52 protein-coding genes (2 of these 52 running past the window's edge) are annotated in these 56,935 nt (G+C 64.5%); 19 read left to right on the top strand and 33 right to left on the bottom strand.

The window, feature by feature from the left end:
- Both ACFORG_RS14055 and ACFORG_RS14050 read right to left on the bottom strand, forming a co-directional pair.
- Positions 1 to 168, bottom strand: the beginning of a protein-coding gene (locus ACFORG_RS14055; RefSeq protein WP_386736169.1) for an alpha/beta hydrolase. 498 nt of this gene lie to the left of the window's left edge; the window shows 168 of its 666 coding nt (coding positions 1–168); its start codon is at positions 166 to 168; its stop codon lies off the left edge, out of view.
- A complete protein-coding gene (locus ACFORG_RS14050; RefSeq protein ID WP_386736168.1) occupies positions 165 to 815 on the bottom strand; it encodes a DNA-3-methyladenine glycosylase family protein in 651 nt (216 codons plus the stop codon). The genes ACFORG_RS14055 and ACFORG_RS14050 overlap by 4 nt, the downstream gene beginning before the upstream one ends.
- A 130-nt stretch (positions 816 to 945) precedes the next feature.
- Here ACFORG_RS14050 and ACFORG_RS14045 point away from each other — a divergent pair, with 130 nt between their 5' ends.
- Positions 946 to 2,169, top strand: coding sequence for an MFS transporter (locus ACFORG_RS14045; RefSeq protein ID WP_386736167.1), 1,224 nt, complete (start codon positions 946 to 948; stop codon positions 2,167 to 2,169).
- Here the strand turns inward: ACFORG_RS14045 and ACFORG_RS14040 are convergent, their stop codons facing one another.
- The 3 genes from ACFORG_RS14040 to cysS form a co-directional block, all read right to left on the bottom strand.
- Positions 2,170 to 2,940 (bottom strand): squalene/phytoene synthase family protein, encoded by a 771-nt coding sequence (locus tag ACFORG_RS14040; protein WP_386736166.1) that lies wholly within the window; start codon positions 2,938 to 2,940, stop codon positions 2,170 to 2,172.
- Entirely contained in the window at positions 2,933 to 4,570 is a 1,638-nt protein-coding gene (gene cimA, locus ACFORG_RS14035) for a citramalate synthase (protein ID WP_386736165.1), read from the bottom strand. Before cimA ends, ACFORG_RS14040 begins: the two co-directional genes overlap by 8 nt.
- A 118-nt stretch (positions 4,571 to 4,688) precedes the next feature.
- Entirely contained in the window at positions 4,689 to 6,059 is a 1,371-nt protein-coding gene (gene cysS, locus ACFORG_RS14030) for a cysteine--tRNA ligase (RefSeq protein ID WP_386736164.1), read from the bottom strand.
- Between the two features lie 213 nt (positions 6,060 to 6,272).
- On the opposite strand from cysS, the gene ACFORG_RS14025 reads away from it, so the two are divergent.
- From ACFORG_RS14025 to ACFORG_RS14015, 3 genes are all read left to right on the top strand, one after another.
- Positions 6,273 to 6,620 (top strand): MmcQ/YjbR family DNA-binding protein, encoded by a 348-nt coding sequence (locus ACFORG_RS14025; protein ID WP_386736163.1) that lies wholly within the window; start codon positions 6,273 to 6,275, stop codon positions 6,618 to 6,620.
- 57 nt (positions 6,621 to 6,677) lie between these two features.
- Entirely contained in the window at positions 6,678 to 7,865 is a 1,188-nt protein-coding gene (locus ACFORG_RS14020) for a pyridoxal phosphate-dependent aminotransferase (RefSeq protein ID WP_386736162.1), read from the top strand.
- 230 nt (positions 7,866 to 8,095) lie between these two features.
- On the top strand, positions 8,096 to 9,640 hold the full coding sequence (locus ACFORG_RS14015; protein WP_386736161.1) for a trimethylamine methyltransferase family protein: 1,545 nt from the start codon (positions 8,096 to 8,098) through the stop codon (positions 9,638 to 9,640).
- 177 nt (positions 9,641 to 9,817) lie between these two features.
- Here the strand turns inward: ACFORG_RS14015 and ACFORG_RS14010 are convergent, their stop codons facing one another.
- From ACFORG_RS14010 to gntH, 4 genes are all read right to left on the bottom strand, one after another.
- A complete protein-coding gene (locus ACFORG_RS14010; protein ID WP_386736160.1) occupies positions 9,818 to 11,080 on the bottom strand; it encodes a HupE/UreJ family protein in 1,263 nt (420 codons plus the stop codon).
- 8 nt (positions 11,081 to 11,088) lie between these two features.
- A complete protein-coding gene (locus ACFORG_RS14005) occupies positions 11,089 to 12,804 on the bottom strand; it encodes a hypothetical protein (RefSeq protein ID WP_386736159.1) in 1,716 nt (571 codons plus the stop codon).
- A gap of 63 nt (positions 12,805 to 12,867) precedes the next feature.
- Entirely contained in the window at positions 12,868 to 13,038 is a 171-nt protein-coding gene (locus tag ACFORG_RS14000) for a hypothetical protein (RefSeq protein WP_386736158.1), read from the bottom strand.
- 36 nt (positions 13,039 to 13,074) lie between these two features.
- A complete protein-coding gene (gntH, locus tag ACFORG_RS13995) occupies positions 13,075 to 14,079 on the bottom strand; it encodes a guanitoxin biosynthesis MBL fold metallo-hydrolase GntH (protein ID WP_386736157.1) in 1,005 nt (334 codons plus the stop codon).
- Positions 14,080 to 14,320: 241 nt separating this feature from the next.
- Here gntH and ACFORG_RS13990 point away from each other — a divergent pair, with 241 nt between their 5' ends.
- From ACFORG_RS13990 to ACFORG_RS13970, 5 genes are all read left to right on the top strand, one after another.
- Entirely contained in the window at positions 14,321 to 14,923 is a 603-nt protein-coding gene (locus ACFORG_RS13990; protein ID WP_386736156.1) for a TetR/AcrR family transcriptional regulator, read from the top strand.
- Positions 14,924 to 15,122: 199 nt separating this feature from the next.
- Positions 15,123 to 16,646, top strand: coding sequence for an ABC transporter substrate-binding protein (locus ACFORG_RS13985; RefSeq protein ID WP_386736155.1), 1,524 nt, complete (start codon positions 15,123 to 15,125; stop codon positions 16,644 to 16,646).
- Between the two features lie 5 nt (positions 16,647 to 16,651).
- Entirely contained in the window at positions 16,652 to 17,596 is a 945-nt protein-coding gene (locus ACFORG_RS13980) for an ABC transporter permease (protein WP_386736154.1), read from the top strand.
- Positions 17,593 to 18,423 carry an ABC transporter permease gene (locus tag ACFORG_RS13975; RefSeq protein ID WP_386736153.1) on the top strand — a complete coding sequence of 277 codons (831 nt, stop codon included), beginning with the start codon at positions 17,593 to 17,595 and terminating at the stop codon, positions 18,421 to 18,423. The genes ACFORG_RS13980 and ACFORG_RS13975 overlap by 4 nt, the downstream gene beginning before the upstream one ends.
- Complete coding sequence (locus ACFORG_RS13970; protein ID WP_386736152.1) at positions 18,420 to 19,811, top strand: ABC transporter ATP-binding protein; 1,392 nt, start codon at positions 18,420 to 18,422, stop codon at positions 19,809 to 19,811. The genes ACFORG_RS13975 and ACFORG_RS13970 overlap by 4 nt, the downstream gene beginning before the upstream one ends.
- 398 nt (positions 19,812 to 20,209) lie before the next feature.
- Here ACFORG_RS13970 and ACFORG_RS13965 read toward each other — a convergent pair whose 3' ends face one another.
- Entirely contained in the window at positions 20,210 to 21,829 is a 1,620-nt protein-coding gene (locus tag ACFORG_RS13965; protein WP_386736151.1) for a long-chain-fatty-acid--CoA ligase, read from the bottom strand.
- 116 nt (positions 21,830 to 21,945) lie between these two features.
- Here ACFORG_RS13965 and ACFORG_RS13960 point away from each other — a divergent pair, with 116 nt between their 5' ends.
- Positions 21,946 to 22,419 carry an acyl-CoA thioesterase gene (locus ACFORG_RS13960; protein WP_386736150.1) on the top strand — a complete coding sequence of 158 codons (474 nt, stop codon included), beginning with the start codon at positions 21,946 to 21,948 and terminating at the stop codon, positions 22,417 to 22,419.
- A gap of 63 nt (positions 22,420 to 22,482) precedes the next feature.
- On the opposite strand, the gene pgi is transcribed toward ACFORG_RS13960, so the two are convergent.
- Genes pgi through zwf form a run of 3 tightly spaced genes read right to left on the bottom strand, consistent with a single transcriptional unit; the run spans position 22,483 to position 26,209 of the window.
- A complete protein-coding gene (pgi, locus tag ACFORG_RS13955; protein ID WP_386736149.1) occupies positions 22,483 to 24,087 on the bottom strand; it encodes a glucose-6-phosphate isomerase in 1,605 nt (534 codons plus the stop codon).
- Positions 24,088 to 24,098: 11 nt separating this feature from the next.
- Entirely contained in the window at positions 24,099 to 24,770 is a 672-nt protein-coding gene (gene pgl / locus ACFORG_RS13950) for a 6-phosphogluconolactonase (RefSeq protein ID WP_386736148.1), read from the bottom strand.
- Positions 24,767 to 26,209, bottom strand: a complete 1,443-nt coding sequence (zwf, locus tag ACFORG_RS13945; RefSeq protein WP_386736147.1) for a glucose-6-phosphate dehydrogenase — start codon at positions 26,207 to 26,209, stop codon at positions 24,767 to 24,769. Before zwf ends, pgl begins: the two co-directional genes overlap by 4 nt.
- A 171-nt stretch (positions 26,210 to 26,380) precedes the next feature.
- On the opposite strand from zwf, the gene ACFORG_RS13940 reads away from it, so the two are divergent.
- A complete protein-coding gene (locus tag ACFORG_RS13940) occupies positions 26,381 to 27,334 on the top strand; it encodes a radical SAM protein (protein WP_386736146.1) in 954 nt (317 codons plus the stop codon).
- Between the two features lie 284 nt (positions 27,335 to 27,618).
- On the opposite strand, the gene ACFORG_RS13935 is transcribed toward ACFORG_RS13940, so the two are convergent.
- Complete coding sequence (locus ACFORG_RS13935; RefSeq protein ID WP_386736145.1) at positions 27,619 to 27,888, bottom strand: usg protein; 270 nt, start codon at positions 27,886 to 27,888, stop codon at positions 27,619 to 27,621.
- A gap of 189 nt (positions 27,889 to 28,077) precedes the next feature.
- On the opposite strand from ACFORG_RS13935, the gene gyrA reads away from it, so the two are divergent.
- From gyrA to ACFORG_RS13920, 3 genes are all read left to right on the top strand, one after another.
- Positions 28,078 to 30,807: a DNA gyrase subunit A gene (gene gyrA, locus ACFORG_RS13930; RefSeq protein WP_386736144.1), complete on the top strand. Its 2,730-nt coding sequence runs from the start codon at positions 28,078 to 28,080 to the stop codon at positions 30,805 to 30,807.
- 65 nt (positions 30,808 to 30,872) lie between these two features.
- A complete protein-coding gene (locus ACFORG_RS13925) occupies positions 30,873 to 31,784 on the top strand; it encodes a LysR family transcriptional regulator (protein WP_386736143.1) in 912 nt (303 codons plus the stop codon).
- A 107-nt stretch (positions 31,785 to 31,891) separates the two neighbouring features.
- Entirely contained in the window at positions 31,892 to 32,284 is a 393-nt protein-coding gene (locus ACFORG_RS13920; protein ID WP_386736142.1) for a hypothetical protein, read from the top strand.
- Between the two features lie 51 nt (positions 32,285 to 32,335).
- Here ACFORG_RS13920 and ACFORG_RS13915 read toward each other — a convergent pair whose 3' ends face one another.
- From ACFORG_RS13915 to dusA, 7 genes are all read right to left on the bottom strand, one after another.
- Positions 32,336 to 33,805, bottom strand: a complete 1,470-nt coding sequence (locus ACFORG_RS13915; protein WP_386736141.1) for a carboxypeptidase M32 — start codon at positions 33,803 to 33,805, stop codon at positions 32,336 to 32,338.
- A 3-nt stretch (positions 33,806 to 33,808) separates the two neighbouring features.
- On the bottom strand, positions 33,809 to 34,954 hold the full coding sequence (gene ctaA, locus ACFORG_RS13910; protein WP_386736140.1) for a heme A synthase: 1,146 nt from the start codon (positions 34,952 to 34,954) through the stop codon (positions 33,809 to 33,811).
- A 62-nt stretch (positions 34,955 to 35,016) separates the two neighbouring features.
- The gene (locus ACFORG_RS13905) at positions 35,017 to 35,763 is read right to left on the bottom strand and encodes an RNA methyltransferase (protein ID WP_386736139.1); all 747 of its coding nucleotides are present in this window, start codon (positions 35,761 to 35,763) and stop codon (positions 35,017 to 35,019) included.
- An 85-nt stretch (positions 35,764 to 35,848) separates the two neighbouring features.
- Positions 35,849 to 36,577, bottom strand: a complete 729-nt coding sequence (locus tag ACFORG_RS13900; protein WP_386736138.1) for a SpoIIAA family protein — start codon at positions 36,575 to 36,577, stop codon at positions 35,849 to 35,851.
- Between the two features lie 29 nt (positions 36,578 to 36,606).
- The gene (locus ACFORG_RS13895; RefSeq protein ID WP_386736137.1) at positions 36,607 to 37,392 is read right to left on the bottom strand and encodes a hypothetical protein; all 786 of its coding nucleotides are present in this window, start codon (positions 37,390 to 37,392) and stop codon (positions 36,607 to 36,609) included.
- Positions 37,386 to 38,210 carry a sulfite exporter TauE/SafE family protein gene (locus tag ACFORG_RS13890; protein WP_386736136.1) on the bottom strand — a complete coding sequence of 275 codons (825 nt, stop codon included), beginning with the start codon at positions 38,208 to 38,210 and terminating at the stop codon, positions 37,386 to 37,388. The genes ACFORG_RS13895 and ACFORG_RS13890 overlap by 7 nt, the downstream gene beginning before the upstream one ends.
- Positions 38,211 to 38,272: 62 nt before the next feature.
- Positions 38,273 to 39,277 carry a tRNA dihydrouridine(20/20a) synthase DusA gene (dusA, locus tag ACFORG_RS13885; RefSeq protein ID WP_386736135.1) on the bottom strand — a complete coding sequence of 335 codons (1,005 nt, stop codon included), beginning with the start codon at positions 39,275 to 39,277 and terminating at the stop codon, positions 38,273 to 38,275.
- Between the two features lie 436 nt (positions 39,278 to 39,713).
- Here dusA and ACFORG_RS13880 point away from each other — a divergent pair, with 436 nt between their 5' ends.
- Positions 39,714 to 41,525, top strand: coding sequence for a PHA/PHB synthase family protein (locus ACFORG_RS13880; RefSeq protein WP_386736134.1), 1,812 nt, complete (start codon positions 39,714 to 39,716; stop codon positions 41,523 to 41,525).
- A 46-nt stretch (positions 41,526 to 41,571) separates the two neighbouring features.
- Here the strand turns inward: ACFORG_RS13880 and ACFORG_RS13875 are convergent, their stop codons facing one another.
- From ACFORG_RS13875 to ACFORG_RS13865, 3 genes are read right to left on the bottom strand one after another with little or no spacing between them, the layout of a single operon-like run.
- On the bottom strand, positions 41,572 to 42,420 hold the full coding sequence (locus ACFORG_RS13875; protein WP_386736133.1) for an SDR family NAD(P)-dependent oxidoreductase: 849 nt from the start codon (positions 42,418 to 42,420) through the stop codon (positions 41,572 to 41,574).
- Positions 42,417 to 43,316 carry an alpha/beta fold hydrolase gene (locus tag ACFORG_RS13870; RefSeq protein ID WP_386736132.1) on the bottom strand — a complete coding sequence of 300 codons (900 nt, stop codon included), beginning with the start codon at positions 43,314 to 43,316 and terminating at the stop codon, positions 42,417 to 42,419. Before ACFORG_RS13870 ends, ACFORG_RS13875 begins: the two co-directional genes overlap by 4 nt.
- Positions 43,313 to 44,806 carry a flavin-containing monooxygenase gene (locus tag ACFORG_RS13865; protein ID WP_386736131.1) on the bottom strand — a complete coding sequence of 498 codons (1,494 nt, stop codon included), beginning with the start codon at positions 44,804 to 44,806 and terminating at the stop codon, positions 43,313 to 43,315. Before ACFORG_RS13865 ends, ACFORG_RS13870 begins: the two co-directional genes overlap by 4 nt.
- 88 nt (positions 44,807 to 44,894) lie before the next feature.
- Here ACFORG_RS13865 and ACFORG_RS13860 point away from each other — a divergent pair, with 88 nt between their 5' ends.
- The 3 genes from ACFORG_RS13860 (at position 44,895) to ACFORG_RS13850 (ending at position 47,821) form a co-directional block, all read left to right on the top strand.
- Complete coding sequence (locus ACFORG_RS13860; RefSeq protein WP_386736130.1) at positions 44,895 to 46,097, top strand: PucR family transcriptional regulator; 1,203 nt, start codon at positions 44,895 to 44,897, stop codon at positions 46,095 to 46,097.
- Positions 46,098 to 46,181: 84 nt separating this feature from the next.
- The gene (locus ACFORG_RS13855; RefSeq protein ID WP_386736129.1) at positions 46,182 to 47,255 is read left to right on the top strand and encodes a cupin domain-containing protein; all 1,074 of its coding nucleotides are present in this window, start codon (positions 46,182 to 46,184) and stop codon (positions 47,253 to 47,255) included.
- Positions 47,252 to 47,821 carry a maleylpyruvate isomerase N-terminal domain-containing protein gene (locus ACFORG_RS13850; RefSeq protein WP_386736128.1) on the top strand — a complete coding sequence of 190 codons (570 nt, stop codon included), beginning with the start codon at positions 47,252 to 47,254 and terminating at the stop codon, positions 47,819 to 47,821. The genes ACFORG_RS13855 and ACFORG_RS13850 overlap by 4 nt, the downstream gene beginning before the upstream one ends.
- A 51-nt stretch (positions 47,822 to 47,872) precedes the next feature.
- Here ACFORG_RS13850 and mltG read toward each other — a convergent pair whose 3' ends face one another.
- The 8 genes from mltG to fabD form a co-directional block, all read right to left on the bottom strand.
- Complete coding sequence (gene mltG / locus ACFORG_RS13845) at positions 47,873 to 49,033, bottom strand: endolytic transglycosylase MltG (RefSeq protein WP_386736127.1); 1,161 nt, start codon at positions 49,031 to 49,033, stop codon at positions 47,873 to 47,875.
- Positions 49,034 to 50,299, bottom strand: coding sequence for a beta-ketoacyl-ACP synthase II (gene fabF, locus ACFORG_RS13840; RefSeq protein ID WP_386736126.1), 1,266 nt, complete (start codon positions 50,297 to 50,299; stop codon positions 49,034 to 49,036).
- A gap of 85 nt (positions 50,300 to 50,384) precedes the next feature.
- A complete protein-coding gene (locus tag ACFORG_RS13835) occupies positions 50,385 to 51,347 on the bottom strand; it encodes an arginase family protein (protein ID WP_386736125.1) in 963 nt (320 codons plus the stop codon).
- A 39-nt stretch (positions 51,348 to 51,386) separates the two neighbouring features.
- Positions 51,387 to 52,130, bottom strand: coding sequence for a 1-(5-phosphoribosyl)-5-[(5-phosphoribosylamino)methylideneamino]imidazole-4-carboxamide isomerase (locus ACFORG_RS13830; protein WP_386736124.1), 744 nt, complete (start codon positions 52,128 to 52,130; stop codon positions 51,387 to 51,389).
- Positions 52,131 to 52,240: 110 nt separating this feature from the next.
- A complete protein-coding gene (locus tag ACFORG_RS13825) occupies positions 52,241 to 52,780 on the bottom strand; it encodes a GNAT family N-acetyltransferase (RefSeq protein ID WP_386736123.1) in 540 nt (179 codons plus the stop codon).
- 140 nt (positions 52,781 to 52,920) lie between these two features.
- Positions 52,921 to 53,154 carry an acyl carrier protein gene (locus tag ACFORG_RS13820; RefSeq protein ID WP_386736122.1) on the bottom strand — a complete coding sequence of 78 codons (234 nt, stop codon included), beginning with the start codon at positions 53,152 to 53,154 and terminating at the stop codon, positions 52,921 to 52,923.
- A 209-nt stretch (positions 53,155 to 53,363) separates the two neighbouring features.
- On the bottom strand, positions 53,364 to 54,101 hold the full coding sequence (fabG, locus tag ACFORG_RS13815) for a 3-oxoacyl-[acyl-carrier-protein] reductase (RefSeq protein WP_386736121.1): 738 nt from the start codon (positions 54,099 to 54,101) through the stop codon (positions 53,364 to 53,366).
- Positions 54,094 to 55,044: an ACP S-malonyltransferase gene (fabD, locus tag ACFORG_RS13810; RefSeq protein ID WP_386736120.1), complete on the bottom strand. Its 951-nt coding sequence runs from the start codon at positions 55,042 to 55,044 to the stop codon at positions 54,094 to 54,096. The genes fabG and fabD overlap by 8 nt, the downstream gene beginning before the upstream one ends.
- 159 nt (positions 55,045 to 55,203) lie before the next feature.
- Here fabD and ACFORG_RS13805 point away from each other — a divergent pair, with 159 nt between their 5' ends.
- On the top strand, positions 55,204 to 56,421 hold the full coding sequence (locus ACFORG_RS13805; RefSeq protein ID WP_386736119.1) for a cytochrome b/b6 domain-containing protein: 1,218 nt from the start codon (positions 55,204 to 55,206) through the stop codon (positions 56,419 to 56,421).
- A 56-nt stretch (positions 56,422 to 56,477) separates the two neighbouring features.
- On the opposite strand, the gene ACFORG_RS13800 is transcribed toward ACFORG_RS13805, so the two are convergent.
- Positions 56,478 to 56,935, bottom strand: partial view of a YceI family protein gene (locus tag ACFORG_RS13800; protein ID WP_386736118.1) — the 3' portion only. The gene runs 115 nt beyond the window's last position; only the last 458 of its 573 coding nucleotides appear in the window; its start codon lies beyond the right edge, outside the window; the stop codon is at positions 56,478 to 56,480.

Here is a 56,935-nt window from a genome sequence, read left to right as displayed (position 1 = left end):
GGGCGCGTCTGGCGCGACGAACAGCGTATCGGGCAGATGCTCGCCCAAAACATCGGCGATACCAAGAAGGTCGGCCCCGTTGGCGCCATAACCGTGCACGAACACAACCACCGAACGTGTCGTACCCGAGACCGGCTCCTTGCGGCCCGCATTCAATACCCGTGTCATCTGATCCCTTCCCTGTCCTTGGCCACCCGGTAATAGGCCCACAGCACCCGCGCCGCAACCGACCGCCATGGCTGCCAATCCTCGGCCATCTGCCGCAGCGCACGCTCCTTGGGGCGTTCCGGCAAGTCGTAGAGAATCCGCGCCGCCTCCTGCAAGGCCAGATCGCCCGGGGCAAAGACATCCGCGCGACCGAGGCTGAACATCGCGTAGATCTCGGCCGTCCAGACCCCGATGCCCGGTACCTCGACCAAAGTGCGGATCACCTCATCGGTCGGTGCCGCACGCAAGGAGCGGTAGTCGATCCGCGCCTCGGCCAATGCGCGCGCATACCGGATCTTTTGCCTGGAAAGACCCGCGGCGCGCAGATCGTCATCGCTGGCCCACATGATTTTGCGCGGGCCGGTCAGCCGGGCATCCTTCATCCGCTTCCAGATCGCGGCAGCGGCGGCGACGCTGACCTGCTGACTGACGATGGCGCTCAGAAGCTGGTCGAACCCGTCCGGCCTGCGCCGAAGCGGCAAGGGGCCGGTCTGACCGATCGCATGGGCCATGCGCGGGCAAATGGCCGCAAGATGCTCGGCCCCCTCCTGCACATCGCCGAGATCCTCAATGATCCGTTCGTTCAAGCGGCCGCTCCTCGATACCATACCTGCCGGTCAGCTGCTCCGGCGGTTCGACTCCTACGCGATCACCACAACAGTGCAACCCCGGGCGAAGTCCGCTGTTGAGACGAATCCCGCTTGAGGTCGAACGCATTCACGGATACGCATCCAAACCATGAACATGACAACGACCGCCCCCGACGACAGCCGCGCCAAGCGCAACGTGGCCGTTCTGGTCTGTGCCCAGGCCATCCTCGGCGCGCAGATGCCGATGATTTTCACAGTTGGCGGTCTGGCCGGGCAATCGCTGGCCTCCAACCCCTGCCTTGCGACTCTCCCGATCTCGCTCATCGTTCTCGGGTCGATGCTGGCGGCAACGCCGGTCTCGGCGATCATGCAGCGATACGGGCGGCGTGCAGGGTTTCTGGTGGGTGCCACGGCCGGGGCGATCGGCGGTGCGATCGGTGCCTACGGGCTGTCGATCTCGTCCTTCCCGGTCTTCCTGCTGGGCAGTTTCATAACCGGTATCTACATGTCGGCGCACGGGTTCTATCGCTTTGCTGCCGCCGACACAGCATCGGACGCGTACCGGCCCAAGGCCATCTCCTATGTCATGGCGGGCGGGCTTGCTGCCGCGATCATCGGCCCGCAGATGGTCAAGCTTACAGCCGAGGCCTATGTCGTGCCGTTTCTTGGCACCTATTTCGCGGTGATCGGGGTGAACCTCGTAGGCTCGCTCCTGTTCTTCCTGCTCGACATCCCCAAGCCGCCCATCCCGTCCGAGGACGCGCCGCGCGGCCGCACGCGGCGCGAATTGCTCGCGACCCCCCGTATCGCCGTGGCGGTGATCTGCGCGATGGTCTCTTACGCGCTGATGAACCTGGTGATGACGTCGACGCCGCTGGCAGTCGTTGGCTGCGGCTATACCGCCGGAAATGCCGCCGATGTGGTCACAAGCCACGTGCTCGCCATGTACGTGCCGAGCTTCTTCACCGGGCACCTCATCGCCCGTTTCGGGGTGGAAAGGATCGTGGCGGCCGGTCTCGTGATCCTTGCGGGTGCCGGAGCAGTGGCGCTTCAGGGCGTGGATCTGAACAATTTCTTCATCGCCTTGATCCTGCTCGGCATCGGCTGGAACTTTGGCTTTATCGGCGCAACCACAATGCTCGCCGGCGCGCATGAGGCGCATGAGCGTGGCCGGATGCAGGGGCTCAACGATCTGATCGTGTTCGGCGGCGTGACCTTTGCGTCGCTGGCCTCGGGTGGATTGATGAATTGCTCGGGCGGAACGCCGATGGAGGGATGGACTGCCGTGAACCTTGCCATGGCGCCCTTCCTGGCCCTCGCCGGAGGTGCACTGATCTGGCTGGTCATGCGCCCCGCCGCGCGCGAGGCCTGATTACCAGCGCCCGGTTGCCGCCACTCGCATCAACGCGGCAGCGCTACGAAATGCACCCATCTCAAGGGTGCCCGCCGCAACGCGCGCGGGTTCCCGCGCGGCCTGCCGCAGCAGGTGTTCTGCCTGCCAGCCGGAAATGAGCGCCGGTCTTGCCTCGGCGCTCACAGCGTCCCGCCGTCCGCGTGCCCGGGCCAACCGGTCCAACGCCTCTTCCGCCAAACGACATACGCCCGCCTCCGTCCCGTCCAGCAGGGGGATGCGACCGCGCGCCTCCAGGTCCGGGATCGCCTTGAGCCATCGGGCCACGCCCGTTGCCCAGCCGAAATCGCGCACAACCGCCTCATCGGCCTGCCCCAGAGAGGCCGCCGCGACCCACATCAGGCTGCCAGAGACGCGATCGATATGGTCTGAGAAGGCCGCCTCATCCTCGAACGCATCGCGGTAGATGTCCCAGCGCCGCGCCTCGACATAGCCGTCCAGCACCTCTGCACGGTCCGGCGCAACTGCCTCGGCCAGGGGCGTCACCACCTCGTGCCGCCGCACCGGGCCGCCCGCCGCAATCTCACCAATCGCATCGCGCCACCATTGCAGCCGCATCTCGGCGATCATCGGTTCTGCCGTTACCCAGGGTGCGCGCGATACCTCGACATTCATCGCGTATAGCGGAAAGAGGACGCGTCGCGCCGAAACATGCGCGGCCATCGCCGCCCGAAACCGCTCCGGATCGGCCCGCTGCACCAGTTCGGCGCAGGCCGCAAGGGTCTCAGACAACATCCCGCACCCGGCTTGCGGCGGCGTCGCGCAAGAGCTTCCAGTTGATCGCGTCGAGCAAAGCCTCGAAACTTGCGTCGACTATGTTCGCACTGACACCGACGGTGGACCAGCGTCGCCCGGTCCCATCCTCGCTATCGATCACGACCCGTGTTACCGCTTCGGTGCCGCCCTGCGTGATCCGGACCTTGAAGTCCTTCAGCCGCATGTCCTCCAACTGCACCGAGTAGCGCCCGAGATCCTTTGCCAGCGCCTTGGCCAGCGCATTCACCGGGCCGCGGTCATTTCCGGTTTCGTCCATCGACTCGCTGACCGAGAGCTTCTTCTCGCCATCGACCTTCACCACGACGACCGCTTCGGACAGGCTCACCATGCGATCATACTTGTTTTTCCGTCGCTCCACCGTGACCTTGTAGCGTTTCACCTCGAAGAAGTCGGGCTTCAGCCCCAGTTCCTCGCGCGCCAGCAATTCGAAACTCGCCTGCGCGGTGTCGTAGGAGTATCCTTCGTCCTCCCTCTCCTTCACCCGCTCGAGGATCCGCCCCAGTGCCGGGTCCCCTGGCGCGACCTCCAGCCCAGCCTCCGCCAGGCGCCGCCGCAGGTTCGATTGACCGGCCTGGTTCGACATCGGGATGATACGCGCATTGCCAACCGTTTCCGGCGGAACATGTTCATAGGTCGCCGGATCCTTGAGGATCGCGCTCGCATGAAGGCCCGCCTTATGCGCAAAAGCCGATGCCCCCACATATGCCGCCTGCTTCATCGGAACGCGGTTCAATATGTCGTCCAGCATGCGGCTGATCCGGGTCAGACCCACCAGCGCCGTCCGGGTGACGCCCGTCTCAAACCGGCTGGCATAAGGTTCCTTGAGCAACAAGGTCGGGATCAGCGCGGTCAGGTTCGCGTTGCCGCAGCGCTCGCCAAGCCCGTTCAGCGTGCCCTGCACCTGCCGCGCACCCGCATCGATCGCCGCCAGTGTGTTGGCCACCGCGTTCTCGGTATCGTTGTGCGTGTGGATGCCCAGCCGGTCGCCGGGGATGCCGGCGGCGATCACCTCACCCACGATCCGGCCCACCTCCGCCGGCAGAGCGCCGCCATTGGTATCGCAGAGCACGATCCAGCGCGCGCCTGCCTCCAGCGCGGCCCGGCAGACCTCGAGCGCATAGCCGGGATTGTCCTTGTAGCCGTCAAAGAAATGCTCGGCATCGAACAAAGCCTCGCGCCCACGTGCCACGAGATGCGCGATCGAGGCGCCGACATTCTCCACGTTTTCCTCCAGCGTGATGCCCAGCGCGTCGGTCACGTGGTAATCATGCGTCTTGCCCACGAGGCAAACGGCTTGCGTGCCAGCGTTCATCACCGCCGCCAGCAATTCGTCATTAGCGGCCGAGCGCCCGGCCCGCTTGGTCATCCCGAAGGCCGTGAACCGCGCCTGTGTCTTGGGTGCGGCCTCGAAAAACGCGCTGTCGGTGGGGTTGGCGCCGGGCCAGCCGCCCTCGATGTAATCCACACCCAGATCATCCAGCGCACGGGCGATCTGCACCTTCTCGGGCGTCGAGAACTGCACGCCTTGCGTCTGTTGCCCGTCCCGCAGCGTGGTGTCGTAAAGATACAGTCGCTCCCGCGTCATTGTCCCGCTCCCACGGTTCGCCGCGCCACGCCGCAGCCTTCCTCTTGCCCCAAATATCCTCGGGGGGAGATCGCTTGCGATCGGGGGGCAGACAGCCCCCCTGCCCGGTAACCGCCCATCACACCGCCTCCAGCTTGTCCGCGTCAAAGCCCGGACCCGGCACCAGTTCAACACCCGCCTTGCTCATCCGCACTTCCAAGCCCGCGGCGACATAACCGGCCTTCAACCGGTCGACCTCGGCGAAATCCTTGCTCGCTATCGCCGCCTCGCGCGCCGCGGCAAGCCGCGCCTCATACGTCGACAGATCTAAACTGCCGGTCTCGGCCCATGCGCCCAGTTCCGTAGTCAACAGGCCCAGCATCCGGGCCGAGGCCAGAAGCACTGCCGCGTCTCCCTCAGACGCCAGCCGGTGGAGCTCGGCAATGGCCCCCGCCGCGTTCAGATCATCGGCCAGCGCCGCGATGACCGCGGGGGCCGCGCTGGCAGCGGGCTCGATGCCCGCTGTCAGCGCCCGCCACTTCCGCAAGACCGCCTCCGCCTCGCGCGCCTTTGCCTCGGTCCAGTCCATCGGCTTGCGGTAATGCGTGGACAGAAATACGAAGCGGATCACCTCGCCCGGGACGCCCTGCTCCAGCAGGTCATGCACGGTAAAGAAATTGCCCAAGGACTTGGACATCTTCTTGCCCTCGACCTGTAGCATCTCGTTATGCATCCAGACCCGCGCAAAATCCCCCTCGGGATGCGCGCAGCAGCTCTGTGCGATCTCGTTCTCGTGATGAGGAAACATCAGGTCGTTGCCGCCACCATGAATGTCGAAACTCTCTCCCAGCAACTCATAGGCCATGGCCGAGCACTCGATATGCCAGCCCGGGCGCCCACGGCCCCAGGGGCTTTCCCAACCGGGCAGGTCATCGCTCGACGGTTTCCACAACACGAAATCCATCGGGTCACGTTTGTAGGGCGCCACCTCAACCCGCGCACCCGCGATCATGTCATCGACCGACCGGCCCGAGAGCTTGCCGTACCCTTCGCGCCAGCTGTCCACCGAGAAAAGTACATGACCCTCGGCCTCGTAGGCATGTCCCCCTTCGATCAGCGTCTCGATCATCGCGATCATCTGCGGGATGTATGCGGTCGCGCGCGGCATGTGATCGGGCTCCAGCGCGCCCAGCGCGCCCATGTCGTCCAGGAACCATTGTGTCGTCTCCGCGGTGATCTCGCCGATCTCCCGGCCGCTGTCTTTCGCCCGCGCGTTGATCTTGTCATCCACGTCGGTGAAGTTGCGCACATAGGTCACGTGATCCGCACCATACACTTCGCGCAACAGGCGGTAGAGCACGTCGAAAACCACCACAGGCCGCGCGTTTCCCAGGTGCGCCCTGTCATAGACGGTCGGTCCGCAGACATACATCCGCACGTTATCCGGGTCGATGGGGGCAAAGACCTCCTTGGTTCGGGTCTTTGTGTTATGCAGCCTGATCGTCGTCATCGGTCTCGTCCTCGAACAGCGGCGCGTCGCGCCTTGGCGCGGGCTTAGCAACTTGTCCTTGGGAAGAAAACGACAGAAACCGGCCCGCAGGAAACTCAGCGGGTAATGCAGCAGGTAATGATGCGGAACATCCGGGTCATGTGGCTGCTCTAGCATGGTCCGCGCTCTCCGCCAAGGCTTGAGTGAATCGCCTTGTCGCGGCACTCTTTGCGCATGAGCCGAGACACCGTGAACAGCCTCTGCCGCGCCCTGCCCGGCGCCGAATGGTCCGACCCTTGGGGCTGCGGCCACGACGCGTGGAAGGTCGGCGGCAAGATGTTCGCCTGCATCGGCACCGCCAACGATGGCGTTTCGGTCAAGACCCCCGATATCGACACGGCAACGATGCTGATCGAGGCCGGCGTCGGCGAGCGTGCCCGCTATTTCCACCGCAGCTGGATTCGCCTGCCCTTCGACGCGCCGCCCGACGAATTGCGCCATCGTCTGATCGTCTCTTATGACATCGTTCGGTCCGGACTTACGAAAAAGGCACAGGCCGCCCTTCCGCCGCGCTCCGATTGACATTTTGCCTACGCTCTGACCCTCTCGCCCGCAAACGAATATCCGGAGGCGCGGCCCATGAACCTTTCGCATCGCATCACCCATCTCACCGGCGGAGGATCGGATGGCTGGGACGTGTTCTACAAGGCGCGGCGCATGATTTCCGAGGGTGTAGCTGTCACCGAGCTGACCATCGGCGAGCATGACATCCGCACCGATCCGCGCATCCTTGCGGCGATGGACGCCTCGGCACGCGGCGGGCACACGGGCTACGCGATGGTGCCTGGTGTCGGCGCCCTGCGCGACGCGGTGGCCCGCCGCATCACCGAACGGACCGGCGTACCCACCAGCCGAGAGAACGTGCTCATCACTCCGGGCGGTCAGTCCGCGCTCTTTGCCGCGCATGCAGCGGCCTGCGACGCGGGTGACACCGCGCTGTATCTCGATCCCTATTACGCGACCTATCCCGGCACGATCCGTGGCGTCGGCGCCATTGCGAAGCCAGTCAGGACCCGCGCCGAGGATGCGTTCCAACCCCGCAAGGAAGACCTCGCCGCCGCGGCCCCCGGTGCAAAGTCCCTTCTCATCAACACGCCCAACAACCCGACCGGCACCGTCTATTCCCGCCAGACGCTGGAAGGGATCGCCGAGGTCTGCACCGAAAATGATCTCTGGCTCATTTCCGACGAGGTCTATGACAGCCAGGTCTGGGATGGCGCCCATCTCTCGCCCCGGGCGTTGCCCGCCATGGCCGAACGGACGATGGTCGTGGGGTCCATGTCGAAATCCCACGCGATGACCGGGTCGCGCTGCGGCTGGATCGTCGCGTCCGAGGAGGTGGTGGCGCATCTCATCAACCTCGCCACCCACACCACATATGGCGTGCCGGGTTTCATCCAGGATGCCGCGCTCTGGGCGCTTGACGCGGGCGAGACGCTCGAGGCCGAGATCGCCGCGCCGTTCCGCCGCCGTCGCGAACTGGCCATGCATATCCTGTCCGGTCAACAGACCGTTACAGCGGTTCCGGCACAAGGCGCGATGTACCTGATGCTCGACACGCGCGCGACCGGGCTGACCGGCGAGGAATTCGCCAACGCCCTTCTCGACCGTCACCATATCGCCGTGATGCCCGGCGAAAGCTTTGGACAGGCCGCCGCCGGCCATGTCCGCGTCGCCATGACGATCGAAGACGCGGCCTTTGGCGAGGCGCTGCGCACGTTGTGCGGGTTCGCGGCCGAACTTGCGGGGCAGCCCATAATCGCCTGACGCTTTCAAAACCTGCCCCAGGTCGCAAACGGGACAGACCGACGCGGTCGAGGATGCGATTCTCTCCCTCAAGGCTTGCGAGGGAGAGACCCGCATGCAGGGAGAGTTGAGCAAGATAACCCTGATCTGCCGCACCATCGGCGCGGAGCGCGGACGTGCGGCGCGCGGAAGACCGCATTTCAGGTAGCCGCTCAGCCATCCCTCTCCCATTTTCCCGACCGGACCCGAAAATGAACCAGATCACCCGTTCCACCCCGCGCAGCGGCGGCCGTGCTGCCCGCCGTGCGGCGCGCGCCGCGGCCCTGCCCGAACACCTCAAGCCCATTCGCCCAGGTCTCGAAGGCGGTCAATACACCCCGCTGACCGAAGCCGACATGGCACGCATCCACGCGGCGGCACTCGACGTGCTGGAAACCGTCGGGCTGGCCGATGCCCCCGAAAGCGGGATCGCGCATCTTGCCGGTGCCGGATGTACCCTTGGGGACGACGGGCGCATCCGTTTCCCGCGCGCGCTGGTCGAGGACGTGATTGCCAAGGCCAACCGGTCCGTGACCCTGCACAGCAGAGACGGGCGCCACGATCTCGACCTGTCGGGCACCCGCGTGCATTACGGAACTGCCGGGGCCGCTGTGCACATGGTGGATGTCGATGGGCGCAACTATCGCGACTCCACCCTTCAGGATCTGCACGACGCCGCGCGCATTTGCGACGAGCTTGAAAACCTGCATTTCGTGCAGCGCCCGATGGTCGCCCGCGACGTTCTCGACAATCGCGAAATGGATCTGAACACGATCTATGCCTGCTGCGCTGGAACGACCAAGCACATAGGCACATCGTTTTCCGACCCCGCCCACGTGGCCGAGGCGCTGGACCTTCTCCACCTGATCGCGGGGGGCGAGGACGCGTGGCGCGAACGGCCTTTCGTGTCCAATTCCAACTGCTTCGTCGTTCCCCCAATGAAATTCGCGACGGAAAGCTGCGAAGTGATGGAGGCCTGCATCGCAGGCGGCATGCCGGTTCTGCTGCTCTCGGCCGGAATGGCCGGGGCCACCGCACCCTCGACCGTGGCGGGCGCCATCGTGCAGGCCGTGGCCGAATGCCTCGCCGGGCTGGTCTACGTGAACGCGGTCAAGCCGGGCGCGCCCGCGGTCTTTGGCACCTGGCCCTTCGGTCTGGACCTGCGGACCGGCGCGATGACGGGCGGGTCGGGCGAACAGGCGCTGCTCAGCGCGGGCTGTGCCCAGATGCACCGCTTCTACGACCTGCCCGGCGGCGCGGCAGCAGGCATTGCCGACAGCAAGTTGCCCGACATGCAGGCAGGATGGGAGCAGATGTGCTCCAACGTCATGGCAGGGCTTGCCGGACTCAACATGGTCTACGAAGCTGCCGGGATGCACGCGTCGCTACTCGGGTTCTGCCACGAATCCCTGATCCTCGGCGACGACCTGATCGGCCAGGCGCTGCGATGCGTGCGCGGGATCGAGGTCAATGACGAGACGCTGGCGGTCGAGGAGATCGCGCAGGTCTGCCTTGGCGGGACCGGTCATTACCTCGGCACCGACGCGACGCTGGGCCGGATGCAACGCGACCATGTCTATCCCGCACTCGGCGATCGGACCTCGCCCAAGGAATGGGTCGAGAAAGGCAAGCCGGACCTCGTCACACGTGCCGTTGAAAGGAAAGAGGCGATCCTCTCGCACCGGTCTGCCGCCAGGTTCGACGCGGCAACCGACGCGGCCATCCGGGAGCGTTTCAACATCCACCTGCCGGCGTGAGGCCCGTCAGCGCATCGCCGCGCACAGGACAGCCATCTGCACCGGGGCGCAATTTCAGGTGCTAGAAACACGAAAACCTCGGCGACGTGTCACCGAGGTCTTCTGTTTCCGGGCCGGAGTTGCTGTGGGTCGGCTCTCGGTCAGTTCCCATGGCGTATGACTATGGAACCCTCACGATTATCCAAGCACCGCTGACGCGCGTTCCACGGCCCATATCGCAGCGACGACAGATACCGAGGCGGCAACCGCACCGCGGGTGCCGATCCAGACTGGCTCCGGCATGCGGCGGACCAGCAATACAACCGGCCAAACCAGGACGACAATGGCGAGCTGGCCGAGTTCCACGCCGACGTTGAAGGCCAACAAGCTCTGCCAGACGTTGTCGGCATCCACCTGCAGAATGTTTCGCAACATGAAAGAAAAGCCGAAGCCGTGCAGCAGGCCGATCGCGGTCGTGACCGTGACGGCGCTGCGATCGCTGCGAGTGTGCCCGGTGCGCTGGAACACCGCATCGGCGGCCGCCCAGATGATACTCAGGGCAATGGCGGTCTCGACAGCGGGAATGAACCAGGGGGCCGACGGTGCGACACCGAAGAAACCAAGACACAACGTGATCGAGTGTCCGAGAGTGAAGCCCGTGACCCGCGCAAGCAACGCGCCAAGCGTCTGGGCACCGATCACCATGCAGATCACGAAGAGCACATGATCGATTCCTTCGATGATGTGGCGGACCCCCTCGAAGACGAATGTCGCGGCCGCGTCGAATGGCGATCCAGATATCCTGACGGGCTCTAGCATCAGGCCGGTGTTCCTGTAGGTGCGAATGGTGTCGCCCCGGTAGTCCAGAACGAGGTTCGCCGTCTCGTCCTGCCCGGGGAGTCCGGGGTCGGAAAGTGCCGCGAGCGCGTATTCGGATATCGCGCCATTTGCCCCATACCTGAGATGGACATCGACAATAGCGTCGCCAATGTAGGTCTCGCCGAAATCCGGTCGTATGATTGCCGCATCGGTCAGCGCCGCCTTGGCCTCGTTCTGCGTGGCGAACCCTGGTTCGCGACCCACCGCGCGGACGCGGACAGCGACGACCTCGGCCGCAAGTGGCCCTTTATCGGTCGTGATAACGAGGCCGTCGGCGGCAATCTGGCCGAGGCCGAGCGGGTCTGCGAGGATTGCACGGTCCTCGACGAGGTGCATTGGCACCCCGTTCTCGAGTCGATTGGTGGTAAAGGGCGCGGGCGCGGGCAAGCCGTCAGCGCCGATCGGGCCAAGCTTGTCGGCAACGAGGTAGGACATCGGCGTGCGCAGATAGAGGTCGAGCCCGTCGGCCACATGCACCACGTGGAAGATGCGCACATTGAGGTTCAGCTTGAAATGCGCCCAGGCCACGCCACTCAACATCAGCGACAACAGGGCAAGCGCAAGGATCAGAAGCCGTTTCATGGAAAACCTCACATTTGGATTTGCGCGCTGAGGATTGTCAGGCCGCTCAGAAACCACTCGTCCGCATCGCGTGTGACGTCGACAAGGCCGCGGTAGGTAACAAGCCTGCGGTGGATGTGCCCCCAATGCCCACCGCTCATGGAGGCCGTCCATGTGGCGATGATCTGGCTGCCATCACCATCGGGCAATGCCGAGACCTGCTCGACCTCGATGCCCGTGACCTCATCGGTGCGGGCAAACGCCCCGGATGGCAGCGTCACCGACAGCCCGCGCCGCATTTCGGCCGCAACGTCTTTTGCCCGGTCTGGCGGAACAAATGTCGTCAACGCTTGCACGAAGTTGTCGGGACGGGTTTCGAGCATGGTTGCACCGACATTGTCCAGAAGGCCCGACATAAGTTGCCGGGCCTCTTCGGCATCAGGCGCGGGCTGGCCAGGAAGCGTGATTTGAGTCGTTGCCGGAAGCGTTGTGGCGGCTAAGGCAAGTGCGCATGCGGACCCGGCGATTGCCACCCCGCGCCGCTTTCCGCGGCTTTTGAAGGCCACCCACGCAGCACCAATTGCGCCGATGGCGAGCGCGATCGCAACCATCGGCAGGCTTACGACGGTGCCGGTGGAGATTGTGACGGGTTTGGCCCGAGGCTCGCTCCATTGAGTGAGGCGGTTGGTCCAGCGGACCACCGGATCATCGCCACGAACCTGCGCGGGCTCGCCGCCGGCCGGATCGGTGAGGGTCACAGGCACCATCTCGACGCCTTCGGGAAAGAGTTCCCAGGTCATTTCAACCTCTCGCGCCAGCGTCGGTCGGGGATAAGACATCACGACACCCAGAAGCGCGGTGGCGCGATCGACCTCGAGCGCATCGTCCAACACCCGAAGCCCTTCGACCCCGACCGCAATTCGTGAAACCCGGATATCGCTCGCCGCCACACGCTCCCCGTCGATCACGACCGGATTGCGCGCGGCGAAAAAAGACTTGGCCCGGGGTGCGACCTCGGCCATCTGCTCGGCTCCGAGGGAAGAAGTCGCGCCGAGGCCGAGGTCGACCCACCCTTCCAGGTCACGCAGCCGGAAGATGATCTCGTGCCGAACTTCGCGCGGCTCCATCGACAGGAACGACATGAGAGGTGGCTTGTGGTGGCGGGTCAGGTTGGGATTTTCGAACTTGCTGAACCAGGGGTCTTGCCAATCCGGAACGAATGTCTCCGCGCGCGACAGATAGCGATAGTCGGTAACCGGTACGCCCATATGTTCGACCAAGACGCCAAGCGAAGCCTTTGGCATACCGTCACCATCCAGCGGCGGCGTGAAGGAAAAAGTCTCAGGGCGGCCAGCGAACGGAAATTCAAGCTCGGCATGGATGACGTCTGCGCTGCGTGGACGCGGGGGAAAGACTGTCGTGGCCGCTGTAACGCGCGGCTTTCGGTGGCGCAGGGCGACGCTTACGATTTCGGGTTGGAGCGACAGGCCATCGGCGGAAACAAGCATGGTCCGGCCTGTACGCTGAGAGAGTGACTGCCCCGTCCCGTCGTCTTCGGACACGAACAGCGGATAGTCGGCTGGATCGATTTCCAATTCGAGCCGCACCCTGTCGTCGAGGACAGAAATCTCGACGAAATTAGGCGCCGTTTCGCCCCCGTATGGCGAGACGAAATCGGCCTTTGCGACGCAACTCCAACCGGAAATCACCGCAGCGACGGACAACAAACGCAGCGAAAAGAACACGGCAACAACCTCGGAAGAAGAGATCAGATCCCGGCACCGCGTGGTGCCGGGGTTAAGCGCATGTTATTCGTCACCCGGGTACGGGAATTCCTGGCCGAGAACCTCGGAAGCTTCCTCGTAGATCGGACGCAGCACGTCATCGACGTCGTCATAGCCGGACGTGATGAAGTCGGAGAATACAAGAACCTCCTGCGCGATTCCGGTATTCTCCGAGAAGGTCACGCGGTCCTGCATGTCGGGCGCCTGCGCGGGCGCTGCCAGAGGCGGCGACTAGGTCGCTTCTTCGGTCGCTGCCATGCGCACCGTGATGTCATCCTTGGTCACGTTCCAGACCATGAAGTCATTCGCAAGGCTGAGAGGGCCGTCATAAGTCTTGCGGATGCGCTCGTAGACCGAAGTGGTCGTGTCGAAGTCGTTGAAGAAGTGATAGGCAACGGCCATGCGGGGCTGGATATCGCTCATCACCTTGCCGAAGGCTTCCGGGGCGGTGTGTACCTGGGTGCCGACCAGAAGGGCGGACTCCGGCGTGAACTTCATCTTCGTGACGAGTTCCGGCACCGCGATAAAGCATTCGTGGATCGCGAGATCGGCGTCCTTGGCATATTCCTTGAACCATTTGTTCGGGTAGGTGTCGGAGCTGAAGACGAACTTCAAGTCGTTCCATTCCATCGCGTAGCTGATTGCACCGTCGATGGAATGGATCGCCGGGAACGACCGGATGACCACACCGTTATCCTCGTAGACGACCTGGTTTTCGCCGGTGTAGTCGAACTCGTTGATCTCGAGCTTGTAACCGCGGAAATCCACGTTGCCCGCGCGTGCCGCAAGGTCCCAGGTCAGCATCCGCCGCATGTTCTCCAGCGCGTATTTCGTGCCGAGTTCCTCGACTGGACCGCTTGGCCCCCACACCCTTAGCGGCACGTTGCGGCCCATCAAGGCACCACCGATGAAGAGGTCATGCAACGCACCGAAATGGTCGGTGTGAAGATGTCCGATAAAAACCTTGTCGAGGTAGTTATAGGGGATCTGCAAGGAAGAAATCCGCTCTGCCGAGCCCGACCCGATATCGAACAGGAACTTGTCGCCGTTCCCGAGTTCCACGAGGAAACAGGCGGCGGCCTGCGCCGCGCGCGTCGTCGGCATGCCGGTCCCACAGGCGATCACCCGCATCTCGTCTTCGGCGAGGTCCTCGGTATTGGGATAATAGGCATCACGCGGCCTGTCCCTGACCATCGTCGGCGAAACTTCGGCCTCCTGAGCCCAGGCAGCACCCACAAATGACAACCCTTGAATTGCGGTCGGCCCAGGTGCCTGGGTGAACACCCACATGCCCAACGCTGCCGCAGTCACGACACAAGCTGTGAGACCCCGGTTTCTCTAGTCTTGAAACATCTTGCTTCCTCCCCGAGTGGGCTGGTCAATGGTCCAGCGAAAGCATACGAATTAGTATGTAGCATACTTTTGCGTATTGTTCTACGGTGTTTCTTCTTGCCCACACTCCAAGGGAACCCATTTCATGGGAATGTCGCCTGGTCCAAGGTTCGATCGAGAAGCATGGTTGCGTGCCGCCCTCAAGGTGCTGACTCAGGATGGACAGGCGAAACTCAATGTCGAAAAGATCGCGGCCGATCTCGGGGTCACCAAGGGAAGCTTCTATCACCACTTCCGCAATCGCGGGGACTTCGTGGGTAGCATCGTCGACTTCTGGGCAGACGAATTCACCTCCAAACCGATCAAGATGCTCAAGGCCAGTCGGCGCTCGCCAGCGGGCCGGCTTCTTCAGATCATGGAAGCCGTCAACGAAGGTGGTCTGAACCTGTACGATGCGGCATTCCGCAGCTGGGCTGCTCAGGATCCTTCAGTGGCCGAAGTGGTGCGGCAAGTGGACATCGCGCGGCATCGTACCATCAACGATCTGTTCGCGGGCATGGGATTCGAAGGCGACGAACTGCGCGAAAGAACGCGGATCTGGCTGGTGTTTCACAGCGCTCAGAGCACGGTCCACATTCCCGAAGATGCCGCTGTGACCAAGGAAACGATCATGCACCGTTTCCGGTTCTTCACCGGTCTGGACCCAGATCTCCTCGACCTAAACTCGGACCAGATCCCGACATCCTGAACCCCCGCCAAGGCATGAGGCGACGCCGCCACGCAACGCGTGATTGCTGCTGGCGATGCAATGCCCCAAGTCGGGCATGGGACAGGCAGAGCTTGCCCTCTCAAGATTTCGCTGGAATCGGCGCATAAATTGATATGTTATGTCATTACATAAATCTGTTCGCGCCGGGTGATCCGGTCCAACCCACAGGAGACCAAAGATGTTCTTGCGTTCACGCGCTGTCGCAGTCGCGGCCGCCCTGTTCTTCGTGACTCCAGCTCTTGCGCAAGAGAGCAAATCCGTAACCATTGCAGCACCTTGGGAGGTTGCGAGTTTCGATCCGGCAGTCTCCGGCTATGCCGTTCAACGGTTGCAGATCATGGAAAACCTTGTCGATGCGGATGAAACCGGCGTGCTTCGTCCCGGGCTTGCAACGGATTGGGAGGCTTCACAGGATGGTCTGACCTGGACCTTCACCCTCAGGAACGGGGTGACCTTTCACGACGGAACACCCTTCGACGCAACTGCTGCTGCCAGCGCGCTCACCCGTGCATGGCAGCAACCCGGTGTGCTGAGCAAGGCGCCGGTCAGTGCAATCGAGGCGGGGGACGGAACGGTTGTCATTTCGTTGACGTCCCCATTTGCCGCCCTGCCCGCACTTCTGGCGCATTCCACAACGATCATTCCGGCGCCCGCATCCTTCGACGAGGCAGGCAACCCCTCAGCCCTGATCGGGACCGGGCCGTTCAAGGTCGAAGCGTTCACCCCGCCGCAGAGTATCGACCTGATCCGCTATGACGCCTATTGGGGCGACGCGCCCTTGATCGAAAAAGCCAGCTACCTGGCGTCGGGCCGTGCCGAAACACGGGCCTTGCTGGCCGAAAGCGGAGACGCAGACATCGTGTTTACGCTCGACCCGTCGGGATACGCGCGTCTGAACGAAGTGGACAGTGTTGTTGTCACCGCCGTTCCGATCCCGCGCGTCGTAACCCTCAAGGTCAATGCAGGCCACCCGTTCTTTGCCGATGCACGCGCCCGGCAGGCGCTGAGCCTGGCAACCGACCGCAATGGGATCGCCACCGCCATCACGCGCTTCCCCGAGGCTGCAGCGACCCAACTGTTCCCACCTGCACTGAACAAATGGCACGATCCGTCACTGGCGCCGCTGGCCCATGACGTTGAGGCAGCCAAGTCACTGCTGGCCGAACTGGGCTGGACCACTGGCGATGATGGCATTCTCGTCAAGGATGGCGAGCGGTTCTCGATCTTGCTGCGCACCTTCCCCGACCGGCCCGAACTGCCGTTGATTGCCGCAGCCCTGCAGGACATGTGGAAAGAGATCGGTGTCGAACTGGTGGTGAGCGTTGCCAACTACTCCGAAATCCCGGCCGGTCATCAGGACGGGACGCTGCACGTGGCGCTATATGCGCGCAACTATGGCCTGACCCCTGATCCGGTCGGCACAGTGCAACAGGATTTCGGCGCCGGTGGCGGTGACTGGGGCGCCATGGGCTGGGACAAGCCCGAGGTTGCCAACGCTCTTCAGGCCATTGCCAAAACCAGCGATGACGCGGCCCGCGCGGCGAACATCGCCAAGGTGGCGACGACCCTTCAGGATGAACTGCCGCTGATCCCCATCGTTTGGTACCAGCACACGGTTTCCGTCGCCAAAGGCCTCGACGGCGTGGTGATCGACCCGCTGGAACGCAGCTATGGTCTGAGCAGACTTTCCTGGTCCGAATGAAACCGATGAACCCGTTCGTGGCAGCCTTCGCACAGCGAGGGCTGCAAGCCGTTATCGTGGCGGTCATCGTCGGTATCGTCAGTTTCGCGATGATGCAGGCGCTGCCCGGAGATGCTGCTTATCGCATCGCCGCGGGAAGATACGGATATGACATGATGGACGCCGCCGCGGCAGAGGCGGTGCGGCAGGAACTGGGCCTCGACCGGCATTGGGGCGTACAATTGCTGGATTGGCTGGGTGCGCTTGCGCAATTCGACCTGGGTCGGTCCTTGGTTTACGGCACACCGATAGTCGAAGAGATTGCAACGCAATTGGGTTACTCCCTTTTGCTGGCGGCGGGTGCGGTGCTTACGTCAATCCTGATTGCGGTACCGGTGGGCATCGCGTCCGGTCTGAACCCCGGAGGTACATTGGACCGGACCATGCTGGGCGTATCGGTTTTTCTGCGCGCGATCCCGGCCTTTGCACTAGGTGTCGTGCTGGTACTGGTCTTCGCCGTGCAACTGCGCTGGTTTCCCGTCGCCGGGTTCCGGGGGATACAGCACCTGGTCCTGCCCTCGCTCACGCTGGGCCTGGGGCTTGCCGCCGTTTCAAACCGCGTGGTCCGCGACGCGGTCGTCGAAGCCATGGCGGCCGAATGGCGCTTGTTTGCCCGCACCAAGGGGCTTTCAGCACGGGTAACGATGACGCGACATGTGGCGCGCAACGCTTCATTACCTGTAGTTACATATATCGGCGTCCAGATGGCTTACCTGATCGAAGGCGTCGTCATCGTCGAAACCGTGTTTGCATGGCCCGGGATCGGGCATGCGCTGGTGCATGCGATCTTCGCGCGCGACATCGCCATGGTACAGGGCACGGCACTGACGCTTGGGCTGATCTATGTCGTCCTGAACCTCTTCATCGACCTCGCCTGTCGGGGCATTGACCCAAGGACACGCACGGCATGACGGATCTGGCACAATTTCAACCGCGCCGGATGCGCCTGCCTCGGATCGGGGCCAGCCGTGCGACGGGCTTGACGCTTTTGACCATTCTGGCGGTTTGCACGCTGATCGGTCCCGATCTTGTCGGTCAGGATCCGGCCAAGCAATCCTTGCTGGAAGCGCGACAGCCGCCTGGCGCGGACCACCTGCTGGGAACCGATCACCTGGGCCGAGACATGGCGGCGCGGCTTCTTTCGGGCGCGCAGCTCTCTCTCTCGCTGGCAGCCCTGTCGGTGCTGACCGCCGGGATACCCGGTACGCTGCTTGGCGTGCTGGCCGCCTGGTTCGGCGGCTGGACGGATCGGGCTCTGAGCAGCTTTGCAGACGCCATCCTCGCGCTGCCGGGCTTGCTTCTGGTCTTGATGCTGGCGGCAATTTCACCCGGTTCGTGGTGGGCGCTCTACGTGGGCATCTCCCTGACACTCTGGGTGGAGTACTTTCGCTACACCCGCCAGCGCGCCCGCGTCGTGCTCGCCGAACCGGCGGTCGAAGCCTCGCGCCTGCTGGGGCTGCCGCCGCATATGATCTTGCTGCGCCATCTGGTGCCGGAAATCGGCCCGGGCCTGATGACCGTCGGCGCCTTCGGTGCGGCGACGGCAGTCACGGCCGTCGCCGCACTTGGGTTCGTCAGCGTCGGCGTCCGCCCGCCAACGGCGGAATGGGGCGTGATGATGACCGAGCTTCTCCCCTATTGGCGAGAGGCACCCTTCCTGATCCTGCAACCGGTTTGCTGTCTCGTGATCACCGTTCTCGCCCTACACCTGAGCGTCGGAGGCTTGCACAGAAAATGACTGCCCTGGACATCAAGGACCTGTCGGTCTTTACCGGCGCACACCGCTTGCTGGGCCCCGTCAGCTTTTCACTGGGCGAGGGCGATGTGTTCGTCGTCATGGGCGAAACCGGCGCGGGAAAAAGCCTGATCGCCCAGGCCATTCTTGGTACGTTGCCCGCCTCGCTCCGCATGGAGGGCGAAATCGCGATCAACGGGCGGCGGGTCGACCGGTTGCCGCCGGCAGAACGCGCCCTGCTCTGGGGGCGCGAGATCGCGACTCTCCCGCAGGAACCCTGGCTGGCGCTGAGTCCGCTGATGGCCTCGTGGCGGCAGGTGGCCGAGACCCATGTGCATGTCGGCGGGCGAACGCAACGCGATGCGAAACAGGCCACTGCGAACGATTTCGTCGCCCTCGGTCTCGAAGCGGCCGAGCCGCGCCTGCCCGGTCAACTGTCGGGCGGAATGGCCCAACGTGTGGCTTTTGCCGCGGCAACCGCGGGCCGAGCACCGATCCTGCTCGCGGATGAACCAACCAAGGGGCTGGACAGCGACCGGCGGGACAAGGTCGTCTCGCTCCTGCGTGATGTGCCGGACACCGGTGGCACACTGCTGACAATCACGCACGAGGCCTTTGCCGCCAGAGCCCTCGGCGGGCGGATCATGGTACTGCGCCATGGCAACGTGGTCGAACAGGGTCAGACGCTCGACGTTCTCACCGACCCGCAGGCCGATTACACGAAAAAACTGCTTGCGGCTGACCCCAGCCAATGGCCAGACACGCCGCGTTCCAATCCCGGGCGAGCGATCTTGACGGCCCAGGATGTCGCCCTCTCGCGTGGGGACAGGGTGTTGGTACGAGGTTTCAACCTCACCTTGCACGAGGGAGAGCGTGTGGCGATCACCGGGCCAAGCGGGATCGGGAAAAGCACGCTGCTCGACGCCTTGGCCGGGCTGATCAAGCCGGTCGAAGGGACGATCAAACGGGCCGCCCATCTGGATAGGTACTCGGTGCAGAAACTCTATCAGGACCCGCCCGCCGCCTTTCCGCGGCACGTTACGCTGGGTCGAAGCCTTCGCGATGTTGCGGACCTGCACGACAGGTCATGGGACGAGGTAATGGACACGTATGGCGAACTCGGTCTGGCACCGGATCTGCTTGCCCGGACCCCGGATTCCGTTTCGGGCGGCGAACTCCAGCGGATATCCATCGTGCGCGCTCTGACCGTGCGCCCCAAGGTCCTGCTTGCCGATGAACCAACCAGCCGCCTCGACCCGATCACGCAGAAAGACACGCTGGACCTCATCTCCCGTATCAGCCTGCGGGAAGGTATCTCCGTCGTGTTGGTCACCCACGACAGGGCCATGGTCGAGGCCTGGGCCGATCGCGTTGTGGATCTGTCATCGTGATCTTAACACCGCACGCGTGAAGCAGGCATTGAACCAACAGCAGCGGTGACCGAATAGCCGTCTCTTCCGCCGATAGGAGAAGGATCGTGAAGCAACGGGTTCCGGCCGATGCTCCCGCGGCGTGCGCAGGCACCGCAGGCAAAGACTTGCGACGGGTTTGCCTACCACACAGCCCAGCGTCTCGCCCAGTTGCCCCTCGGTGTGGTCCACCGGGTGTCGCCCGTTTATCAAGCCGAAGGCAATACGTACCGATTGCTGCAAGCGGTGCGCCGTTGCTTTCACCGCTGAGCGCGCCGCCGTGAACAAGGACACTCCTCAGGGAAATCGAACGCCTGCCGAACGAAACCTCGGCAGGCGTTACTTCTGGTGCAACGGAAAACCATCCGCGCGCCGCTGTGTTACCCGGTCAGAAGGTCCTTGAACTGCTCTTTCAGCTCACGTTTCAGCACCTTGCCCGTGGCTCCAAGCGGCAGGTTGTCGACAAAGACGACCCGGTCGGGGATCTGCCACTTGGCGACCTTGTCGTCGAACCAATGCAGCACCTTGTCCTCGGACAGTTCGACCCCTTCGGCCTTGACGGCGACGATCACCGGGCGCTCATCCCATTTGGGATGCGGCAAACCAATGGCGGCGGCGCTGTCAAGCTCGGGGTGACCCATGGCAATGTTTTCCAACTCGACCGAGCTGATCCACTCGCCACCGGACTTGATGATATCCTTGGAGCGGTCGCGGATCGTCATGTATCCGTCCGGGTCCAGCGTGGCGACATCGCCCGTCGCGAACCAACCGTCCTCCAACAGGCCCTCGCCTTCCTTGCGGAAGTAATCCGTCAGCACCCAGTGCCCGCGCACCATCAGGTCGCCTTGCGTCACGCCATCCTGCGGCAGGGTGTTGCCCGCGTCGTCGACGATCTTCAGTTCGACGCCATAGGGCGGACGACCCTGGTTCTCGCGCAGCTTGCGCTGATCCTCGAGCGGCAGGTCGCGATGCTTGGCCAGCGGATGGTTGGAACTGCCCAGCGGGCTCATCTCGGACATGCCCCAGGCGTGGACCGTTTCCACGCCGTACTTTTCACGGAACGCATCGATCATCGAAGGCGGACAGGCCGACCCGCCGATCACCGTTCGTTCCAGGCTGGACAGTGTGCTTCCCGACTTCCCGGCATAGGCCAGCAGCCCCTGCCAGATCGTCGGCACGCCCATGGCCAGCGTCACGCCGTATTCGTCGATCAGTTTTACCAACGCCTCGCCATGCAGGTCCGGCCCCGGCATGACCATGCGGCTGCCCGACATCGCGCAGGCATAGGGCGCGCCCCAGGCGTTGACGTGGAACATCGGCACCACCGGCATCACCACGTCCATCGCCGAATACCCGATCACGTCGCGTGTATTGGACGCAAAGGCGTGCAACAGTGTCGAGCGATGGGAATACAGCACGCCCTTGGGGTTTCCTGTCGTGCCCGAGGTGTAACAAAGCGACGAGGCCGTGTTCTCGTCAAGCTCCGGCCAGGCGAACCCGGCATCGCCCGCATCGATCCAGTCGTCATAAAATTCAAGGCCCGGCAGTTTCTCGGCCAACGCCTCGTCGCGACGGCCCATCACCACGACATGCTTGACGGTCTCCAGCTTGTCGCGCACCGCGGCCACCAGCGGAACAAAGGTCGCGTCGATGAACAGCACCCGGTCCTCGGCATGGTTGATGATATAGACCAGCTGTTCGGGATGCAGGCGCGGATTGATGGTGTGGCAAACGAAACCCGCGCCGGAGCTGCCGAAATAGACCTCGAGGTGACGCCGGTTGTTCCAGGCGATGGTGGCAATGCGCGCCTGCGCTTCGAACCCCTTGCCCGCAAGGGTCGAGCCGAGCCGGCGCGCATTCGCGGCAATCTCGGCCCAGCTTGTCTGCTCCACGCCGCCTGTCGTCTCGACCGACCAGATTTCCGTCGCCCCGTGATAGCGTTCGGCATGGTCGATCAGCGACGAGATGAGCAACGGTTTCGTCATCATCAGTCCCAGCATGGCGGTCTCCTCCCCGATTGGCCTGCATGTGTTCTGCGCCGCGCAGCCTGCCAAGACATTGGGGGAATGACAACTGCGCGCTTGCTCTCTTCCGCTACGACATGTAGCGCGTTTTCATGACCTTGCGCTTTCTCACGCCTCTTACGGCCGCCGAACAGCAGGCGGCCGGCCTCGCCGCGCCGCAACCGCTCGCGATTGCCGACCGCGTCCGTTACTCCGAACTCGACCCGCTCGACCACGTGAACAACAAGGCCTATCTCGGCTGGTTCGAGTCACTGCGCGTGGCCTATTTCGACGCTTTTCTCGGCCCTTACTTCACAACCCAGCCCGGCCCCCGTCCGGTCATCCGTTCTGCCGAGATCCAGTATATCCGCGAAATGGTCGCGGCGGAGCCGTACATCGCCACGGCGCGTGTCACATCCTTCAGGCAAAGCTCTTTCGTGATGGAACAGCAGCTCTGGTCGGGCGACCTGCGGGCCACGCTGCGCGCGGTGATGGTCGTGCTGGCAGATGACGGCTCGGGCAAGCTGACGCTGCCGGATTCGCTGCGGCACGCCTTGGTGGAGCGCGATGGCGCTCGCGCGGAGTGAAAGACGCCCTTTCCGGACGATCCCTTCCCCACTTACCGAACTACTGAATGGAACGGCGCGCGGTCAGCCGCCGTGGCGCAGTACGTAATCGACCAGCGCCACGGTCGACCCGTCCTTGCCGGTCGCGCTTTCGACACCCTCCACCACCGGGCCAAGCGAAGTCGCCAGTTCCTTGCCCAGCTCCACGCCCCATTGATCGAAGGAATTGATCCCAAGGATCACGCCTTCGACAAAAACGCGATGCTCATAAAGCGCCACGATCTGGCCCAGGACATGCGGGGTCAGCTTTGGATAGGCCAGCGTTACCGACGGCCTGTCGCCGGGGAACACGCGGTGACGCGCCTGCCGCTCCAGTTCGGGCCCCGTCAGCCCTTTGCCCGACAGCAACGCGCGCGCCTCGTCCAGCGACCGGCCACGCATCAGCGCTTCGGATTGCGCCAGACAATTGGCGACCAACAACCTGTGGTGATGGATCAGGTCGGGCTCGTGCCCCTCGGCGCCCACCATGAACTCGCACGGGATGATGTCGGTCCCCTGGTGGATCAGTTGATAGAACGCGTGCTGGCCGTTGGTGCCCGCCTCCCCCCAGACGATCGGACCTGAAGAGACCTCAAGCGTGCCGCCATCCATCGCCACGCGCTTGCCGTTCGATTCCATCTCGAGCTGCTGCAAATAAGCCGGCAACCGGGCAAGCCGCTGCTCGTAAGGCAGAACCGCACGGGTCGGATATCCCAGAACCTGTCGGTGCCATATCCCGCAAAGCGCCAGCATCACCGGCAGGTTCGCCTCCCACGGGGCCGCGCGGAAATGTCCGTCCATCGCCTGCCCGCCGCGCAGAAAGGCCGCAAAATCCTCCGGACCGATCGCGATCATTACCGGCAGACCGATGGGCCCCCAGACCGAGTATCGCCCGCCGACCCAATCGGCAAAGCCGAACACCCGCTCTTCGGGGATGCCGAAATCCCCGGTCTTGTCCAACGCGGTCGAGACTGCGGCGAACTGGCTTGCCGGATCGCCGCCGCCCGCCTCCATCCACTCTCGCGCGGAACGGGCGTTTGTCATCGTCTCGATCGTGGTGAAGGATTTCGACGCAACGATCACCAGCGTGCGCCTGGGGTCCAGCCCCTTGACCGTATCGGCCAGATGCGCCCCGTCGACATTCGATACGTAATGCACGCGCGGCCCGTCGTGATAGGGTGCCAGCGCGCCCGTCACCATGACCGGGCCAAGGTCCGACCCGCCGATGCCGATATTGATCACGTCGGTGAACGCGCCCGCCGGGGCGGCGATCGTGCCATCGCGCACCCCTGCCGCAAACCGCCCCATGCGGTCCAGGGTTTCGCGGACATCGCCCATTACGTCACGGCCATCAACGTCGACAGGGCCGCCATCAAGGTTGCGCAGCGCCGTGTGCAGTACTGCTCGGCCCTCTGTCTCGTTGATCGCCACGCCCGAGAACATGGCAGCGCGCCGTCCGGCCAACCCGCTTGCCTCGCACAGGGCCAGAAGCGCCGACAGAACGTCATCGTCGATCCGCGTTTTCGAATAGTCCAGCAGCAGCCCCCCGGTTTCGACCGAGAACCGCCCGGCCCGGTCGGGGTCTGCATCGAAAAGGTCGATGATCCGGGTCGTGCCCCGCGCGGCCAGCCGTGTCAGCTCGTCAAACATGCGCGGTTTCCTCATTCGGCCCAATGGACGGAAATCTGGTCGAGAACCGCCGCGATCGGCGCCTCCTCGGGCGGCATGGACAATGCCCGCTCCAGCGCTGCACGCTTCTCGGGGCCTTTCAGGATCAGGTGCTTGGACATGGCACCGTTCAGGACAGGCCCGGTCAGCGTCACCCGCGGCTCGGGCTGGGTTTCGGGCCGCGCCACCGCCAGGACCGGCGAATCGGCCGCCAGTGCGGCCTCGAGTCCCTCCATCCCCGGAAAGAGCGAGGCGGTGTGCATGTCCTCGCCCATGCCGAGGATCAGCACCGAAAGCGGCAGCCGCGGCGTCAGCATCGCCTCGACCTCGGCCAGCGAGTCTTCGGGTTCACCGCTTCCGGGATACAACGGCAGAAAGGTCGCCGCGGCAGCGCGGTTGACCAAAAGCCGCTCGCGGATCAGCCGCGCGTTCGACCGCTCGTGATCCGGCGGCACGCAACGCTCATCCGTGGGCAGCACGAAAACCCGATCCCAGTCCAGCGTCGCGGCGCAAAGCGCATCGAAGATCCGCCCCGGCGTGGTGCCGCCGGGAACGGCCAAGGTCGCGTAATCCTCGTGCAGCAGGGTCGCCTTCAGTTTGCCGGCAATGATGTTGGCAACGTCGATAGCCAGAAGATCGCGGTCGGCATATTTGATGAAGTTCATGGTTTTATCCCCTGCCACCGGCGTCCGTCGCGTTGCATCAGCAGCTCGGCGTCGCCGGGTCCCGTGCTGCCATTGTCATAGGGTTTGGGCACATCGCCACGCGCTTCCCACCCCGCGATGATCGGGTCCGTCCAGGCCCAGGCGGCCTCGACCTCGTCCCCGCGCATGAAAAGCGTCTGGTTGCCACGGATTACGTCCATGATCAGCCGCTCATACGCGTCGGGCCGGTCATGATCCTCGGCTGCAAGCGCCTCGGCAAAGCTCATGTCCAATGGCACATCCACCAGACGCATCCCCCCGGGTCCCGGTTCCTTGATCGTCACCTTCAGCGTGATCCCCTCGTTCGGCTGCAGCCTGATCGACAGGACATTCGCATGCCGCCCCGCCTCTGCACCAAAGATCGAATGCGGCGCATCCTTGAACATGACGTTGATGACCGAGGACCGCGCCACCAGCCGTTTTCCGGTACGCAGGTAGAATGGTGTACCTGCCCACCGCCAGTTGCTGATATGCGTCTTCAGCGCGATGTAGCTTTCGGTGCGCGAACGCGGATTGCCCACCGCAGCACGGTACCCGTCACCTTCCTGTTCATACTGCCCCCGCACGATGTGATGCGGCAAGACCGGATCCAGTGCGCGGATCACCTTCAGCTTTTCGTCGCGCAGCTCATCGGGCGCAAACCGCGCTGGCGGTTCCATCGCGATCAGGCAGAGAAGCTGCATCAGGTGATTCTGGACCATGTCGCGCATGGCACCCGCACCATCGTAATAGGCCCCGCGCCCGCCGACCCCCACGGTTTCGGCAACGGTGATCTGGATGTGATCGACATACTGGCTGTTCCATAACGGTTCGAACAGCATGTTGCCAAAGCGAACGGCCATCAGGTTCTGAACCGTTTCCTTGCCCAGGTAGTGATCGATCCTGTAGATCTGACCTTCGTCGAAATGGGCGGCGAGGTCCCGGTTAAGCGTCCGCGCGCTGGCCAGATCGCTGCCGAACGGCTTTTCCACCACGACCCGCGTACCCGCGCCGGCCAGCCCGTGTGCCTGCAACCGCTCGGCCAATGCGCCATACAGCCCCGGCGCGACCGAAAAGTAAAAGGCCTGAACCCGGTCCCCGCTGCCCGCCAGCCGTGCGGCCAGGTCCGGCCAGCCCGCCGCCTCGCCAACATCGATCCGGCGATACTCCAGAATGCCAAGGAATCCGTCGAGGTCCCCTCCCGCGCCAACCTCCGGCGCAAGCGCGCCCGCGACCAGCGCACGATAGCTGTCATCGTCCAGATCTGCCCGCGCCGCGCCGATCACACGCGCATCTTCAGGTATCTGCCCGGCCCGCCAACGCCGGAAAAGTGCCGGCAGGATCTTGCCAATGGCAAGATCGCCGGTTCCGCCGAAAATCACGAGGTCGAACGGATCGACAGGAATGACGCGTGAAACCATGGTCCGTGCTTACCCTCGCGCCCGCTTTCGATCCATACCCGAACGCCCGTCCGCATCCCCTGATCCGCCCCGGCTTCACAAGCGCGTCACCGTGTGGTGGCGGAAATGGCCTTTTGCACGGCGATGGGCTAAATCGGGCAAAAGACCACAACAGGCAGGCCGGACAACAGCATGAAAGACCACGCCCCGCAAGACGCCAACAGGGCCAAGTTCCAAGACAAATTCGTGACGCTCGACGGCCAGCCCCGCGCCTCCGTCGCGCTCACCGATCCGCAGATGCTGTGGTTCAACACCGGAACGCTTTGCAATATCGAATGCCTCAACTGCTATATCGAGTCCTCGCCCAGCAATGACGCGCTGGTCTACCTGACCGAGGCCGAGGTCACCGATTACCTCGACCAGCTTGCGGCCCGAAACTGGACCGTGTCCGAGATCGGCTTTACCGGCGGCGAGCCGTTCATGAACCCACAGATGATCGGCATGGTCCGCGCCGCTCTCACGCGCGGATACCGCGTGCTGATCCTGACCAACGCGATGCGCCCGATGATGCGTCCGGCCATGCGCAGGGGCCTCGAAACTCTCAACCGTGACTTCCCGGGCCGGATGACCCTGCGTATCTCGCTCGATCACTATACCGCCGCGCATCACGATGCCGAACGCGGCACGGGCAGCTTCGCCCGCTCGATCGAGGGGATGGAATGGCTGCGCGATACCGCTATCCCGATGGCCGTGGCCGCCCGCACCATGTGGGACGAGACCGAGGCCGAGGCCCGAGCAGGGTTCGCCGCGCTCTACGCCCGGCACGGGTTCACCATCGACGCGACAGATCCCGGCCAGACCGTGCTATTCCCCGAAATGGACGAAACCGCCGAAGTGCCGGAGATCACCACCGCCTGCTGGGATATACTCGGCAAATCGCCCGCGTCGGTAATGTGCGCCTCCTCGCGCATGGTCGTCAAACGCAAGGGCGCCGACCGCCCCGCAGTGCTCGCCTGCACCCTCCTGCCCTATACGCCGGAATTCGAGCTTGGAGAAACCCTGGCCGAGGCCGAAGGCGCCGTGCATCTCAACCATCCCCATTGCGCGATATTCTGCGTTCTCGGCGGCGCCTCCTGCTCGGCCTGACATTCCCTGGCCCGTCCGCGTGCTTTCCTCTTGCTGAAAATATCCCGGAGCGCGAGGCAGAGCCTCGCCATATGCCGCGCCCGGAACGGGCGCCCGGCCCAACACCGAGGAGGTCGCGCGCCAGCGCGGCCCCCGCAGGGGGCGGGAGCCCCTGTCTGACCAGCGCCTTTTGAGCCCGAACAGAAGCTTCCGGCCTGACATCTGCACCCCTGTCGGGCCGCGTTCGAACAGGCTCCACGTGCTTTTCCGGCGCCGTCGATCCGCTCGGATCGTAACGTGCGGGGTCAGTTCAGCCGGAATTCGCCCACGACCTGCCGCCACTCCCCGGGCCGGATCATCTTGCGGTGGGTAAAGCTCACCGAATGCAAGGGCCCCTCGATCTCTTCCTGCCAGAACTCGATGAACTTGAACAGCCGCGGGTGGTCCGGGGCAATGTCGTAATCCTGCCAGATGAAGGTGTTCAGCACATGCGCATGGTCCGGCATGTGATAGAAGAAATTCGCCGTGGTCAGCCCGTACCCCTTCAACATCAGTTCCGTTTCAGATTGCTCCATGGCCTCTCCTTTCGTGCCTCGTACGGAACATGATTCCAAGCTTTCGTGAAAAAGCAACGAAAACAGTATGTTGGCAGTCTCCCTCGGAGGCTGCCAAGGCAAGATACCGGCAACCATTGCACCCGATATGCCGGGTCTGATAGAGTGCGCACACAAGATATAGATGCGAACAAAAAACGGGCAGAACACGTGAGCGATACGCCGGAACCCCCTGAGAACATGGACGAAATGCCCGCCGAGCGCCCGGCACCCACCGGGCCGACCGTCTCCATCGAATCCGAGATGCGCAGCTCGTATCTCGACTATGCCATGTCGGTCATTGTCTCCCGCGCGATCCCCGACCTGCGCGACGGGCTCAAGCCTGTTCACCGCCGCATCCTGTATGCGATGCACGAATCCGGCAACAGCCACGACAAGCCCTACCGCAAGTCCGCGCGCCCCGTTGGCGACGTGATGGGTAAGTATCACCCGCACGGCGACAGCGCGATCTACGATGCGCTTGTCCGCATGGCGCAGGATTTCTCGATGTCGCTGCCGCTGCTCGACGGCCAGGGCAATTTCGGTTCGATGGACGGCGATAACCCGGCGGCCATGCGCTACACCGAGGTGCGCATGGACAAGCCCGCCGCCTACATGCTTGCCGATATCGAGAAGGAAACCGTCGACTTCCAGGACAACTACGACGGCAAGGACCGCGAGCCGACGGTCCTGCCCGCGCGGTTCCCCAACATGCTGGTCAACGGCGCCGGTGGCATCGCGGTCGGCATGGCGACGAATATCCCGCCGCACAACCTTGGCGAAGTCGTCGACGCCACGCTGGCACTGATCGATGATCCCGACCTCACCTCGGAACAGCTGATCGACTACATCCCCGGCCCCGACTTTCCGACCGGCGGCGTGATGCTGGGCCGTTCCGGCGCGCGCAAGGCTTATCTCGAAGGGCGCGGCAGTGTGATCATCCGCGCCAAGACGCGGGTCGAGGAGCTGCGCAAGGACCGGTACGCCATCATCGTGGATGAAATACCCTACCAGGTGAACAAGGCCGCGATGATCGAAAAGATCGCCGAGGCCGCACGCGACAAGCGGATCGAGGGGATCGCCCATGTGCAGGACGAATCCGACCGCAACGGCGTGCGCGTGGTGGTCGAGCTGAAACGCGATGCAACGCCCGACGTGGTGCTGAACCAGCTCTACCGCTTCACACCCATGCAGACCTCGTTCGGCTGCAACATGCTGGCTCTCAACGGTGGCCGCCCCGAGCAGCTGACCCTGCGCCGCTTCCTGACCTCTTTCATCGATTTCCGCGAGGATGTCGTCGCCCGCCGCACCGCCTTCGACCTGCGCAAGGCGCGCGAGCGCAGCCACATCCTGTGCGGTCTGGCCGTCGCCGTATCGAACGTCGATGAGGTTGTCGCCACCATCCGCGCCTCCGCCGACGCCGCCGAGGCGCGCGCCAAGCTGATGGAACGCCGCTGGCCCGCGGCCGAGATCGTGGGCTATCTGCGGCTCATCGACGATCCGCTGCATCCGGTGAACGACGACGGAACCTACAACCTCTCCGAGGCACAGGCCCGCGCGATCCTCGAACTGCGCCTGCAACGCCTGACGCAGCTTGGCGTGCAAGAGGTGACCGACGAGCTGGAAGAGCTGGCCGGCAAGATCAAGGAATATCTCGAGATTCTTGGCTCGCGCGAGCGGATCATGGGCATCATCGCCGATGAGCTGCGCGAGGTGCGCGAGCTGTTCGCGGTGCCGCGCCGCACCGAGATCGCCGACTGGTCGGGCGACATGGAAGACGAGGACCTTATCGAGCGCGAGGACATGGTCGTCACCGTCACCCAGGGCGGCTACATCAAGCGGACCCCGCTTGCCGATTTCCGGGCGCAAAAACGCGGCGGCAAGGGGCTGTCAGGCGGAACGCTCAAGGATGACGACGTTGTGACCTCGCTCTTCGTGGCGAACACGCATACGCAGCTTCTGTTCTTCACGACCGACGGCATGGCCTACAAGCTCAAGACATGGCGCCTGCCGCTCGGCGGACGGACCTCCAAGGGAAAGGCCATCGTCAACATCCTGCCTATCCCGACGGGCGTGTCGATCGCGGCGATCATGCCCGTGGACCGGGCCGAGACGGAATGGGACGATCTGCAGATCGTCTTCGCCACCAACAAGGGCAGCGTGCGCCGCAATCGCCTTTCGGATTTCACAAACGTCATGCGCAACGGCAAGATCGCCATGAAGTTCGAGGAAGATGACATGCGGCTGATCAACGCCCGCATCTGCTCCGAGGATGATGACGTGATGCTCGTCACCAACTCGGGCCGGGCCATCCGCTTCCCGGTACCCGAAGTGCGCGTGTTCAACTCCCGCAACTCCACCGGGGTCCGCGGCATCAAGCTGAACAATGGTGACGAAGTCGTGTCGATGTCGGTCATCCGGCATTTCGACGCCCAGTCCGACGAACGCGCGTCGTACCTCAAGATGCGCCGCGCCATGGCCGGCCTGACCGACGAGGTCGACGCCTCCGAGGACGAAGGCAACGCCGACAGCCCGCTGCCGCAGGAACGCTATGCCGAGATGTCGGCGGCCGAGAACCTGATCCTGACGATCACGGCCAAGGGTCTGGGCAAGCTCAGTTCCAGCCATGATTACCCGGTGCGCGGGCGTGGCGGCATGGGTGTCACTGCGTGGGAAAAGACCATGCGCGGCGGCGACATCGTGGCGAGCTTCCCCGTTGAACAAGACGACCAAGTGATGTTGGCAACCTCGCGCGGGCAGTCCATCCGCGTCCCGGTCGATGGCATCTCGTTCCGCTCGCGTAGCGCAGGCGGGGTCAAGGTCTTTGACACTGGTGCCGGCGAGGAGGTTGTCTCGGTCGCATGGATCGCCGACCAGGGCGAGGACGAGGGCCAGGAATAAGCCCGCAGGCGGCCCGGCCCCGGCGCCCGGCCGCCATTTCATCCTAATTCCAGGAACGACCCGCCATGCCTTTTTCCTCGGGCAAGCTGAACTGGGATGACCTGCGCTTTTGTGCGGCCGTCCTCGAAACCGGCAGCATGAGCGGCGCGGCACGGCTCCTTCACGCTGACCCGGCCACCGTCTCCCGCCGCCTCGCCCGCCTTTCGGAAGCGCTGGGAACCGAGGTCTACATCAAAGGCTCGGGCACCTGGCAGCCGAACCCCGCGCTTGCCGAGTTCTTCGACGACCTGTCGCAATTCGCCAGCCGTCTTCTGAGCCACCAGAACGCGCTTACGCTGCCGGGGCTGGATGACGGGCGCATTCTCGATCTCACCGTCAGCGGCCCGCCCACGGTCATCAGCCACGTGCTGTGCCCCGAACTGGGCGGCCTGCGCGAACGCGCCCCGAACATCCGGCTGACCCTCGATCACGAGGCGCCCGCCGTCACACTGGGTCAAAGCGACATGATGCTGACCCCGGTGATCCCCTCGCAAGGGCGCTTGATCGTGCGCTCTCTCGGGTCGATCCACTTCCATGTCTACGCCCGTCGCGGGGTCACGCCCGACTGGAACAACTGGGTCACGCTGGCCCGCATGCATGACAATTACGGGTCGGGCGAATGGGCCTCGACACTCCACGGCGGCACCCCGACCTGCCGGGTCCAGAATTACGACGATTGCGCGCGCGTGATCCTTGCCTCGAACCTCGTGGGTGTCCTGCCGGACATCGTCGCGCGGCAGTGGCCGGGGTTGATTCCCCATTCGATCGACACCCACAGCCACACGCTGTCGATCCACCTGTGTTACCATGAAAGCCGGCGCGACGACCCTGCCATCAAGCTCGTGGCGCGCTGGATCGACGAGGAGTTCCGCCGCAGCCGCGAGGCAACCCGGGCATGGCTGGACGGCGTGACGGTCACCCAGTCCGCAGCGGGATAAACCCCGCCTCTGGGAAAACCCGCAACGGCGCAGTTGCAGAAAATCCCATTGTGATACACACGGGATACGGTGATCGTAGCAAAAAATAACAACCCTGAGGCAATATCGTGCTACACGCTTACCCGATTTTCCGGGCTTTCTGCCGCTGCGCCGTCGCAGCGCTGCTGATCAAGCAGGCAGTTCTTTTCTTCATCCCCTCCCTCGGCCCCTCTACCATCACACCACTGGGCGAACAGTTCGGGCTGATCCTTGCCCCCTACCTGATCGCGGGCCTTTGCCTGTGGGCGGCAAGCTGGCTGGTCCTCGGGATTTGCAGCCGGATCCTCGCCGTTTGGGGGCTCGCTCTGTCGTTCATGCTGGTCATGACCACGCATGACAGCGCCGCTTTCCAGTGGCACCTCGCCGAATTTGCAGCCGCAGCGCTGTTCGCGATCCCGGTACTCTTTCGTGGCGGCGGCGCCTTTGCCCTGCACGCCAGGGGCTGGAACCTGACGGCCTGAGGGCCGTGCCCGACCGGGGGATTTTCGTCCACTCCTACCCCCGGTCGCGGCTCACAGCGCGTAAAGCGCGCCGAACTTCTCTTCGAGATAAGTCAACAGCGGTTCCTCGGACGGGGTCATGCCGCTGGCCCGGGCGATCACCTCGCGAGGGGCATAAAGCCCGCCGTGACGCTGCACATGCTCCTTCAACCATCCCGTCGCCGCAGACGTGTCGCCGCGGGACAGCTGCGCATCCAGATCCGGCACCGCTGTGCGCAGCGCGCCATGCAGACACCCGGCATAGACATTACCCAGCGCATAAGTCGGGAAATAGCCGAACAGGCCGACCGACCAGTGAACATCCTGCAGCACACCGTTGGACGGTTTGTCGACCGCATAGCCGAAATCCGAGGCAAAGCGGTCGTTCCACGCCGCTTCTAGGTCGCCGGTCTGCAAATCGCCCGCCATCAAGGCGCGTTCGAGATCGAAGCGCAGCATGATATGCAGGTTGTACTGCACCTCGTCCGCCTCGGTCCGGATGTATCCGTTCTGCACCCGGTTCACTGCTGCATAAAAGCTGTCGGGATCGTCTATGCCGAACGCCCCGAATGTCTCGCGCATCCGCTCGAACAGCCACCCGGTGAAGGCACGCGAGCGGCCCAGCTGGTTCTCGTAGATCCGGCTTTGGCTTTCATGCACGCCCATCGATACCCCACGCCCCAGCGGCGTCAGGGCATAATCGCCATCGATCCCCTGCTCATACGCCGCGTGGCCGACCTCGTGGATGGTCGAATAGAAACAATTGAACGGGTCAGCCTCGTTGGTACGCGTGGTGATGCGCACATCCGCGCCGCTGCCCGAGCTGAACGGGTGCACCGCCTTGTCGATCCGACCGCGCGCAAGGTCATAGCCAAAGGCAAGCGCAAGCACCTGGCTCAGCTGCATCTGTTTGTGGGCGTCGAACGAACCTTCCAGCCCGCGCGGCAGGGGCCGGTCCAAAATGGCAGCCCGCAATTCCACCAGCCGCGGCCGCATCGCATCGAAAATGGCCGCGATCTGCTCGCCGGTGGTCTCGGGCTCGTAATCCTCGACCAGGGCGTCGTAGACGTTGCCGCCCTGTGCAAGCGCGGCCCCTTCCTCGCGGCGCAGGTTCACCACCTCTGTCAGAACCGGCAGAAAACCGGCGACATCCTCGTCGGACCGCGCCTGCGCCCAGATGCCCTGCGCCTCCGAGGTGACGCGCGCGATCCGTGTGGCCAGTTCGGCCGGAATCTTGACCGCCCGGTCATAGGCCCGCCGAATCTCGCGCAGCTGCGCCGCCTGCACCGGTTCGGCGCCGTCGGCAGCGGCCAGCCACTCTCCCACCCGCGGGTCGGACCGGCGCGCATGCAGAACCGCCTCGATCGCGGCCATCTCCTCGGCGCGCTGCTGCGCGGCCCCGCGCGGCATCATCGTCTCCTGATCCCAGCCCAGCCGCCCCGCGATCTGCGCAAGGGCCGAGGTTTCGCGCTGATAGGCCATCAGCTGATCATATGCGGTCATGTGTCAGGCTCCGCGCAGGGAAGTGGAAACGGGGTAAAGGCTCAGGAAACGCGCGCGCAGGATCAGTACCCACAGCGCCACCGCCATCGCCTGGTGCAGGATCGCGATATGCCACGGCGCAGCATACAGCACCGTGACGATGCCCAGCACGATCTGTACGGCCATCGCCGCCAGCACCGCGTTGAAGGCAAAGCGCGTCCTGGCATGCGCACTCCGGCGGCCGCGCAGCCAGACCACCACGGCAAAGATCGCCAGCAGGTAGCCCGCGCAGCGGTGAATGAACTGTACCAGCCCCGGGTTCTCGAAGAAGTTGCGCCAGACCGGCTCGATCATCAGCGGGTTCGGCGGGATGATCTGCCCGCCCATCAATGGCCAGTCGGTATAGGACCGGCCCGCGTCGATCCCGGCCACCAACGCACCCAGCAGGATCTGGAGAAAGGCGAAATGCAACAACCCGGTGGAGAGCGAGAACAGCTTGGCCTCCTTGCCGCGGCGCGCCTGCATCAGGTCACGCTCTTCACGCCCGAGCTGGAAGATGTACCACGCGAGAATGGCGAGAATGGCAAAGGCAAGCCCGAGATGCACCGCCAGGCGATAACTCGCAACGGATGTCATACCCTCGCCCTGCGTCACGCCCGAGGCAACCATCCACCACCCGACAGCCCCCTGAACGCCGCCAAGCAGACCGGGTATCAGCAACTTTCCGGTCCAGCCCGGCGGGATCCGGCGCGCGATAAGAAAGCCCGCGAATCCCAGCGCCCAGACCAGCCCGATCACCCGGCCCAGCTGCCGGTGACCCCACTCCCACCAGTAGATGAACTTGAAATCGTCCAGTTCCATCCAGCGGTTCTGCAATTGCCACTGGTCGATCTGCTTGTACTTGTCGAACTCGGCCTGCCAATCGGCCTCGGACATCGGCGGGATGGCCCCGGTCACGGGTCGCCATTCGGTGATCGACAACCCGCTATCGGTCAGGCGCGTCAGCCCGCCCACCGCGATCATGATCACCACCAACGCAAAAAGCATCATCAGCCAGACCCGGATCGCCCCCCGCGCCCCGCGGCGGCCGCGATCGATTGCGCCGGGCTGCGCGACCTGCTTGGGCGTTTCGTCCGACACCTCCTCGAAGATGCTGCGCCGTTCGCTCATGTCCTTGTCCCTTTTCCCGTATCGCCCGGCAAGCTAGGGCTGCCCGGTCCCGCCGTCCAGCCTCAGCCCTTGTCCTTCCACCGGACCATCTGCCGCATGATGCCATGCAGCATCTGCACGTCCGCGCGCGTCAGGCGCATGCGGCTCCAGAGGTTGCGCAGGTTCACCTTCATCCCTTCCGCCTTGGCCTCGGGGTAGAAGAACCCGGCCTCTTCCAGCCGCTCCTCGTAATGCTCCGCCAGTTTCTCGATCTCGATACCGGTGGCCCAGTCCCCCTTGGGGCCGGGTTCGATGCGCTCATGCGTGACCTCGCCCACCTGCCGCATCCATTCATAAGCGGTCAGCAAGACGCATTGAGCAAGGTTGAGCGACGCATAGGCCGGGTTCACCGGGACCGAGATGATGGCATTGGCCTGCGCGATGTCCTCGTTCTCCAGCCCCGCGCGTTCGGGGCCGAACAGCACCGCGACCTTTTCACCTGCCGCGATCTTCTCGGCGGCAATGCGCATCGCACGCTCGGGGCTGTAGACCGGCTTGGTCAGCTCGCGATTGCGCGCGGTCGTGGCGAAAACATAGGTGCAGTCATGCAAGGCCCCCTGCAGGTCATCGAACAGCTGCGCCTCGTCCAGCAGGCGGCCCGCGCCGCTCGACATGGCCACCGCCTTCGGGTTGGGCCAACCGTCCCGAGGGCCGACGATGCGCATCCGGTCAAGACCGAAATTCCACATCGCGCGCGCCGCCGCTCCGATATTCTCCCCCATCTGGGGCCTGACCAGGACAATGGCCGGTTGCGCCTCTCCGCTGGGCATCGCTCATCCTTCCGCAAGGAACCGGGGCTTCGGATACTGCCCCGCTGCGAAAAGAACAACCCGGCCTGCCCTTGCGCACGCGCCGTCAGCCGTCTTTCAGCCACTTTTTGGCGCGTTCGATCCCGGTCGAGTCGAAGAACCGCGTTTCCGCCTTCAGGAAATTCGACATCACCCGCTGCGCCATGTGCTGCCATGCGCTGTCACCCACGACCGCCGCCTTCTCGACCATGCCGCTGTGATCGCGCACGAGGCTTGCATGCGCCATCAGCGCCGACAGCCCATGCCAGCCGTCGAATTCGGTCAGGTCCAGCAACAGGCGGAACCCGTCTCGGGCGCGGATCTCGGCCTCCAGATCCTCTTCGGCCGCCTCGATCACCGCGGGTTCCAGCTTGCCCACCAGTTGCACCATCAGCCCCGGCCCGCCGAGGTCGACGAAATGCACCGCACCAAGCGACTCGCGGATCCAGCGGCGCGCCTCTTCGGCCTCGGCCAGTTCGAACACCTGCACCGGGCACGGCATCAGGGGCGCAAAGACGCGGGCCGAGCCCTTGATCCAGCCGGTATCGGTGACCAGGGCGATACGGTCGAACCCGCTCCAGTGGCTCAACCCCATCTTGGTATCGGCCCAGGCCGCACCCAGGTCGAAGCCTTCGAACTCCTGCCAAAGGATCGCGACGACCCGGATCCGGTCATGCTCGGCCAGCGCGGCCTCGACCGCGGGCACCAGCGTCGTCTCGTATTCCTCCGCCGTCAGCCGCCCCGATATCTCGACCTCGAGCAGCGCACCGTCCATCTGTTTATCGATTGCGATCATCTCGCGCCCTCCCTGACACGGGGCCGAGTCTACGCGGATTCGGCCCATGCCTCCACTCCAGCAGGCAGGATCGGGCGGAAATAGGCCACCATCCGGCCATCCGGGTCCGCCCCGGCCCCCGCCTGCCACGGGGCGACCCCGTGCAGCAGATGGCGGTGCAGCAATATCGCCTCGCCCGGTCGCGCAGGCAGTTCGACCCGCGCGCAACTGTCAAACACCACCTGCCGCGCAGCTTGGTAGGCGTCGGTGACATCGACCTCGTCGAGGGTCTCGGCAGGATACCCCGTCAGGGCATCACGCAGCGCGTCGCCCAGGATGCGATGGCTACCTTCCCACACCACCAGCGGTGCGGCATCACGATCCGCCTCGGTCAACGGTATCCCCAGGATCCAGGCATGCGGCTCGTCCAAATGGCGTCTGCGGGTCTCTCCTCGCGGCTTCAACCCATCGACATGTGCGGCGTCGCGCCTGGATCGATACCGGAACCCGGCCTCGCTCTCGCCCCTGCGGGGCTTGGGATAGCCCGGCCGCGTGACAGAGACCTGCGCGCGATGCAGAGGCAACCGGCCGAACAGAGCCTCCGCAGCTTCGAACGCGGCCCCGGACAGCGCTGGCCCCCGCCCGACACGGCCCGCCTCGTCGTTGGGCAATGCATCGACGCCAACGAACCAAGTCCCCTCGCAGTCATGCCAATGCGCATGGGCGGGATCGCGCAGCGCCGCACGCGCGGCAGGCAAGGCCGCGGCCACCCAGTCGGACAGCACCGGATCGTGACCGAACCGGAGCCATCCGCGGGTGGCAAGCGTCCCTACCACCCCAACGCCTTGCGCAGCATGTTGAGCGCGACCAGCGTCAGGAACACTGCAAAGACCCGCTTCAGCGGCTTGGGGTCCATCGCGTGGGCGATCTTCACCCCGTAGGGCGTGGTGATCAGCGTCATGGCGATGACCACGACAAAAGCGGGCAGGTTGACCGCGCCCACGGTCCAGGGCGGGCGCTGCGCCGGATCGATCTCGAGAAACAGAAAGCCCAGCACCGAGGGCACCGCGATGATCACGCCGAAACCGGCCGCGGTCGCCACCGCGCGATGGATCGGCGTGTTGTAAAGGCTCATCAACGGCACGCCGAAACTGCCACCGCCGATCCCCATCAACACCGACAGAAAGCCCACCATGGGCGACAGGACCGCGCGCAGACCGCCGCGCGGCATGGCCGATCCCAGCCGCCATTCACTGCGGCCCAACCCAAGATAGGCGCCGATCACGATGCCCAGCACGCCGAACAGCGCCTGCAACGCCACCGACCGCAACGAGGCCGCGACCAGCACGCCCAGCACCGCTCCGATGGCGATCCCCGGCCCCCATCCGCGCAGGATCTCCCAGTCGACCGCACCTTTCTTGTTGTGGCTCAGGACCGAACGGACCGAGGTCACGATGATCGTGGCCAACGACGTCGCAAGACACATCTGCATCAGCTGCGGCCCCTCGTAGCCCAGCGTCTGGAAGGCATAGAAAAAAGCCGGGACCAGCACGATACCGCCGCCGACGCCCAATAGCCCCGCCAGAACACCGGCCAACGCGCCGATAACCATCAAAAGTCCCAGCATCTGGATCAGGAGCATCGTGTCGGGCATTTGCATCTTTCCTCTCTTGCCGATGCCCGCCTTACACCGCTGCGCCGCCGAAAGGCAAATGGCTACTCGGCCGCCTGCGTGCCCTCGGCATCCAGCGACGCCAGCGCGGCCTCGACCAGTTCGGGCCCCGCGCCGCGCCGGGTTGCCCCCTCGGACAGGATGCGCCGCCATGCCCGCGCACCGGGCCGTCCCGTGAACAGGCCCAGCATGTGCCGCGTGACCTGGTGCAGCCGCCCGCCCGCGGCAAGATGCGCCTCGATATAGGGCAGCATCTCGCGAACCACGTCGAACGGGTCCCGCACTGCCCCGGTGTCAAAGATCTCGGGATCAGCGGCGCTCAGGATGTCCGTGGGCCGATGATACGCCGCGCGCCCGATCATCACCCCATCCAGCCCGCCATCGAGATGCGCCTTCGCCTCTTCCAGGGACGCGATGCCACCGTTGATCGAGATATGGAGGTTCGGAAACAGCTCCTTCATCCGGTGCACCAGCGGGTAGTCGAGCGGTGGGATGTCACGGTTCTCCTTGGGGCTAAGCCCTTGCAGCCACGCCTTGCGCGCATGGATCGTCACCCGCTCGCACCCAGCCGCCACGATCCGCGCCAGGAATTCGGGCAGCACCTCCTCCGGGTTCTGCTCATCGACACCGATCCGGCATTTTACCGTCACCTCGACATCGACCGCCGCGCGCATGGCAGCCACGCAGTCGGCCACCAGCCCGGGCTCTTTCATGAGCACCGCGCCGAACGTACCAGACTGCACCCGGTCGGACGGGCAACCGCAGTTGAGATTGATCTCGTCATAGCCCGCCGCCGCCCCCAGGCGTGCAGCCTGCGCCAGCTCGGCCGGGTCCGACCCGCCCAACTGCAACGCGACGGGATGCTCCTGCGGGCTGAACTCCAGCAGATGCAGCGCCCCGCCCCGCACCAGGGCAGGCGCTGTGACCATCTCGGTATATAGCAGCGTTTCCCCGCTCAGCAGACGGTGCAGGAAGCGGCAGTGCCTGTCCGTCCAGTCCATCATCGGGGCCACGCTCAGACGGGCAGCTTTCTGTACGTTGTGTTTCAAGGCGACAGACCCATGGTTCGCTAAGTACCTTGCCGCACGATGCACCCGGGACATCGCGGCATTTTCAGAAGCTTTCGATTCGAGTGTTGCGGGGTTTATCACATCCGCTGCCCACAAACAGCGGCAGCGTTCGATCTCGCCCGGCGGCCCTCTTCCTGCTTGAAACAGGAACCTTCGCTCCGCTCAGGTGCCTCCCAGATGCCCGCCAGTTTCGCCGGGTGCTCCGCCGCGTCGGAAAATGACCGGGCTTTCCCATATCAACCGACCCGTCGGGGGGCAAACCATCATGCCGGCGACATGAACGAGTGGTAGACGACGGCGAACTTGATACCGGTCAAATCGCGGCCACGGCTTTGCTGTCAGTATCGCGCGCGACCGGGGTCGACAACGCGCCATGCCCTCTGACACCAGGCCCCGACAGAAACGGAGACACCGGATGACCGAATTGCCCGCCCGCCAGATGCAGATCGCGCCGCCCCCCGCCCCGGCGCGACCGGACGGGGCCATCGCGCCCACGGACCCTGCAGGCGCGCATCCCTATGACAAGCTTGATCGGGCAACCCGTGCGATGGTCGCCCGCGCGACCGCCGGCGTGTCGCCCCACTCGCTCATGGCCACCTGGATGGACTGGGCGCTGCATCTCGGACGCTCGCCGGGCCGGCAGATGGAACTGGCCGAACGCGCCACGCGCGACGCGGCCAAGCTTTGGGACTACGCCGCCGCGCTCGGCAAGGGCGAAAACCCCGAGCCGCCCTTCCGCCCGGGGCGCAACGATCACCGCTTCGGCGCCAAGGGATGGGAAAAATCGCCCTTCGCCCTCTGGCAGCAGGCGTTCCTTGCAACGCAGGACTGGTGGCAGGCGGCGACCGACACGATGCCCGGCATCGCCCCCCGCGACGCCGAACGCGCACAGTTCCAGATCCGTCAGACGCTCGACCTCATGTCGCCGTCGAACTTTCCCTGGTCCAACCCCGAGATCATCGACAAGACCGTCGAAACGCGCGGCAAGAACCTCGCCGATGGCAGCAGCCATTTCCTCAAGGACCTCGTCCACACCCTCACGCAAAGCCACGACCCCGCCCCCGAAGGCTACAAGGTGGGGCGCGATCTTGCCGCCACACCGGGGCGCGTGGTGTTCCGCAACGAACTGTTCGAACTGATCCAGTACAGCCCCACCACCCAGACCGTTCACGCCGAGCCAATCCTCTTCGTGCCAGCATGGATCATGAAATACTACGTGCTGGACCTGTCGCCGGAAAACTCGATGGTGCGCTACCTCGTCGATCAGGGGTTCACCGTCTTCATGATCTCGTGGATCAACCCGACGGCCGAGAATGCCGATCTCGGGCTCGAGGATTACCGGAAAAACGGCGTCATGGCCGCGATCGACGCGATCGAAATGATCGTGCCCGGCCAAAAGATCCACGCAAACGGCTATTGCCTCGGCGGCACCCTGCTGACCATCGCCGCCGCCGTGATGAGCCGCGAAGGCGACGACCGGCTCGCCAGCGTCACGCTGATGGCCGCGCAGGTCGATTTCGCCGAGGCGGGCGAACTCCTGCTCTTCATCGACGACAGCCAGGTCTCCTTCATCGAAGACCTGATGTGGCTGCAAGGCTATCTCGATCGTCCGCAGATGACGCGCACCTTCACCACCATCCGGGCCGAGGACCTGATCTATGCCCGCGCGGTGCGTCGCTACTTCCTGGGAGAAGAGGATCTGCCCTCGGATCTCACCGTGTGGAACAACGACACCACGCGAATGCCCGCACGGATGCATTCGGAATACCTGCGCGGGCTGTTCCTTGAAAACCGGCTCAGCGCCGGGCGTTTCGCGGTCGAGGGCAAGGTCGTCGCACTCAAGGATCTGCGCGTGCCGATGTTCATCGTCGGCACCGAAACGGACCACATCGCGCCATGGCGGTCCGTCTACAAGATCCGGCTGTTTACCGATGGCGACCTGACCTTCGTACTGACCAAGGGCGGCCATAATGGCGGCATTCTCAGCGAGCCGGGCCACAAGAACCGCCGCTACCGCATCGACCACCGGGCCAAGGGGGCGCTCTACGTCTCGCCCGACGACTGGCTGGCCAATAGCGAGACGCGCGATGGCTCATGGTGGCCCGCCATGGCCGACTGGCTGCGCGAACACTCGACCGGGCAGACTGCGCCGCCCGCTACGGGTGGCCAACTGCGCAATGCGCAGGACCTGCCCGCCGCGCCGGGCACATACATCCACCAGGTCTGATGAAAAACGGGGCGTCACCGGCGCGATACGGTCGCGCGGCGCCCCATCAACCAAAGGTCTTTCGCTGCCATTCGACCACCCTGCGCGGGTAGCTTTCCGGCATGAACCGGATCAGACGGTCGATGAACCGCGCCTGCCCGGTGATGACGATGCGGCTCCGGCCCTTCTCGATACCGTCCAGCATTTCCTTGACGGCGTCCTCGGCGGGCATGGTGAGAAGCTTCTCGTTATAGACCCGTTCCCGTGCCTCGGCCCGCGCCTGCAGGTCAGGCGGCAGCTGACCGGCGCTTTCGCGCGAGGCCGTCGCGATATTGGTGCGCACACCGCCGGGATGGACGACGATCACCTCGACCTTGTGACCGGCCATCAGCATCTCGATCCGCACCGACTCGGTAAAGCCGCGCACGGCGAATTTCGACGTGCAATAGATCGACCCCTCGCCCTGCGCCATCAAGCCGTTCAGGCTCGAGATGTTGACAAGATGCGCATCCCCGCTTTCAATCAGCAGCGGCAGAAAGGCGCGCGTGCCGTTCAGCACTCCAAAGAGGTTCACGCGCAGAACCCGTTCGACCTGCTCCGGCGCGATCTCGACAAAAGGCTGCGCCCCCTGCGCAATACCCGCATTGTTGTAGAGCTGATGCACCACGCCAAACCGGTCGCGAACCGTTTGGGCCAAATGGGAAAACGCCTCCATCTCGGCGACGTCCAGCGTTGCCTGCATCGCCTCGGCGCCTGACGCGCGCACCATCTCGGCGGTCTCGCCCGCGCTGGCCCCATCGATATCCGCGACCACCACCGCACGTGCACCCCGCGCGGCCAGCGCCTGCGCCAGCGCCCGGCCGATCCCGCTGCCCGCCCCGGTGACCACGGCGACCTTGTCGCGGAACCGGCTCATATCGCCTCGGCCTCCACGGCACCCGACGCCTCCGCGTGATCGGCGATCATGCGGGCCAGCTCCGGTGCGACGCTGGGCGCAAGGTCATGGCCCATGCCGCCGATCTGGACAAGACGCGCGCCGGGAATGGCCGCCGCCGTCGCCACCCCGCCCGAGGGATGCACCAGCAGATCGCGGTCGCCATGCAGAACCAGCGTCGGCGCGGTGATGCGCCCCAGCGACGCGGTCCGGTCGCCGGATTTGAGGATCGCCATCATCTGCCGCGCCACGCCGTGATGCGGATCCGGCCCGCCCCTTTCCCACGCGGCCGCAGCATAGGCGCGCCCGCGATCCTCGTCGAACCGGTGCGTTGTGCCGCCGACCAGCCGCATCATGCCCAGATGCCGCGCGATGGCCTCGTCCCGGGTGCGCGCGGGCCGCTTCATCAGGAACAGCATCGCCTGCATGGATGGCTGGCCATGCCGCCTTGCGCCCGTGTTCGAGAAGATCGAGACGAGGCTGCGCACCCGCGCGGGATGGGTCGCGGCCAGCGTCTGCGCGATCATCCCGCCCATCGACATGCCCGCAAGATGCGCCGACCCGAGGCTCAGGTGATCCATCAGCGCCAGAACGTCGCCCGCCATGTCGGACAGCACGTAATCCTCCGGCCGGCCCCACCGCATCAACAGCCGCAACTGCGACGGAGGCGGCACGGCAATGCGCGAGGACCGGCCAACGTCGCGATTGTCCAGCGTGATCAGGCGAAAGCCGCGCCGCTCCAGCCCGTCCAGCATTTCCTCGGGCCAGGCGGTCAATTGCAGCGACAGGCCGATGACAAGGATCAACGGCGTGCCCTTGCCGGTATCGCGGTAGCACAGGCGCCGGCCGTCCGGCAGGTTCAGGAACTGGTCGGTCATTCCGCGGCCTGCACGTGACTGGCCGGGTAAGGCGCGAAATGCAGGGCCGGGTCGGCCACCGGCCCGCGCCGGACCATCCGCGCATCCTCGATATAGTCAAAGGTCATCTGCCATGGTGGGCCGTCGCCCTGCTTTGGCAGGCTGTCGAGGGCACGCTTGACATACCCCGCCTCGAAATCAAGCAGCGGCCGCGCGCGCATCTCACCCTCGGGGCGCCGCGCCTCGACCGCGGCCCACTCATGCTCGTCCATATAGGCCAGCAAACGGCAGAAATACTGGCACAACAGCCCAACCTTCAGCGTCCAGGAGGAATTGGTGTACCCTACCGCAAAAGCGAAATTCGGCACACCGTCCAGCATCATCCCCTTGAATACAAGACGCTCGGCCGGATCGACACGCTTGCCGTCGACATTCAGCGCCGTACCCCCGAAGAGTTTCAGGTTCAGCCCCGTCGCCGTCACGATCGCATCGGCCTCGATCTCCTCGCCACTCGCCATGCGCAGGCCGGTTTCGGTGAACCGCTCGATCCCGCCGGTCACGATCGACGCCTTGCCCGCGCGGATGCTGCGGTAGAAATCGCCGTCCGGCACGATGCACAGCCGCTGGTCCCACGGCGCATAGGGCGGGTTGAAATGGGTATCCACATCGAACCCTTCGGGCAAGGCGGCCATGTTTGCCTTACGGATGAACCTGCGCGCGAACTCGGGGTATTTCTGGCACACCAGCCATGTCCAGCGCTGCCGCAGCACGTGGCGCCGCCGCGCCAGCCCATAGGCCGTCTTCTCGGGCAACACCTTGCGCAGAAAGGCCGCGATCTTGTCCTCGGACGGGACCGGCAGAACATAGGTCGGGGTGCGCTGCACCTGCGTGACATGCGCCGCAGTTTCGGCCAGCGCGGGCACCAGCGTCACCGCCGTCGCACCGCTGCCGATCACGGCGATGCGCTTGCCGGTGGCATCGAAATCCTCGGGCCAGTGCTGCGGGTGGATTATCGGCCCGGCAAAGCTCTCCTCTCCTTCGAAATCGGGGCGATAGCCCTGCGCGTAATCGTAATAGCCCGTCGCACCGAACAGCCACCTTGCGCGCAGCTGCACAGTCTCGCCGGTATCCTCGCGCCGTGCGGTCACGTGCCACACCGCCTCGTCCGAGCGCCAGTCGGCCGAAATCACCCGGTGATGAAACCGTATCTTCTCGTCCACCCCGTATTCGGCCGCCGTGTCGCGCAGATAGGCCATGATCTCGTCGGCGCTTGCGATGGCGTTGCGGCTTTTCCACGGGCGGAAATCGTAGCCAAAGGTGAACAGGTCCGAATCCGAGCGGATGCCGGGATAGCGGAACAGGTCCCAGGTTCCGCCCAGATCGCCCCGCGACTCGAGGATCGTCCAGCTTTTGCCGGGCAATTCGCGCACGAGGTGGCAGGCGCAACCGATCCCGGAAATCCCGGCGCCCACGATCAAAACGTCCAGAACCGGCGCCACGCTTTGCATCATCTTGTGTCCTCCCTGCCAGAACTATTTCCCGGCAGGCGCGGCAAGAAAAGGTGCACATCGCACAGATGAGTGATAATGATTGGGCAACATGCCACCGTCACCCGACAGGATACACGAGCTGTTGCAGCAAGGCGCGGCCAGGGTTCTGAACGCACCTGCCGCAGCGCTCGAAGATATCGACGCCGCCGTTCACGCGGCGGTGGGCCGCTCTGATCCCGTGAACCTTGCCCAGATCCGCAAATCGAACCGGCTGAACCTGCGCCATTGGGCCAGCGAAACGCTGCGCGATCCCGGTGGGCCGGTACCTGCCAACCTCTCGCCCGAGATGGTGCGCGCCGCCCGCGAACAGGCGCGCTTTGGCGTGGGGGACGATTTGTTCAGCGGCTACCGCGCGGGCGAATCCGCGGCATGGCTGAAATGGATGGACATCGTTTTCGAGCTTACCGACGACCCGGCCGAACTGCGCGCGGTGCTTGACCTGTCGGCGCGCTCCATCGCGGGTTTCGTCGACCGCACGGCACGCGGCCTCCTCGCCGAGATGGAGCAGGAACGCCAGGAGCTTGCCCGCGGCTCGCCCGCCGAACGGCTCGACCTCGTCCGCCGGATTCTCGCCGACCAGCGGATCGACATGCAGGATACCGGCCGCAGGCTGGGCTACGCTCTGAACCGGCCCCATCACGCCATCATCCTGTGGAGCGTCGCACCGGACCCGGACCTGCGCGCACTGGAAGAGACCGCCGACACCCTCGCCGGGCCCGAGGCCACCGCCCTTTCGGTCGCCGCCGACCGGGGCACGGTCTGGATGTGGCTGCCCCGTCCCACCGACCGGCGCCTGGCGGATACGCTTGCCATCGGCGACACCCGCATCGCGCTTGGCCCCCGGGCCGAGGGGCTCGACGGTTTTCGCCGCAGCCACGATGCCGCCCGCGTCACCCAGCGCATCCTGTCTGCGGGTCCACCCGACCGGCATGTCGCCTCACATGACGAAATCCGCCTCGTATCTCTACTGGTCGAGGATCGCGCCGCGCAGCATCGCTTCGTGTCCGAGGTTCTGGGCGACCTGGCCAGCGCCGGTAAAGAGCTGCGCACTGCCCTGCGCCAGTACCTTCGCCTAGGCTGCAACGCCGCCCGCACCGCGCAGCGGCTTCAGATCCACCGCAATACCCTGATGCGCCAGATCGCCCGCGCGCAGGATCTGCTGCCCGGCCCGCTCGACGACAGCCGGACAGAGATCGCCGTGGCGCTCGATGTCCTGCACTGGATGGCCCCGCCGGCATCCCCCCGTCCCTGACACGCCGCGCCAGACGCCATTTCCTGTTGACCCGACCCGCGCCGCCGCCCCATCAATGATGCGGCCGGCAAGGAGGAGACCGCCATGGACAACGCCATGCAACCCGAAGACACGCCGGAGCTGCGCGCGCTTTACAAGGGCTTTGCAGACCACCATCTCGATCCGCTCTGGACGCAGACCGGAAACCTGATGCCGGTGCATCCCAAACCACAGGCCGTGCCCCATGTCTGGAAATGGTCCGACCTGCTGCCCCTCGCCGAACGCTCCGGAGAGCTTGTGCCGGTCGGACGCGGCGGCGAACGGCGGGCCATCGGCCTCGCCAATCCCGGCCTCGGCGGCCGCGCCTATGTCAGCCCGACGCTCTGGTGCGCGATCCAGTATCTCTGCCCCGGCGAGAACGCGCCCGAGCATCGCCACTCGCAGAACGCCTTTCGTTTCGTGGTCGAGGGCGAAGGCGTCTGGACCGTCGTCAACGGCGACCCGGTGCGCATGTCGCGCGGCGACCTGCTGTTGACCCCCGGCTGGCATTTCCACGGCCACCACAATGTCGCGACCGAACCGATGGCTTGGATAGATGGGCTCGACATCCCCTTCAGCCAGCAGATGGATGTCGGCTTTTTCGAGTTCGGGGCCGAACGCGTGACGGACAATGCCACACCGAATTACAGTCAGGGAGAGCGGCTCTGGTGCCATCCCGGCCTGCGCCCACTCTCGCAATTGCACGACACGGTCAGCTCTCCCATCGGCGCCTACAGGTGGGAGATCACGGATGCCGCGCTGACCGAACAGCTGCTGCTCGAAGACGAAGGCAACCCGGCCACCGTCGGCCCCGGCCACGCCGCGATCCGCTACATGAACCCGACCACGGGCGGCGACGTGATGCCGACCATCCGATGCGAGTTTCACCGCCTGCGCGCCGGAACCGAAACACCCGCACGACAAGAGGTCGGCGCCTCGGTCTTCCAGGTCTTCGAGGGAACCGGGGCCGTTACGCTTGGCGGCGACAGGCATAAGCTGGAAAAGGGCGATCTCTTTGTCGTGCCGTCATGGGTCGCGTGGTCGCTTCAGGCCGAAACAGGTTTCGACCTCTTCCGCTTTTCCGACGCACCGATCATGGAGCGGCTCGGCTTCATGCGCACTCAGGTCGAAGGCGGGTGAGCACCGATGCGCAGTCGGCGCTGCGCGCCCGCCAAGGCAGCGGGGCCCGCTACGACTCGCCCTTGGCTCCGCATGACGACCTGCTGCTTGCGCGTCGCGGCACGGCCTATTTCCTCCGCATGCTGGCTCGTCTACCCGACGCAGGGCTGGCCGAACCATCCCTCCGGCCCGGCTGGTCCCGCCGACGCCTGATCGCCGAGGTAAGCTGTAGCGCCCGCAGCCTCGCGATCGGGCTCAAGTCCCTGCGCGAACCTCTCTGCCCCGAAGAGGCCGATTGGCAGCCCGACGCGCAATCGGCCGCCACCCTGCCCGCCCACGCGCTGCGCTACTTTTTCACCCATTCGGCGAAACATCTCGACGTCGAATGGCGCGACCTGCCGGACGGCACGTGGGAGCGCGAACTTGCCGTCGCGGGCCAGACGATCCCGGCCCGGCTTTCCCCCCGGCTGCGCGCGGCCGAGATCTGGCAAGCGGCGCTCGATCTCGACGCAGGCGGTCGCGCCGCGGACCTGCCGGCGGCGCTGTTCACACCGTCAAATGGGGATGTACAAAACGGTCAATCCTGACCCGGAAGGGTGTACAAAACAGGCAAAACGGGGGGTACCAGCCGGTACCCCTCAATTACCCGAGTTCTGGCGCTCCGCCTCGATCTCGCGCCACCGGGCGACATTCCGGTTATGCTCCTGCAACGTCTCGGCAAAGGCATGACCCCCGGTCCCGTCGGCCACGAAGAACACGAAATCGGTATTCGCCGGATCGACTGCAGCCTCAAGGCTTGCCATGCCGGGATTGGCGATTGGTGTCGGCGGCAACCCTTCGATCACGTAAGTATTCCAAGGCGTTACCTGCCGAAGCTCACTTTGCCGCAGGCCGCGTCCAAGCACGCCCTGGCCCTTTGTGATCCCGTAGATCACGGTCGGGTCGGTTTGCAGGCGCATGCCCTCTCGCAAACGGTTCACGAAAACGCTCGCCACCTGGCGCCGTTCCTCCGGAACTCCGGTTTCCTTTTCGATGATCGAGGCAAGCACAACCATCTCTTCCGGTGTCTGGATCGGCAGGTCATCACCACGATTTTCCCATACAGCCGAAACCCTTAGAGCCTGACGTTCAACCATCTCGTCAATGATCTCCGCGCGATCTTCGCCGCGAGTCACCTCGTAGCTGTCGGGCGCAAGCGTCCCCTCACGCGGCAGTTCCGCGACATCGCCCGAGAGCACGTCCATCGACTTCAGCGCCTCGACAACCTGCCACGAGGTCACGCCTTCGGCCATCGCGATACGATATCGCGTGTCAGGCTCGTCACGTTTTTCCTTATAGATTTCAGGGACTTCTTCGGTCGCGTAGTCGAACTCGGCCAATTCGGTGAATTCCTGCGTCGCGGGATCGAGCTCGCGCACCTCGGCCAATGTCCGGGTGACGCCGATGCGATAGACGATTTCGGTTCCGCAGGTGCTGGCACCGCCGCGAGTGATCGCATCGACGATCTCCTCCATCGATGCACCTTCCGGAACCAGAAAACTCCCTGCTTTCAATGCACTGGCCTTATCGGAATACTCAGCGCCCAGGCGGAACACGGTGCCGTTCGAAATCGCCCCCTCCGCCTCGAGCTCACGGCTCACGCGGCCCATGTTCGACCCGCGTTCGACCTGCAGGCAGATCGCCGTTTCCAGCGGCCCCTGCGAACTGTACTCGGACCGCCCCCAGAGCACCAGGCCTGCGACAAGGAACAGGCCCACCGCCAGAACGGTCAGCATGTTGGAGGCCAAAGCTCGCCACATTTAGTCGGCCTTTCCGAAGATCACGCTAGCGTTGGTGCCGCCAAAGCCAAAGGAGTTCGACATGGCATACCGGATTTCGCGTTCACGCTTGGCGTTGGGCGCAAGGTCGACCGAGGTTTCGACCGCCGGGTTGTCCAGGTTGATCGTCGGCGGCGCTACCTGGTCGCGGATCGCGAGGATGGAAAAGATCGCCTCGATCGCGCCAGCAGCCCCCAGAAGGTGCCCGGTCGCCGATTTGGTCGACGACATGGTGACATCGCCCGCCGCGTCGCCCATCAACCGCTCGACCGCGCCCAGCTCGATCACGTCAGCCATGGTCGAAGTGCCATGCGCATTGATGTAATCGATGTCGGCCGGTTGCAGCCCCGCCTTTTTCAGCGCCATCTTCATGGCACGCTCGCCGCCCTCGCCGTCCTCGGAGGGCGCAGTGATGTGATAGGCATCGCCCGACAAGCCGTAGCCCAGCACCTCGGCATAGATCTTGGCACCGCGCGCCTTGGCGTGTTCGTATTCCTCGAGCACGACAACGCCTGCACCCTCGCCCATCACGAACCCGTCTCGGTCGCTGTCATAGGGCCGGCTGGCGGCTTTGGGATTGTCGCCGAACTTGGTCGAAAGCGCCTTGCAGGCGTTGAACCCGGCAATGCCGATCTCGCAGATGCACCCTTCGCCGCCGCCGGCGATCATCACGTCGGCATCGTCCAGCGCGATCAAGCGCGCCGCATCGCCGATGGCATGCGCCCCGGTGGCACAGGCCGTCACGACGGAGTGGTTTGGCCCCTTGAAGCCGAAGCGGATCGACACCTGCCCCGAGGCAAGGTTGATCAACGCACCCGGAATGAAGAAGGGCGACACACGGCGCGGCCCACGGTCCCGGATCAGCAGCGCGGTATCGGCGATGGAGCCCAGCCCCCCGATGCCCGAACCGATCATCACGCCGGTCCGCTCGCGATCCTCTTCGCCCTCGGGCAGCCAATTCGCATCCTTGCAGGCCATTTCCGAAGCGGCGACGGAATAGAGGATGAAATCCTCGATCTTGCGCTGTTCCTTGGGCGGCATCCAGTCATCGGGGTTGAAAGTCCCGTTGCTGCCGTCGCCGCGCGGCACCTGGCAGGCGTAGGTCGTGGTGACGCCGGCCGCCACCGCGTCGAAATGCGTGATCGGGCCCGCGCCCGATTCCCCGTCCAATAGCCGTGACCAGGTTTCCTCCACTCCGCTTGCCAGCGGTGTGACCAACCCCAGCCCGGTTACAACGACTCTCCGCATCTCGTGCCTCATGCCTGCTTTGCTGTTCAAAGACGGCTCTTACCCCGTCGCGGGGGCCGGGGGCAAGAGCGCGCCCCCCGCCAAGTCAGCGTGTTTCGGCCCGTTTCCGCGCGATCAAGCCGATGATCGATGTCAAAAGCTGGGCCGCGGTCCGCGCTCCGATGCCATCGCGGTCGGCTGCGGGCATGAATTCGACCATGTCAACGGCAACGACATGCGCCCGCTTCACGACAGCCTCGACAAGGTCGAGCACGGCATCGTATCCGAGGCCGCCAGCCGTAGGTGCGATCACGGCCGGCATTATCGAGGGATCCAGTGCATCGCAGTCGAAACAGATGGCGACGCGCGCGCCTTCGGGGATCAGGTCGACGACCGGACCGACACCATTCCGAGACAGGTCCCGCGCTGGCACCAGGTGCGCGCCCCAATCGCGCGCTGCGTTCAGTTCGGTCATCCTGGCCGAGCCGATGCCACGGGCGCCGACCTGCACGATGCGTTCGACATGGGCCATTTCGCTGGCGCGGCGCATGGTCGAGCTCAGGCCCAGCGTCTCACCCTCGACCTCGTTACGCCAATCGATATGCGCGTCGATCTGCAAGATGGTCAATGGCGCGTTGTCCAGCGCTGTCAGCATGGGGATCGGGACGCTGTCGTCACCACCCAGCAGGACAGGCACACCGCCGGCTGCAATGATGGCACGGGTTGCCGCCTCGATCGCGAGGCGGTTCTTTGCCTGCTCGGACGGGGACAGCGAGAGGTTGCCCGCGTCCCGCGCGCTTATCCCGTGCGGCAGCACGGGTCCGCCGAGGTCGAAATTCACCTTGGACACATCCCCGGCATAGGCCTCGCTACCCGCGCGGATCGCATCGGCGCCGCCTGCGCAATACGCCCCGACCGAGGCATAGGGGGTTGCACAATCGGCGCCGAAGAGGATGACGTCTCCCTCCGGCGCCGCGATATCCGTACCGGGTAGCCCCAGGAAGCTCCCGGCCTCGCCCCCGCCGCCGAACATGTCCTTGAGCCCGACCATCATGCTTTCTCTATCCATGCGCCGGAGGCTGACCTATCGCACGGGGTTGGGCAAGCTCTATTGAAAATCCGCGACCGGTTCGCTGGATTGCCGCGCAAGTTCGAGCGCTCTCGAAAGCTCGACGGTCTTGCGGAACAGGGCACGCCCGACAAGGGCGCCCGAGATGTTGGGAATATAGGCAAGCCGCGAGATATCATCGACCGTGCGGACCACGCCGCTTGCAATCACCGGCGTACGGGCGCCGGATGCAAGACCCGCAATAAGGCCAAGCTGGGCCTCGACATCCTCCATATCGCTGTCGATATCGGTGACGACGATGGCGGCGAGCGGACTATCTGCAAACGCGGCGATGAAGCCCTCGGGCGTGAACGCGCCATGTGCGCGCCAGCCCTCGGTCATCACCCGCCCCTGCCAGACATCGACTGCCAGGACGATCTGGTCGGGGTAATACTTGGCCAATTGCTTAACGAGTTCCGGGTCGCGCGCGGCAAGGGTTCCGATGACGACACGACCCGCGCCCTTGTCGATCCAGCGTTCGACCGCCTCGAGCGAGCGCATGCCCCCGGCAAGCTGCACCGGTATTCCCGCCGCGCGAATGATCTCCTCGACCAGCGCATCGTTGGTGTCCTGACCTTCGAGCGCGTCGAAATCGGTCACATGCATCCAGGATGCCCCGGCAGCCGCCCAGCCGCGGGCGGTTTCGACCGGATCGACATGCCACAACATCGCCCGGTCCAACCGGCCCTTGTCCAGGGTCACACAGCGACCTCGCTGCAGTTCCATCGTGGGATAGATCATCATGGCCGGGTCCTCCGATTGGTACCACGCTTCGTGATGCAAGCTTACAGGAATCACGCGACGACGGGCGGCACGATTTCCGGCACGCCCGAATGCATTTGCGGCATGGTTGATCACCGAGAGGTCGGCGGTCCGTTGCGGCGGAAAAGCAGCACAGGCGTGCCGTTGTATTCGGCCCGGCGCAAGGGCGCATAGCCAAGCCTGTCGGCGAGGCCCAGCGAGGTCGCGTTCTGCGTGTCGACCAACGCCACCAGAGGCCCGGTGACGATGCGGTCGAACCAGTCATGCGCGGCCTGTGCCGCCTCGAGCCCCAGGCCGTGGCCTTGCGCCTCGGGCGCAAGCACCCAGCCTGCCTCGGGGTAGGGGTCGAAATCCTCGCCAAGGGCGCGGTCGCGAAAGAAGAAGCCCGCCTGTCCGATCATGCGCCGCGTCGCTTGCAGGACAATGGCCCACTGGCCGAATCCCGTCATCTGCCAATGACCGGCGTTTCGCAGGAATGCTTCCCATGCTTCGCCACGGCTTCGGGGTGTGCCGCCGATGTGGCGCACGACCTGCGGGTCGGCCCAAATCTCGGCAAACCGGTTGAAATCCTCGGGGCGCATCGCCCGAAGGGTCAGCCGTGCCGTGTTTATCGTCGGAATGGATCGGATCATTCTTCGCCCGTCCTGCCCCTGCCTGCCTGATCCGAAAGTGCCGCCCGCAACGGCGGCTGGCAAGACGGTTGTGTCATTGAACGGCAAAACGGCGCGCCTTTACCGGACGCGCCGCCAGATTGTCACGTGTCAGCAAGGTCTCAGGAAGCCTGGGAGATGAACTTCACCGCATCGCCGACCGTCTGAATGGTTTCGGCCGCATCATCGGGGATCTCGATGCCGAATTCCTCTTCGAAGGCCATGACCAGCTCGACGGTGTCAAGGCTGTCTGCGCCAAGATCATCGATGAAGGACGCGTTCTCGGTGACCTTCTCTTCTTCGACACCCAGGTGCTCGACCACGATCTTCTTCACGCGCTCTGCGACGTCGCTCATTTTCTTTCCTCATTCCTTCAGGGCGCTTTGCCCGGTTTTGCCCTTGCCCGATCGGGATGGCTTGGTTTTGCCCGGTCGGGGCGGTTTGGGTCCCGGATGCCCGGGAGGGAGGGAGCAGGCACCAACAGGAACCGACCCCCGAAACACTGCGCCGCCTATAGCATAGACGATCTCGGAGGCAAACGCTTTCGCAATTGCCCCGAACAGGCCTACAACATGGCCATACCGCCGTTGACGTGCAAGGTAGCGCCGGTGACATAGGCCGCTTCGGGACTTGCCAGGTACAGCACTGCGGCGGCGATTTCTGCCGGCTCGCCCATCCGCCCGGCGGGCACCTGCGTGAGAATTGCCGATTTCTGATCGTCGGTCAGCTTGTCGGTCATCGCTGTCGTGATGAAGCCCGGCGCAACCGCGTTCACGGTGATTCCACGGCTCGCCACCTCGTAGGCCAGCGATTTCGACATGCCTATCATCCCCGCCTTCGAAGCCGCGTAGTTGCCCTGCCCCGGATTGCCGGTGGCACCGACCACCGAAGAGATATTCACGATCCGGCCCCAGCGCGCCTTCATCATCCCGCGCAGCACGCCCTTGCAGAGCTTCATCGTCGCCGTGAGGTTCACGTCGATCACGCTTTGCCACTCGTCGTCGGACATCCGCATGAAGAGGTTGTCGCGCGTGATACCGGCGTTGTTCACGAGGATATCGACCGAACCCATCGCATCGGCGGCCTGCTTGGGCAGGGCTGCCACGGCCTCGGGGTCGCCAAGGTTGCAGGGCAGCACGTGGGCGCGTTCGCCCAATTCGTCGGCCAGCGCCTCAAGCGGTTCGACCCGGGTGCCGGAAAGGCCGACCGTTGCCCCCGCCTGATGCAGCGCACGCGCGATGTCGCCGCCGATACCGCCCGAGGCACCGGTGATCAGCGCATTCTTTCCGGTCAAATCAAACATTGCTTTCTCCCCGGCTTTCGACAGCCTTTTTGACGTCTTCAGGTGTTCCGACCGCTTGGCATGCGATGGCGCGGTCAATCTTGCGGATCATGCCCGAAAGCGCCTTGCCCGCGCCGATTTCCCACGCGGATGTCACCCCCTGCGCGGCCATGTATTGCACGCTTTCGCGCCAGCGCACTGCGCCGGTGACTTGCTCGACGAGCAGCTGGCGAATGGTTTCGGGGTCGGTCACGGCCTCGGCCCGGACATTGGCGACGAGCGGCACGACCGGAGCTGCGATCGCCACATCTGCAAGCGCCTGCTGCATCGCGTCGGCGGCGGGTTGCATCAGCGCGCAGTGAAAGGGCGCACTGACCGGGAGCATCACGGCCCGCTTGGCCCCCTTGGCCTTTGCGATTTCGGCCGCGCGTTCGACGGCTGCCGTGGCGCCCGAGACAACCACTTGCGTCGGATCATTGTCGTTGGCGGCCTGGCAGACCTCGCCCTGTGCCGCCTCCGCGGCGACCTCACGCACGGTTTCGAGGCCGAGCCCGAGGATCGCGGCCATGGCCCCCTGGCCCACGGGTACGGCCTTTTGCATCGCGGCCCCGCGGGTGCGGAGCAAACGTGCCGTGTCAGCGACCGATAGTGCGCCTGCCGCGGCCAGCGCCGAGTACTCGCCCAGCGAATGGCCCGCGACGAAGCGTGCTGCCGCAACGCCCGTCCCTTCGGCCTCGAGCGCGCGCAAAGCCGCCATCGACGTGGCCATAAGAGCGGGCTGGGCATTCTGCGTCAGGGTCAATTCATCGGCATCACCTTCCCAGATCAAGGCCGACAGTTTCTCGCCAAGGGCGTCGTCAACCTCGTCGAATACGGCCTGCGCAGCCGGATAGGCTTCGGCGAGGGCGCGCCCCATGCCGATGGATTGAGCGCCCTGCCCGGGAAAAACGAATGCGAGTGACATCTGCGACCCTTCTGTTCCGTTCAAGTTGCGCCCGGGTGTAGACCGCCCATGCACGCCGCACAAGCTCTGCATACCGACACGTGCTGTGTGCGGTCGGGCAGCTTGTTGGGGCGCTCACAGTCGCTACGTTGCCGGATATGTTCCGCTATGGAGATTGACATGGCCCTTTCCAATACGACGCGCAGCTATGGCAGCGTGGCAAAGACCTTTCACTGGTTGACCGCATTGCTGATTTTTTCCGTGATCCCGCTGGGATGGGTCGCGAACGAGCTTGCCCATGCGATAGAAGCCGGAGGCGCGGATGCCACCGAAGTTGTCCGGGCGGCCACCTTGTTTTCGCTGCACAAGACGATCGGCGTGACCATCTTCTTTGTCGCCCTCGCCCGGATTCTGTGGGCTTTGTTTCAGGAGAAGCCCGGCCTTCTGAATGCCGATAACCGCCCCGAGGCACTGGCGGCAGAAACGGTGCACTGGCTGCTTTACGGCTCGCTTGTCTTCGTGCCGTTAACGGGTTGGGTACACCACGCGGCCACGACTGGGTTTGCGCCGATCTGGTGGCCGTTCGGGCAATCGCTGCCCTTCGTGCCGAAGAGCGAGGCATTGGCCGAGATTACCGCGGGGCTGCACTGGGTTCTGATCTGGGTCCTTGTCGGATCGCTTGGCCTTCATATCGCGGGTGCGCTCAAGCACCATGTGGTCGACCGCGATTCAACCCTGCGCCGGATGCTCCCGGGCCGGAGCGACGCGCCACAGCCGCCCGACTCCCGCCACGGCGTTGGCCCCGTCTTTGCGGCTCTGGTCGTTTGGGGCATCGCATTGGGAGCAGGGTCATGGATTGGAGCCTATTCGCACGAGACCGCCACGGGCGAGCAGGCAGCGCTCGACCAGGTGGAATCGGAGTGGCAAGTGACCGAAGGCACGCTTGGCCTGACGGTGACGCAGCTTGGCAGCCCGGTGGATGGAAGCTTTGCCGACTGGACCGCTGCCATCACTTTTGCCGAACCGGCCGAGCCGGGTCCTGCTGGCAACGTAAATGTTACGGTTTCGATTCCGTCCCTGACGCTGGGTTCGGTCACGCAGCAGGCTCTTGGCGCGGATTTCTTTGCAGCCGAGGAATACCCGACAGCGCGGTTCGAGGCCGAAATCGTCAAGACCGAGGCAGGCTATGAGGCGCGCGGCCCTCTGACCATCCGGGACCAGAGCGTGCCGATCACCCTGCCCTTTTCACTGGATATCGCCGGCGACACCGCGCGGATGACCGGGTCGGTCACGGTCAACAGGCTCGACTTCAATGTCGGGCAAAACATGGCTGACGAAAGCTCTGTCGCCTTTGCGGTCGATATTGATGTCGCCCTGACCGCCACGCGCGGGGAATGAAAAAAGGCCGCCGGGGTGAACCCGGCGGCCTCAACCTTACCGAAGATGTGGCGCGATCACTCGGCCTTCATCGCCTCGATGGAGATCTGGACCTCGACCTCGTCGCTCACCGCCGGGGCGAACATTCCGAGATTGTAGTCCGAACGCATCAGCGTGGTGCTGGCATCGAACCCGGCCCAGGGCTTGTTCGCCATCGGGTGGTTGCCCGTCTGGTTCAGCGTCGCGTCCAGCACGATTTCCTTGGTCACGCCATTCAGCGTCAGGTCGCCGGTGATCTTGGCAGTGGTGTCGCCGGTCACTTCGATCGCCGTGGAGGTGAAAGTGACCATGTCGCCTTCGGAGGCGCCAAAGAAGTCATCGGACATGAAGTGCTGGAAACGCTGTTCCCAACCGGTGAGCATGGACATGACCGGCATCGACACGGAAACGGTCGAGTTCGACGGGTCTTCCTGATCGAACATGATCTCACCCTCGAAGCCCGAGAACAGGCCATAGGTGGTCGAGTAGCCGAGGT

The sequence above is a fragment of the Lutimaribacter marinistellae genome, from assembly GCF_042648365.1.
Lineage (GTDB): Bacteria > Pseudomonadota > Alphaproteobacteria > Rhodobacterales > Rhodobacteraceae > Lutimaribacter_A > Lutimaribacter_A marinistellae.
Note: the sequence above shows the minus strand (reverse complement) of the source record. Positions and strands in the feature narration are given on the sequence as shown.

Excerpts from the sequence above, each read along its gene's own strand:
- ACFORG_RS14050 (WP_386736168.1), bottom strand. The coding sequence starts at position 815 with ATGGTATCGAGGAGCGGCCGCTTGAACGAACGGATCATTGAGGATCTC.
- ACFORG_RS14045 (WP_386736167.1), top strand. The coding sequence starts at position 946 with ATGAACATGACAACGACCGCCCCCGACGACAGCCGCGCCAAGCGCAAC.
- cimA (WP_386736165.1), bottom strand. The coding sequence starts at position 4,570 with ATGACGCGGGAGCGACTGTATCTTTACGACACCACGCTGCGGGACGGG.
- cysS (WP_386736164.1), bottom strand. The coding sequence starts at position 6,059 with ATGACGACGATCAGGCTGCATAACACAAAGACCCGAACCAAGGAGGTC.
- ACFORG_RS14025 (WP_386736163.1), top strand. The coding sequence starts at position 6,273 with ATGAGCCGAGACACCGTGAACAGCCTCTGCCGCGCCCTGCCCGGCGCC.
- ACFORG_RS14020 (WP_386736162.1), top strand. The coding sequence starts at position 6,678 with ATGAACCTTTCGCATCGCATCACCCATCTCACCGGCGGAGGATCGGAT.
- ACFORG_RS14015 (WP_386736161.1), top strand. The coding sequence starts at position 8,096 with ATGAACCAGATCACCCGTTCCACCCCGCGCAGCGGCGGCCGTGCTGCC.
- ACFORG_RS14010 (WP_386736160.1), bottom strand. The coding sequence starts at position 11,080 with ATGAAACGGCTTCTGATCCTTGCGCTTGCCCTGTTGTCGCTGATGTTG.
- ACFORG_RS14000 (WP_386736158.1), bottom strand. The coding sequence starts at position 13,038 with ATGCAGGACCGCGTGACCTTCTCGGAGAATACCGGAATCGCGCAGGAG.
- ACFORG_RS13990 (WP_386736156.1), top strand. The coding sequence starts at position 14,321 with ATGGGAATGTCGCCTGGTCCAAGGTTCGATCGAGAAGCATGGTTGCGT.
- ACFORG_RS13985 (WP_386736155.1), top strand. The coding sequence starts at position 15,123 with ATGTTCTTGCGTTCACGCGCTGTCGCAGTCGCGGCCGCCCTGTTCTTC.
- ACFORG_RS13980 (WP_386736154.1), top strand. The coding sequence starts at position 16,652 with ATGAACCCGTTCGTGGCAGCCTTCGCACAGCGAGGGCTGCAAGCCGTT.
- ACFORG_RS13975 (WP_386736153.1), top strand. The coding sequence starts at position 17,593 with ATGACGGATCTGGCACAATTTCAACCGCGCCGGATGCGCCTGCCTCGG.
- ACFORG_RS13970 (WP_386736152.1), top strand. The coding sequence starts at position 18,420 with ATGACTGCCCTGGACATCAAGGACCTGTCGGTCTTTACCGGCGCACAC.
- ACFORG_RS13965 (WP_386736151.1), bottom strand. The coding sequence starts at position 21,829 with ATGCTGGGACTGATGATGACGAAACCGTTGCTCATCTCGTCGCTGATC.
- ACFORG_RS13960 (WP_386736150.1), top strand. The coding sequence starts at position 21,946 with ATGACCTTGCGCTTTCTCACGCCTCTTACGGCCGCCGAACAGCAGGCG.
- pgi (WP_386736149.1), bottom strand. The coding sequence starts at position 24,087 with ATGTTTGACGAGCTGACACGGCTGGCCGCGCGGGGCACGACCCGGATC.
- pgl (WP_386736148.1), bottom strand. The coding sequence starts at position 24,770 with ATGAACTTCATCAAATATGCCGACCGCGATCTTCTGGCTATCGACGTT.
- zwf (WP_386736147.1), bottom strand. The coding sequence starts at position 26,209 with ATGGTTTCACGCGTCATTCCTGTCGATCCGTTCGACCTCGTGATTTTC.
- ACFORG_RS13940 (WP_386736146.1), top strand. The coding sequence starts at position 26,381 with ATGAAAGACCACGCCCCGCAAGACGCCAACAGGGCCAAGTTCCAAGAC.
- ACFORG_RS13935 (WP_386736145.1), bottom strand. The coding sequence starts at position 27,888 with ATGGAGCAATCTGAAACGGAACTGATGTTGAAGGGGTACGGGCTGACC.
- ACFORG_RS13925 (WP_386736143.1), top strand. The coding sequence starts at position 30,873 with ATGCCTTTTTCCTCGGGCAAGCTGAACTGGGATGACCTGCGCTTTTGT.
- ACFORG_RS13915 (WP_386736141.1), bottom strand. The coding sequence starts at position 33,805 with ATGACCGCATATGATCAGCTGATGGCCTATCAGCGCGAAACCTCGGCC.
- ctaA (WP_386736140.1), bottom strand. The coding sequence starts at position 34,954 with ATGAGCGAACGGCGCAGCATCTTCGAGGAGGTGTCGGACGAAACGCCC.
- ACFORG_RS13905 (WP_386736139.1), bottom strand. The coding sequence starts at position 35,763 with ATGCCCAGCGGAGAGGCGCAACCGGCCATTGTCCTGGTCAGGCCCCAG.
- ACFORG_RS13900 (WP_386736138.1), bottom strand. The coding sequence starts at position 36,577 with ATGATCGCAATCGATAAACAGATGGACGGTGCGCTGCTCGAGGTCGAG.
- ACFORG_RS13890 (WP_386736136.1), bottom strand. The coding sequence starts at position 38,210 with ATGCCCGACACGATGCTCCTGATCCAGATGCTGGGACTTTTGATGGTT.
- ACFORG_RS13880 (WP_386736134.1), top strand. The coding sequence starts at position 39,714 with ATGACCGAATTGCCCGCCCGCCAGATGCAGATCGCGCCGCCCCCCGCC.
- ACFORG_RS13875 (WP_386736133.1), bottom strand. The coding sequence starts at position 42,420 with ATGAGCCGGTTCCGCGACAAGGTCGCCGTGGTCACCGGGGCGGGCAGC.
- ACFORG_RS13870 (WP_386736132.1), bottom strand. The coding sequence starts at position 43,316 with ATGACCGACCAGTTCCTGAACCTGCCGGACGGCCGGCGCCTGTGCTAC.
- ACFORG_RS13865 (WP_386736131.1), bottom strand. The coding sequence starts at position 44,806 with ATGATGCAAAGCGTGGCGCCGGTTCTGGACGTTTTGATCGTGGGCGCC.
- ACFORG_RS13860 (WP_386736130.1), top strand. The coding sequence starts at position 44,895 with ATGCCACCGTCACCCGACAGGATACACGAGCTGTTGCAGCAAGGCGCG.
- ACFORG_RS13855 (WP_386736129.1), top strand. The coding sequence starts at position 46,182 with ATGGACAACGCCATGCAACCCGAAGACACGCCGGAGCTGCGCGCGCTT.
- mltG (WP_386736127.1), bottom strand. The coding sequence starts at position 49,033 with ATGTGGCGAGCTTTGGCCTCCAACATGCTGACCGTTCTGGCGGTGGGC.
- fabF (WP_386736126.1), bottom strand. The coding sequence starts at position 50,299 with ATGCGGAGAGTCGTTGTAACCGGGCTGGGGTTGGTCACACCGCTGGCA.
- ACFORG_RS13835 (WP_386736125.1), bottom strand. The coding sequence starts at position 51,347 with ATGGATAGAGAAAGCATGATGGTCGGGCTCAAGGACATGTTCGGCGGC.
- ACFORG_RS13830 (WP_386736124.1), bottom strand. The coding sequence starts at position 52,130 with ATGATGATCTATCCCACGATGGAACTGCAGCGAGGTCGCTGTGTGACC.
- ACFORG_RS13825 (WP_386736123.1), bottom strand. The coding sequence starts at position 52,780 with ATGATCCGATCCATTCCGACGATAAACACGGCACGGCTGACCCTTCGG.
- ACFORG_RS13820 (WP_386736122.1), bottom strand. The coding sequence starts at position 53,154 with ATGAGCGACGTCGCAGAGCGCGTGAAGAAGATCGTGGTCGAGCACCTG.
- fabG (WP_386736121.1), bottom strand. The coding sequence starts at position 54,101 with ATGTTTGATTTGACCGGAAAGAATGCGCTGATCACCGGTGCCTCGGGC.
- fabD (WP_386736120.1), bottom strand. The coding sequence starts at position 55,044 with ATGTCACTCGCATTCGTTTTTCCCGGGCAGGGCGCTCAATCCATCGGC.
- ACFORG_RS13805 (WP_386736119.1), top strand. The coding sequence starts at position 55,204 with ATGGCCCTTTCCAATACGACGCGCAGCTATGGCAGCGTGGCAAAGACC.